The following is a 57,671-nucleotide window of genomic DNA, read 5'->3' on the forward strand; positions in this document are numbered from 1 at the left end:
AGCCAATCCGCAGGAGGTGGAAATAATGATCTATAATTTGGAACGAACGCTGGATGAGATAGAGCAGCAAGCTGAATTTCGAGGCATGCTTAAAGGCCGGGAAGAAGGCCGGGAAGAAGGCAGGGAAGAAGGCCGGGAAGAAGAGAAAGTGCTGACAGCCAAGGCGGCTCTGGCGAAAGGGTTAACGCTCGAACTCATCGCGGAAATCACCGGACTTCCTCTGGAAAAGCTCCTGGAGCTGCAAAATGAGATTAGGCACAAAACCTGAGCCAGTGGGTACCAAAATGGTACCCTTTGCTCGCCTGAATTGAGACCACGAGAGTGGTCGTTTTTATTTTGCGCTCGTAAGATCGTATGACCATAAGGAGTTGTATCAGCTAATAAGAAGTCGTATAATTGACACAGAACATATGTTCTGTTGCATAAAAGGATTGAGCGGCTTATTCAGACTGACGTCAGAAAGGGGAGAAAGTATGTCAGCACAAGGGTGGGGAAAAAACCTTCATAAATGGCGGCTGCAGAGAGGATACACTCTTGTACAACTCGCAGCAAAAAGCGGTTTGAGTGCCCAGTTGCTTTGGCAATTGGAAAACGGAATACGAAAAGGAACGCCGAATCAGTGGCTTAAACTGGCTCGAACCCTCGATGTTGAGGTGCGTGAACTTATGAGCGAGTCTAAGATTATGCCTGATGATTCAGGACGAATCGAAGAAACAGTTTCTCTATACCAAATACTGATGGGATCTTAAGTGAGTTTCCTTTAAACTATACGGAATATTCTACAACGAGTTCGGGAACAAAATGTCCGTGTCCTAGGAAAAAACTTGCAGGAAAAGCCAAGATATTAGAGAATTAAAGAGTCAAGAAAGCGATAAGGAGTCGAAAAGATGCGGTTCAGGCTCAAACGGGCAACTTCTGGCAAACCGCGGCACAGTTTGTACGAGGAATTAAAGCTTTGCCGTTGGCAAATTGACGCCTTGGTCGGCGTGGATATCGATGCTCGCCTGGTTGTGGATGCGGGGGGCCGAATACTCTATGCCAATAAGTCGGGGCGGCAGTTTTTGAATCGGGTGCTCTGCGCTTGGAATGACACTGTTTTTCCCTATCCCTTGGAGGACGGAGAAATTGCGTATTTGGGGGTCGGGGGGGAAGAACGGGTGGCGGAAATGCGGGTGGTTCCTGCTCACTGGGAGGACTCCCCGGCTACGGTTGTGGTCTTGCATGACATTACGGCCCGCAAAGAGCGGGAAACGATGTTGCGCCTTTACAACCGAGTCTTTGAACAGGCCCAGGAAGGTATGGTGCTTACAGATGCCGAGGCCAGGATTATTTCTGTCAATCATGCTTTTACCGTGACGACGGGGTACACTTACGCCGAGGTGTATGGACGGAATCCGAGCCTTTTACAGTCCGGCCGCCATTCAAGAGATTTTTATGCGGACATGTGGGACGACCTGCTGCGGCACGGACATTGGGCGGGAGAGATCTGGAACAAACGCCGGTCCGGTGAAATCTACCCAGAATGGCTGGATATCGGCGTGATTCGGGATGAGAGTGGGAACACATCGCATTATGTGGCGGTTTTCCGCGATATCACCCAGGATATCCAGATGCGTGAAGAAATACATCTGGCCAGTCGGCTTCAGCAAGATATGCTGCGTCCGGACTTCAGACACGACCTGTTTTATACCCAAGGGCTTTTTTATCCCAAGGAATTTATCAGCGGGGATTATTACGATTATCGTTGGTTTGAAGAAGAGAAAAAACTGAGCGGCTGCCTGATCGATGTGATGGGACACGGGATTAGCGCCGGGTTGATGGTTTCAGCCCTGCGCGTACTTTTCCGGCAGGTTGCCGATAAGCCTTGGCTTTTACAGGAAAAAATAAATTGGTTAAATCGTGAGACCGTAAGGATTTTGCCGCGGGATATGTTTGCCGCCGTACTCTTGTTTGAATATGATGCGGATCAGGGCTTGCTCCGGTATGCATCAGCGGGTATTTCCAGTTTTTTGCTTTTGAAGGAATCCTTTTATGAAAAATGCAGTATAGCCGGTCTTTTTCTTGGGATCATGGCGGCGGAGCAGTATGAAGTGCACGAAATCAAGCTCAATTCCGGTGAGGGTGTTCTGTTTTGGACAGACGGATTTGCGGAGCGTATGGCCGATCTGACGGGAGTCTGCTCAGAACCGGAGGGAATTCTTGAGCAGTTAAGAAGTATGGCGGCACAAGGGAAGCTGGAAGATGACGCCACTGTTTTTCTGTTAAGACGGAGTTAAGGAGAGGAGGGAGTGTATGCGCGAGAAACGGTTGGAATTTAAGTTTTATGATTTCGACGGTTTTCGACAGGTGCGCTGTTGCCTATCCGCATATTTAGAGGAAGTGTTGGCCGGTCATCCTTCCAGGAGAATCATCCTGACGGAAATCGCTTTGAACGAAGCGGTTGCCAATGCTTTGAAAGCTTGTCAAGAGCAAGCAGGCGACCGGATGAGCAATGGGGTCAAGGTGGCAGTTTATGTGCGCAACAGGGAAGAACTCGTGCTGCGAATCCAGGACACCGGGTGTGGCTTTCCGGCGGCGGAGAAGCTTAAACAAATCGAGCATAAAATGTGTGATCCCGCCCTGATCGAGGATGACGCCTGGGTGGAATCAGGCCGTGGTCTTTTGATTATGCGGGCTGTGGCGGATCGGCTGGAGTTTAGCCGCTTGGGCAATCAGGTGTCCCTATATATAAGCCTGACACACAAATCCGATCTGGAGGCAAGACCGGGATGATTATAATATTTCAAGGCCGGATAGCCCTAGGGTGCCAACGGAGAGATAAGAAAGGGTTGAGATGATGAGACTGTCGGTCAGAATGAAGCTGTATGCGGGTTATCTTTTGGTTATCCTGATCTTTTTATTCGCATTGCTGGCGGATTTTGAAACGGTGACTTCGGCTGGCGCTCAAGGCCACGGGGGACAGTACATTGTCTGGCTGGGTGCCGCAACGGCTGTGGTGCTGGCCTTAGGGATTGGTTGGCGGCAGGCGCGTTGGCTCACCCGAAAGTTGGCTAGGCTCCAGGAGAGCATGGCCAGAGTCGGCATGGGAGATTTAACGGTGATGGCTCCGGTGGATTCAGGCGATGAATTTGGGGATCTGAATGCCGCATTTAATGTGATGGTGGCCCGCCAGGCAGAGATGACCGCCCAGAATAATCGGATGGCGGTGGAACTGACCGCTTCGGCCGAGGAACTGGCAGCTTCGGGTGAACAGGTTACCGTATCGATCGGGGAAATGAGCACCAGCATGCAAAAGGTGGCGCAAGAGGCTGACGAAGGAACCAAGGCGATAACCCAGGCATCCCAGGTCTTGCTGGAACTCTCTTCTTTGATCCAGATTGCCAAGAGCAAAGGAGAATCGGCCGCCCACAACTCCCAGAACACCCTGCAGGCGGCACAGAAGGGCCGGCAGACGGTGAGCGCGTTGGTGGAGCGGATGGACAATATCCGGCAGCAAACGCTGGAGACCGAACGGTTGATGGAGAATCTCGACCATTATTCTCAACAAATTGGCACGATCACAGAAACAATCACCGCCCTGGCGGCCCAAACCAATTTGTTGGCGCTGAATGCGGCCATAGAGGCGGCTCGGGCTGGCGAGGCGGGTCGCGGCTTTGCGGTGGTTGCGGAAGAGGTGCGCAAGCTGGCGGAGCAATCCAATCAAGGCGCGGCCGAAGTGGCTGTCCTGGTGCAGAAAACACTGGCGGCGGTGGCGGATGCGGTGGGCGCGATCAGACAGAGCCGGGCAGATGTTGACGCCGGGGCGAGTGCGGCCCAGGAAGCCGGCGGAGCTTTACAAGAAACCGTGGCGGCGGTGCAGGGTACCGTGCATGATGTGGACCAAGTTGTTTCGGTGACCGATTCCGAAGTGGCCAGTTCGGAGCAGATTGTGAGGCTGATTCATTCGGTGGCTTCGGTCGTTGAAAATACGGCAACCGAGACCCACGGGATGGCGGCAGTAACCGAGGAGATCAATGCGGCCATGCAGACGGTGGCGGCCAGCACGGGGCAGACCAGCAATTTAGCGGTTGAACTGAAAGCGGACATGGCTAAATATAAAGTTGTTGCTGGACAATTGAGCATGCAGGACATTCTGGAGAAAGCCAAGACCGATCATCTCTTATGGAAATCGAGGATCACCAATATGCTGAAAGGGCTGGAAACGGTCACTCCGGAAGAGGTGACCTCGCATGAGCATTGCCGGTTGGGTAAATGGTATTATGCCAAGGATAATCCGGTGCAGGGCATGCCGGAATACACAGCTTTGGCCGAACCGCACCGCTTGGTGCACGAATGCGCTTTGCTGGCGGCAGGGGCTTATGCCCAGGGGGATAAAGAAAATGCGGCCAAGTCTCTCCGGCGGCTGGAAAGGCACTCCCATCGAGTGATTAAGCTGTTAAACCGGCTGATGAAAAAGGTTCCGGGATAAGAACTCCGGAGAAAGGGGGATAACTAGAGATGGAGAAGGAAATCCGAGTGGAGCACGGAGAAGTCGTGGTTGAACTGAAGGGCAAGATTTATGTCGATGATGCGGCGGATCTCAGGGAGCGGCTGCTCCAGATTCTGTCCGAAGGCAAGAATAGATTTTTAATCAAGATGAGTGAGGTTCATTACATTGACAGTTCCGGGTTGGGGGTTTTGGTGGCCATTCAGAAAAGAGCTTTGGAGCACGGCGGGCAGGTTCGCTTGCAAGGGTTGAGCGGAGCGGTAAAAGAGATTTTTGAACTGACGCGCCTGACCAAGGTGTTTGAGATTATATGACCAAAAGAGTTCTTTTTTCTTAGCTATCCTGCGTAGCCGCCCAGCCCATCATGAGCAAGCGCAAAGGGAATCGCGACCGGAAAATGAAGCGGCGGGAGCGGAAAGCGGCCCGGCAGGATACTGTGGAGCTTACAGGATACTGAGGAGACGAACAAAATGTTAGACATAAGCCAACGGCATGAGGAATGCCACATGAAAGAACAATGTCTAAGGTATGAGATATGTCCTATGGTGTTAGTACAAAATATAGTTTCCGGTAAGTGGAAAATACTGATTCTATGGTATTTGAGTTATAATACGTTAAGATTTCGTGATATAAAAAAGCATTTGCCCGATATTACTCAAAAAATGCTTACACAACAATTAAGAAAATTAGAAGAAGACAAACTTATTTACAGGAAAGTTTATCCCGTTGTACCACCCAAGGTGGAATACGGTTTAACGGATATCGGCAAAAGGATTATTCCAATCCTGGAAATGATGCATGGGTTTGGAACCGAATATTTAAAGGGAGTTCTGGATAAGAAGGGAATATAATGCCGAGTCAATGGTTACCAATTATCAAAGAAAAAAGAAAGGAGTCCTCCGCGGAAGGGATTAGGCTCCTTTGTGTTGCTTACAGCGAAATATTTAGTTTGCTCCTTACGAATTCTCAATGCGCAACCAGACTTAACCGATTTTCTTACCCGCCATTGGCCCTGGTTTAAGGCTGTGAATTTCTTCAATATGCACCAACACTACTGCCTTTGGCCTGGGTAAACCATTTTGTTCAGATAAAGCCGCTGCTTGCTCATAAAGTTCCCCGCTGCTTTGAATCTCAGCTCGGCCCCAAAAACGATAACCGTCGGGAATTTCCCTATTGACTACTGCTATGACAACTCTGGAACCGTCTAAGATGTTTCTGTAAGTAGTTCCCCCGGTACCTTCAGTAAAAATCAAGGTATCATCATTTAGAACCCGCGTTGAACGTTTTGGGCCAATGTTTTGAATACCATCTTTACTCACTGTACCGATGAAACATTGAAAATTATTCACCATATCCTTCATTTCCTGGCTAAGAACAGCCATTTTCGCACCCCTTTTCTTCCTAAATAATTAAATTGACGATTAATAAAAGAATACAATACGGAAACTGATTTGAGTAGTACGCACATTATAGTAACATAGTACCTAAAACAATACCAGGTTATTGCCGGAAAGGTATCATTTCAGGTACTATGGCACATTAAGGTGCCTACTAGTCAAAATGGTTCTCGCATTTTATAATTTTATCAACACCAGAGCGCACGGCATAAGAGATAAAAAGAGGAGGGGCCACATTGAAAAAAGTTGCTGCGGTTTTTCGTTATGTATTCGCTATTTTCTACGTTTTTTCCGCATTAGGGTATTTCTTCGGTTTTATGCCTTTGCCTAAGATGGATGGAATGGCACAACAACTAATGGACGCCATGGTTAGTTCCGGATACCTGATGATCTTTGTTAAACTTACTGAGTTAGTCGGCGGTATATTGTTATTGTTCAATCTTTCAGGACCGTTGGCTCTGGCCGTACTAGCCCCAATCACGTTAAACATTTTCCTTTTTAATTTGATCTTAAATCCATCGCTAACATTTTTAGGTTTAATAATGCTTCTGATTCACCTGGGTTTGGTATGGAACTATCGGGAAAGGTTTATGTTGGTTTTGCGAAAAGAACCTGATCCTTTTATCAGCGCTCGAAAGTTTTCCGCTTGAACAGCTCATTCGAGTTAAAGACGTTTAAGCTTTTTTAACTTAATCTGAAGTTTAGTTGAATTTATCCGATGGCTGACTGCCATCGGATAAATTCATTGTAAGGGGATGTAAAAAATTATTGACGAAGTTTTACCCAATCTGTACCGGATTGAAATTCCCTTGCCCGAAAATCCATTGAAATCTCTCAATTGATACCTTAAACTATGGTGACTACCTATTCCGTTGTGTCGAAACTCCTGGTCATACAAAAGGTCATATGTGCCTTTATGAGGCCGAGAAAAATATATTGGTCTCAGGAGACCATATTTTAGGTGAGATAACACCCAATATTTCAGCCTGGTCCTATGAGGAAGATCCCTTGGCAGAATACTTCAATAGTTTGGATAAGGTTTATGGACTAGAGATTAAGCTTGTCTTGCCTGGACATAGGGCAGTAATTACCGATTGTAAAAAAAGAATTCAGCAGCTGAGACTTCACCATCAGACAAGGTTGGAAGAAACTGTATCTATCTTGGAAAAAGGCAGTAAAAACGCTTTTGAGGTAGCGGCACAGATGACCTGGGAGATGAGTTATAAATCTTGGGATTTGTTTCCTGTAGCGCAAAAGTTGTTCACCTTTGGTGAGGCATTAGCCCACTTGCTCTATCTTGAAGGAAAAGGGAAAATACGTAAGGATCTCATCGACCAAAAGATGGTCTTTACTCTGAAACAAACCGGTTAGCCCCAAAAGGGCGAAGCACATATTCACAGCATGTTGTACACGGCTGTTATTCGCATTATAGTATTACTAGGAGAAAAAGAGGTGAACACATAGGTAGCGGCCAGAGCACGTTACCTTGCCGCAATTGAGGCTTCTTTTCCGGCCCGGCCGTACCGTATATTGGATCTATGGACTAGGAGGTGTTTCCCGTGCCAAAAGTGTTCCGCAATCTCTGCCCGCGCAATTGTTTTAGTACCTGTAGTATCTTAAGTTACGTGGAAAACGGAAAACTGGTGCGGGTCAGTGGCGACCCCGCCCATGGATTCACGCGGGGAAATCTCTGTGCCAAGGGTTATGCTTACGTGGAAAGGGTTTACAGTCCAGAGCGGATTCTTCATCCCTTACGCCAGTTTCCCAGAGGTTCGGGGAACTGGTGCCCGATCACCTGGGAGGAGGCTCTGGAGACCATTGCCCGTAAAATCCTGGAATTAAAGGGACGTTACCATAGTTTTAGGCCGGTTGGTTTCTGTAAACAGTATGGAAACATGGGACTGTTGCATTATGCCGCCAATGCTCTGTTTGATGGGCTCGGTTCGGTAACGGTGACTGAGGGCAATTCCTGCTGGTCTGCCGGGTTGGATGCTTATCTCTACAGTATGGGGTCAATGGAAAAGCCCGATCCCGAGGACATGGTCAACAGCAAGGTGATTGTTCTGTGGGGTGTCAATCCGGCTTGGACCGCAGTGCACCAGATGCATTTCATCGACAGAGCCAGAACGCGGGGAGCTCAGGTGGTGGTCATCGATCCTGTTTTTACAGCCACCGCGGCGCAAGCTGATCTTTATCTCCGGCCCAAGGCGGGAAGTGATGGTGCCCTGGCTTTGGGAATGGCCAAATATATTGTAGAGAATGCTTGGCACGATCACGAATTTTTGGCGCACCATGTTGAGGGCTATGAAGCATTTTTTGCTTATTTGACCAGTATCAGTTATGATTGGGTTGAGCAAGAGACCGCTTTGCCCGTAGAGGCTATTAAAGAAGTGACCGAGTTGTACGCGCTGAACTCCCCGGCCGCCATCTGGACCGGCTTAGGATTGCAACGTCACACGAACGGCGGGCAAAACGTCAGGACCATCCTTACCCTGGCGGCACTCACCGGTAATTTGGGTAGACCCGGTGCGGGTTTGTATAATCCTTCCATGACGCCCTGGGAACTGTTTTCTTTTTACACCAGAGACCATGTGATTTCCAGACATCCCGTTGAGCATAGAAGAATTAATATCAACCTTTTGGGTGCCGAGTTGAAAAAAACAACGGATCCGCCGGTAAAGATGCTCTGGTTAGCGCAAAGAGACCTATTTCAAGACGCTCACACCGGAAGTCTTAGAGGTGCGTTGGAAGATCTGGAATTAATCGTGCAAGTGGATCAATTTTTAAATCGGAGTTCCCGCTATGCCGATATTTTTTTGCCGACGACTACCCAGTTCGAAGAATGGGATGTGCTGCCAAGCTATTGGCATCATTGGATCGGGATTAATGAACCGGCCATCTCGCCTTTGGGCGAGAGCAAATCGGACCTGCAGATCGCTTGGGACTTGTCCCGCAAACTTAATGAATTGTCACCCGGGATATGTAGTTTTCCCACGGCCGGCAAGGAAGAGGAGTGGGTGGCCGGGGAGTTCAACCAGGAGGTATACTCCCGCTTGGAGATTGAGGATTACAGAGAATTATTGCAAGGCCCCCGCAAACTGAAATGGCCCCAGGTGGCTTGGGAGGAGATGAAGTTCAAAACCCCCTCGGAGAAATTTGAAATTTCTTCTCTGACAGCTGCTAGCGAAGGGTTGCCGTTATTGCCGGTTTATTCTGAACCGGCTTCTGCTCCGGCGGCCTATCCCTTCCGGCTGATGACACCTCACAGTCAGTCAGGCAACAACTCGCAGTTTTTGAATTTGCCCTGGCTTACTTGGGGAACGGGGGAGCCCTGTCTCCGGATTAATCCGCTTACGGCGAAAAGGTTGGGCTTAAGCAATGGCGCCCGAGTCAGGGTTTATAACCAGCAGGGCGAAATTGTGTTCCCGGTGAAGCTTAGCGCAACGATTCGTGAAGATACGCTGGTATGTTTCCAAGGTTGGCCAGGCAGCGCGGAGCATGAGTTGAACGATTTGCTCAACGGCAGCCCCACGGATATGGGAAGCAAAGGGAGCGGACGCCCGTCAATCGCCATTCATGATACTTTTGTCAACCTGTGTCCTGCTTAAAGGAGGCCTGAGATGCGACAAGTTGGGTTTCTGGTAGATGTGAGCCGATGCTTGGGCTGCCGGGCGTGCGAAGTGGCCTGCAAGAATTACTTTGGGCTGGGGGAAACTCAGCGTTATCGCCGGGTCTCAGAAGTGGAATGGCAGACTGAAGATGGAATCGGTTTATTTTATCTTTCCTTGGCTTGCAACCACTGCGAAAACCCCGAGTGTTTTCGGGTTTGCCCAAACCGCACCTACAGGAAGCGGCGGGACGGAATCGTGGTTCACGATGCCGGACTCTGCGATGGCTGTTGTACCTGCGTGAAGGCTTGCCCTTACGGCGCTCCGCAATATGATGCGGACACGGGCAAGGTGGATAAGTGTGATCTGTGCGTGAGCCGCCTCGACGCAGGACTGAGACCGGCCTGTGAAGAAGCCTGCACCAACGATGCCCTCAAAGTGATTTTTTTGGACCGGATTGATGAGACCGGACTGCTGAAGTCTGTCCCCACTTTGCCGGATATTAGAATAACGCGCCCGTCGATTCGGTTTAACCCCCCGGTAGTCCGTAAGCAATGGTTGAGCAAAAAATAATTGTAGTATCCTACAATTCAAGATGCTGCTGTTTATTGACATATACAAAGTTGAGGTGTGAAACATGGCCGAATATACGCTCCAGACCCAGCTGTTGGAGGCCATAGCCTGTGGAAGGGGTATGCCTTCTTTGGCGAAAATCATGGTAGATTTCCTGGGCAATCCAGTGATTATTACGGATCAATTTTTTAGGATCGTCGTTTATCAGACCAAACGAGGGGAAAATATTCACTGGGACGACTTTTTACCCCTATCCGTCACGCAGCGCGAATCAAAGCGCTGGGAGTCCAAAACGGAACGGGGAATGCTGGTAACACCGGACGGAAAAACAGTTCCCTACGCTTCGTTTCCTCTGGTGCGTTCAGAGTTGGAGGGGTTTATTGTTCTTCTCCTCACGGAGAACGCTTGGTCACCGGCCATGGCCTTGATGCTGGAACAAGGCGCCCTGGCAGTCTTGGTGGCCCTGAAGCAGGAAAGAGAAATCCAACGCATTCACTTAAAATATAAAGATGAATTTATCCACGATTTATTATATAACAATTTTGAAAACAGGGAAGTTTTGATCCAGCGGGGTAAAACTTTGGGCCTGGACTTCTCTCATCCCCATGCTCTGGCCGTGGTCGGGATTGATGACGAGGAATCCCCGGAAGCGGAAAAAAACCTAGAGCAGCTGAAATCCTTGTTACACTCCTCATTAAGAATGCACGGCGACAACCCTGTGGTTACCAGACGCGGAATCTATCTGATCGTTTTGCTGCCTATGGCAAGACAACTGACTTTTCCAGAGCTGAAACGAGAGCTTAATTCCCTTTTCCGCCTTGCTAAGCAGAATGTCTATAACAGACTGAAAACTTCTTTTTCCGTCGGTGTTGGCCACCTGTATCCTGCAGCCGACGAACTGTTCCGCAGCTACCAGGAGGCTAAGACGGCCCTGGAACTGGGGAGATTCTTTAACAAGTCCGATGAGATGACTTATTTTGATGAATTAGGGGTTCTTAGTTTAATCTATAAAATGGGAGAATTAGAGCTGAAAGCTTTCTGTTACAGTCTGCTGGATCCGATTTTGGATTATGACCGGAAGAATGCCGGTCAACTGCTGGAAACCTTAAAAATTTATTTTCAGTGCAATGCCGATCTCAATACGACTGCGGAAAAGCTTTACGTCCATGTTAATACCCTGCGCTACCGATTAAAAAAAGTAGAGGAACTTTTGGGCATCGATTTAAATAATTTGGATGGTCAGCTCAACTTATTCACAGCGTTGCGGATTTTTAGCCAAAAAGGTTGGAACTAATACATAAATTGGTATTTATAACCGGTACTTATTGTCATAACCGACAAAGTACCGGGTTTTTATTTTAGACGGTTCTATAAAGGCCAAATCTTGATGGCGGCGAATTAATCAACAAGATCATTAACCCAGAGAAATCAGTGCTGCGCCAGGAGGTGAAAATACTCACAAGAAGCTGCTTATTTACAGGGTTTGTGATTTGAAGTGAGGGAGGTCAGACGATGCAATCGGAAAAGGAAAGCAAAGGTTTCAGCATTTCGCGCCGCAATTTTCTGAAAGGGACAGCGGCGGTAGGAACAACGGTCGGTCTGTTAGGAGTTTCGACCTATGGCCTGAAATGGCTGCAACCTGCCCAGGCCCAAACGGAGGCCAAAGAAGAGCCCATCAGAAGCGTGTGCTCGCCAAATTGCTGGCAGACCTGCAACCATCTGGTTACGGTTCGTGATGGTAAGGTGGTGAAATCAGCCCCGGCCCCGATGCCGGAGCGAACCTATGACCGCATTTGCCTGCGGGGGCTGACTCATCTCCAGCGCGTCCATCATCCGGAAAGAATTAAATATCCCATGAAAAGAGCGGGTGAACGGGGCGAAGGCAAGTGGGAGAAGATCAGTTGGGAAGAAGCCTTCAACACAATAGCTGAGAAATTCTCGCAGCTGCGGAAACAATACGGCAAGCAATCGATTGCCATTGTGGGGCAATCCGGAAACTACGGCGTGTTAAACGGCGGCTACGCGGGGCAGTATCGTTTCTCCGGCGTCTTAGAGGCGGTTCATGCGACAGGGAGTGTCGACACCTCTTTAAGTACCGGATTTGCTGCCCCTATGGGGACGGGAATCTTTGACGCTTATTCCAATGAGCCTTTAGACTGGGTCAACGCCAGGACCATTATTTTATGGGGGAGTGCCTGCGCCGAAACCCAAATCAACGAGTGGCACTTTATCCAAGAAGCCAAAGAAAAGGGAGCGCGCTTGGTCGTGATCGATCCCATTTATACGGCCACTGCCCAGAAGGCGGATATCTGGGTTAACCTGCGTCCCGCCAGTGACACCGCTTTGGCCTTGGGCCTGATGCGGGAGATCATGGCGCAAGGGATGGTGGACAAGGATTTTTTATTACATCATACGTGTGCACCCTTTCTGGTCCGGAGCGATGACAAACAGTTTGCCAGGGCGGAGAAAAAACCTCTGGTTTGGGATACGAATTCGCAAAGTGCAAAACCTCATGATTCTTCAGGCATTGTCCCCGAGCTGGAAGGAACACACCCAATCAACGGGGTGGCCTGTACAACCGCCTACTCTCTGTTGTGGGACAAGGTTAAAGATTATACCCCGCAGAAAGTGGCTGAATTAACTGAAGTTCCGGCCAGCATGGTTGTGGAAGTTGCGCATCTGCTGGCCGCCAACAAACCGGGCGGGATCAAGTTCGGTTTTGGGGCAGACCGCTACCACCATGCCAACTTATTGGGGCAGGCTATGATTACGTTACTGGGCTTGACCGGGAATATGGGCAAATCAGGGAACATCCTGGGGATGGCTTTTTACGGCTTTGATCCTATGATCTATAACGCGGGCTGGTTGTTCCCGGCGGGAACGTTTCCGGCCGTTCTGCCGTTGATGCGACTGCAGGATACGGTTATCAAACAGGATCCCCACCCTGTTAAAGCCCTTTACATCATGTGTTCAAATCTCCTGGTGCAGACCGCGGACCGCAACAAGTGGTTAAAAGAAGTGTGGCCCAAGCTGGAATTCGTGGTGGCCGTCGATCAGTTCCTGAATAATACGATGGACTATGCTGATATCATTCTGCCGGCCGCCCATTATTACGAAACTGAAGAACCTGTGCTCGCCGGAGATGTGCCTTACGTCCTCTACCGGCGCCAGGCGTTGGAGCCTTTGTTGGAGGCCAAGCCGGACTGGGAAATCTATCAGGGTATAACCACGAAAATGGGATTGGGCCAGTATTTTCCGGAAAAGCTGCAGGCGAGCAAAGAATGGTTTGACATGCCTATTCTGAAGCAGCAAGGGATTACTTTTGATAAAATCCGCCAGGAACAAGCGGTGCGTTTTCTGCCGAATCCCTATATACCCTGGAAAGACGGCAAATTCAAAACGGAGAGCGGCAAACTTGAATTTTATCTGGAGAAAATGGCCGCGACCGCAGAAGAACTCCCCGTGTTTAAGTGGCCGCTCGAGGCCGGACCGGATAGCAAGCTGGCCGGGAAATATCCCTTTGTCCTCTTGACCAGACATGAGAAATTCCGGATCCACTCGCAATACGAAAATCAACCCTGGTTGAGAGAACTAAATCCAGAGCCTGTTGCCGACCTCAATCCCAAAGATGCCCGAGCCAAGGGGATTGCGGACGGGGAGATGGTGGAGGTATACAATGACAGGGGCCATGTCGTCTTAAAATGTCGCTATAACGAATCGATTCGTCCGGGAGTGGTCCACATCCAGCAGGGCTGGTGGCGCTACGTGGCCGGACATCATCAGGAGTTGACGCATGCCCAGTTCAAAGAAGGTATTTTTAATTATTCGTTCTTTGATGTACGAGTCGATTTTCGGAAATATGCGGGAGGTGAATTGCATTGACCAAGAAGTATGGGATGGTCATCGATTTAAAACGATGTATCGGTTGCCACACCTGTGAAATTGCTTGCAAACTGGAAAATGATGTGCCGATGGGCATGTATTGGAACCGGATTCTTACCGAAGGCGGAAAATACATGGATGCTCCCAAAGGGGAATATCCTAATGTCCAAAGGGGATACCTTCCTCTGGCCTGCCAGCACTGTGAGAATGCGCCCTGCGTCAAAGTGTGCCCGGTGGCCGCGACCTATAAGTCTGAAGACGGCAGGGTGTTGATTAACTACGAACGCTGTATCGGGTGCCGTTACTGTATGGCGGCTTGCCCTTACAATGTCCGGGTCTTTAACTGGCAAGAACCCGTACGCATCCCTGATTTTGACTATGGGTCAGCGGATACTCCGAAACGCAAACGTGGGATTGTGGAAAAGTGTTCCTTCTGCGAACAACGGGTGAATAAAGGCATGCAGCCCTTTTGCGTGGAGGTTTGTCCGGCGCGCGCCAGACATTTCGGCGATCTGAACGATCCGAGCAGCGAGGTTGCGCAGCTCGTTCGCACTAGAAAAGGCGAGCAGTTGTTGGAAGATAGAGGAACTAAGCCACAGGTTTATTACGTGCGCTAGAAAGGAGGCAGATTTGCCGTGTTTAACAAAAGATATGTCAATCCCTGGACGGTAATCCTGGCGATACTGTCCCTGGTTGGTCTTGGGGCGTGGGTTTATCAGCTTGCCAACGGGTTGATTGCCACCGGGATGCGCAATGTTGTTTCCTGGGGTCTTTATATCACGCTGTTTATGTTTTTTGTGGGACTTTCGGCCGGGGGATTGATTGTTTCTTCTTCGGCGACAGTATTTAACATCAAACAATTCAAACCGGTGGCCAAACCCGCGGTGTTGCTTTCCAGCACCTGTATTATTGTGGCGACCCTGTTGATCTTTGTGGACCTCGGGCGTCCCGATCGTTTCTTGAACCTGGTTTTCCATCCCCAATTCAATTCGCCGCTCATTTGGGACGTGATCGTAATTGGCATTTATTTAGTAACTTCCCTGGTTTATCTTTATAGCATGACAAGAGAAGAGCCCAACCTAAAAAACATCAAGGTGTTATCTGCTATCGCTTTGCCTGTCGCCATTTTGGTCCACTCGGTTACCGCCTGGATCTTTGGATTGCAGATCGCGAGACCGACTTGGCACAGTGCCTTGATGGCTCCTCTCTTTGTCGCTTCAGCCCTGGATTCCGGATTGGCTCTCCTGCTGCTTGTCCTGATCGGACTGAATCAGTTCACCTCCTTTAAGGTGGACAAAAAACTGATCTCCACCCTGGGCGGGTTGTTGGCGGTATTCATTGCGGTGGACGTTTACTTTGTGTTCTCGGAGATATTGACGGCGCTATATCCTGGTGAGGAACAGTTAATGGGGTATTTGACGTTGATGCTCTCCGGCAGCCTGGCACCCTTCTTCTGGGGTGAAATCATCCTGGGGGCAGTTGTTCCCTTCTTGATCCTGGTTGTGCCCAAGAACAGGTTGAAGAGCAGCCTGATGCTACTGGCTTCAGGTCTCGTGGTGGTAGGCGTTTTGTTTAAACGCATTTGGCTGCTGTTTTCCTCTTTGCTATTGCCCTTGATCGGATTGGCTCCTGGGGTAACGCTGGGAGCCTATCAAATGCCGGAGACATTTGGCCAAGCGGCGACGCCTGGCATCTGGGCCACCGTAGGAAGCTATGCGCCGACCTGGGTGGAATTAGCCATTGTGGTGGGTGTTTGTGCTTTCGGCGCGCTCATCTTTACTGTGGGGACCTATTTTTTCTTGACGCCGGTGCAGACTGCAGAAGCTTTGCCCAAGCAGGGAGGTGCGGTCAGTGCAACCTAAACTGACGGATACGGTCTTGGCCGGTTTAAAAGAAATGGCTCTTAACCGGAGGGCTACGTATTCTGCCTTATCCAGAATGTGGGATGAACCGGGCCGGGAGCTGCTGGCTGATTTCTTCGGTGAGGGAGGTGCCTGGACACAATTACAGTGTAGCCTGGACAAGATGAATCCGCGTTTAACCGAATTCCAAGAAGGATTACGGCTTATGTCCGGTTTTCTCAACCGAGAGTTAAATGTGTCAAATGAACGCCCATTTGTAGAAGTGGGCGTCCCGGACGTGGATGAAAAGCGGGAGCAGGGCTTGACGGATTGGCGGGTGGAATATGCCCGGTTATTCATCGGGCCTGGTGCGTTCCCTTGTCCTCCCTATGAGTCAGCTTATCGGGAACGACGGGAAGACGGAAGTTTCGGCAATTTGATGGGGGAAACCACGCTGCAGGTGCGGGAAATTTACCGGCAGGCAGGATTAGACCTTGGCACCAAGCAGTTGCCGGACTATCATTGCACGGAGTTAGAGTTCATGGGTTATCTCATCGGTCAGGAGGCGGAACTATACCTCGCCCAGGACGTAGGCAGAGCAGCGGGTTGGCAGGATATCCAGGAGTCATTCCTACAAGATCATATGGCGCAATGGTTGCCTGAATTTTGTCAAGATGTACAGCGGGAGACAAACTTGAGTTACTATCAAGGATTAGCTCAAATAACGGCTGCCTATATTAAGATTGAGGCTGAACGCATCAACCAATTAAAAAAAACAGCCGGTTCTTTGGCCGTTTGAACGGTTAGACCAAAATGCAAGCCCTCTCTAAAGTAAATTGAAGCAGGGCACATACTAGGCTGCAGGCGGGGCGGTCGTCCTCTTACTGGGGTTGAAGTCCGATGGTGTGTTGGACCGCCTCCATGCCGGCCCAGTCAGTTCAGTTTCCCAGTATCCCCCGGAATTGGATGAAGCGATTACTCCGTTAAGGGGAAACTTGGTCAGCATTATATAGCGTTGGGCGCAAACACCATTCCCAATTACCGTTCGTGTTCTGCAATTATTTTAACAAAATCGTCCGTACATTTACGCAGATGACTCTCGACCAGCATTCTAGCCTTATTGGCCTCTCGGTTTTTCATCATTTTAACAATTTCTCCATGTTCTTGAACAGAAATATCACATCTTGAGAAAACAAAATCGCCGCTTATAGAAAGATAAATCGTATTCTCATAAAAATTATTAGCAAGTTCTATTAGACGGGGCATCTTACTTAATTCAATAATTTTCATATGAAATCTTTTATTAGCTTCAGCATATTTTTCAGGCAGGCAAAGTTTCGAATCATTAATACCTGCTTCATAAATTTCTTCAATTTCGTCGATTTCGCTCTTGCTGGCATTCATCGTGGCCATTTCTGCTGCAAACCCTTCCAATACAGCCCGCAGTAAAAAGTTTTCTCTTGCTTCATCCCGATTGGGGTATTTAAAAATACTCCCCACCTGAGGGATAATATCAACGATCCCTTCCTGCTCCAACTTTTTTAAAGCGGCTGTGACAGGTGTACGGCTGATACCCAGTTTCTCAGAAAGTTGATAGGCAGAAAATTTATCCCCAGGTTTGATTTGCCCGCTCTGAAGCAAACCTTTTATTTTGTTATAGGCAAACTCATCTCGTCTAATAGTCATAAGGTGTTAAATCCTCCATGGCAAACATATGATAAAACCGTGTGCATTTTATTCACCTGGCTCTATATTGACATACACTGATGCAAGTTGGCAAGATTTCTAGGTGGATTTGTTTTCCGTTAAGGTTAGAAAGACATAGAAAGCGCAAAAAGGCCTGTCCCTCGGAATCATTCCAACAAGAATATTTCGAGGGCTAGGCCTTTTTATATCACATAATGGCTGTCTTTACCTGCTGATTTCACGATTTGTTTTTAAAGCAGCCACCATATTGCGGTAATCCGAGTTTTCCATCAGGAGGGAAATTACAGTTCCTCCGATAATGGCCCAAAATGGTGCTCCGATGTTCCATACAGTGATTTTGCTCATGCTAATCAGGAGGGCGAATAAAGCTCCTAGCCGAAAGTTCGCTCCAAATGCCTGAGCAAAGGTATTGACTAATACCGAAAACATGGCCACCCCGGCGAGAACATCAATGAAGGGGCCGGGCACTGCCTTAGTAAAAGTGATAGCGATCGGAGCAATTAATCCCATAACAAGCGACAGAATTCCCGCTATAAATGTTGCTGCATACCGGCCTTCTTTCGGCCCGACTTCCGCTCCCGCACAGATTGCTATACTCGGTCCGGCAATGACCGCGGTATGTCCCCCAAAAAAGGAGTTGAAAATTGTGCCCAACCCGCTGATGGCTACAAAAGCATTTGTGGGTGGAGTGTAACCCTGGGATGACAGTATTCCCAAGGCTTGGACATTACCGAAGCCTATTGACAAGATGGCTAACGGTATGGCTAATTCCATGATGGTTCGCAGATTAAAAGTCGGTGCTACAAATGTCAGGGACGAAAGCCGAAACGATATATCTCCGACATTAACATTTTTCGTCATAACGGCAATGATAAAGCCGATAACTAAAGCGCCAAGAACAGGCGGAAATTTTTTGGCCAAAGCAGGATAAATACTTAAGAGCAAAAAAGCAATTAATGTTGAACCGGCAACGACCGGTGCTTTAGGGAGAGCGGTAATGGTGGCTATGCCATAACTCACCAAAGTCCCTGCGATCATGCCCTGAATAATCGGCATGGGCACGTATCTTATGGCTATTTTAAACAATCCGGAAATCCCGATGAGCAAAACAATAATTCCGGCTAGTAAAACTGCGCCGATAACATCACTAAAAGGATAACGCGTAAGGGCACTTCCGATTAGAACAACAGCAGGAATGGAAAAAGCAACGTAAATCGGTTGACGATAATAAAGCGACATTAAAAGGGTAAGCAGCCCACCCATTAAAAACACGACAGCCAGCCACGATATCGCGATATTGTTAGGAAGTTTGGCCTCAGAAGCTGCTTTGAGTAAAATAAAAATGGGACCCTCGCCAAACAAAACAGCGGTTATCGCAACACCAATCGTGGATGTGGTAATAAACTTTGGCAATTGGCTAAATGAAGAACTGATCCCTTCACCTTTTTCCAGTTTCAACAATGGAATAATCCCCTTTCCGCATGCGCAAAATTGAATTGAATATTATTCTGGGGAAAGCGCAATAGGTTTTTCGATTCATATGGCGTCTCCTATTGCGCTTAATTTAACTGCAATTTAAGGTTTTTACGAATTCGATCCCTATTATGAATATTTCCTTTGAATTTCTGCCCATCTTCGCCCGGCTTCTTTTGCTCCGGTAAGGTATTCTTCAGGAATATGATGATAGGGTGGCCGTGCTGGACCGGCGTTAACAAGCCCTGCGGCACTCATTCTTGCTTTTTCTAAAGGAATATTATAAAGCGAGAAGATTTTAAAACTTCCTTGAGGGAAAAGGGTTTGATAGGTAAATCGAATGTCTTTGGTAATTTCTTGAGCAAAGGCATCGTCATTGCTTTCAATGGCCTTTTTCAAGGCGCTAAGCGGTGCCATTCCGCAATTGCCGCTTCCCGTCCAGCATGCCGGAGCTTTAGCCCCCGCCATTTTTTTTGCCTCATGCCAATCAGCATCCATTGGCAAGATCCGGATATTATCTCCGCACGCTTCAATGTCAGCAAGATATTGGGGACCAATGCCAATATACTTTGAAGCGATAATATTGGGAATTTGGGCCAGCTTGGCATAGACGGAGGTGGATAGTTTGCCTTTAAAAGCCTCAGGATTATCATAAACAATAATTGGAGCTTCAGGAATAGCCTCGGCTATATCCTGATAGTAACCGACAATCGTATCATCATCACATTCGCACCACATAGGTCTGCCTAGGAATAGCCCTGTAGCCTTCATGCTCATAAAGGCTTTAGCCCGCCGAATGGTGTCTCTCGTGTTTAATGTTGTAGCCCCAATGAAAACCGGAACCCTTCCCTTAACGGTCTCAATCACCTTCCTAGCAAAGTTAAAATGTTCTTCCTCCGTTAGCGTCGCTCCCTCACCAAAAGTTCCGTTGGTTAAAATTGCATCAACTCCGTTTTCAATGAGCATGTTTACCAGTTTTACGGTTTCCTCATAATTAATCGTGTCCATCGCGTCATGACTTGAGGCGTTTTGAGTAGCTGGCGTGGGAATGATGTTGTAGATACCTGAGACATCTTGAGCCGTGAATTTCAAGCTCATTTGAACCCCCCCCTTTTAACTTATTAGCATGCTAGCATGTGAGTAAAGTGTAAAGCTTTTTGGGCGATTTGTCAATAATGCAGTTTTTTACGATGAAGTGCCGGTTGAAGAGCTGGAAAATAGAGAACGGCCCGCAGCTCGGGCCGGAAAATCCCTGACACGGATGGTATGCCAATCGCGGAACAAGGGTCATATCTACTTCTAGCAACCAAATATTTATAAAAATATGCTGGCTTTATAAAAAATTGGTTATTTTTAATTCTGCCAGGGCTACAACTTAGCCCTGGCAGTTTTCATCCAGTAAGGTAAAACGCCCATCATTTTTTTCTTTTTTCCCTTATATTGATGTGGATATTATGCTCCTTGAGTTTTCTGCTTACAGTAGGGTGAGTCGTACCCAGTATCTCGGCCAGCTTGCGCAGGCTTTGTGTCTGACCCAGAGCCATATGCAAAAGTTGACGTTCTGCTTCTTTATACGCTTCGGGGAAAGGCATTAATTTATTGACATGGAGGGGATCAATGAAATGGGGTAATTTAATCCCGATGGCCATGTAAATATCTTTTTCAGTTATCTGGTCATTCTCTGCTAAGATAACAACCCTTTCTACTACATTTTCCAGTTCCCGTACATTTCCCGGCCAGTCATAGTTAATCAGGGCGGGCTGGGCCTGACTCGTAAGTTTCTTATTCGTTTTATATTTACTGTTGTATTTTTCCAAAAAAGAAAGTGTCAAAGGGACAATGTCATCGTATCTTTCACGGAGAGGCGGGATATAAATAGGGAGGACATTTAGTCTGTAAAAGAGGTCTTTCCGGAAAGATTTGTCCATAATTTTTTGGCTGAGGTCAGCATTGGTGGCTGCAATAATTCTTACATCGATTGTGCTCTCCTTGGTGCCGCCTACTCTAAAAAAATAGCCCTCCTGGAGAAACTGGAGGAGTTTCGCCTGGATATTCCATGGGATTTCCCCCACCTCATCGAGTAATAATGTTCCTCCATTGGCCACCTCAATCAGTCCCGGTTTTCCCTTCCGTTTGGCTCCTGTAAAAGCTCCTTCCTCATACCCGAAAAGCTCACTTTCAAAGAGACTTTCAGGGATAGCGGAACAGTTAACCTGAATAAAGGGACTTCCCTTCCGTGAACTCGCTGTATGGATATAGTTGGCAATAACGTTTTTACCTGTACCGCTTTCCCCGGTAAGAAGAACATTGGCATTTACCGAGGCCGCCCTAATGGCTCTTTCTAACACTTCACTCATAGCTTGGCTTTTGGCTATTAGGGAATCTAAAAAGCTGGTACGTGCCCTTAATTCCTGTACTTCAACTTCATATTGGGTAGACATTCGCTTGTAATTCAAGCTTTCTTCTTTTAAACGGTTAATATCGGTTACATCTCTTATATTGTCGATAATCATTAATATCTCGCCATTTTCGTCCAAGAGAGGGCTGGCAGTGATTAAGACGCTTTTGCCATGCTTAGTATTTTCCAGCGACGAAGCATGTTTTTTAGTTTTAAGAACTTCTATGGAAGGAGCACCATTCCTGATAATTCCTGCATCCATTAATTCCCGAAGGTCTTTACCAATTATTTCTTCTTTTTTTAAACCCAAAATGTTTTCATAATTCTTATTTATATAGATAATCCGGGGCTTATTGTCAAGAAGGGCGATAGCATCGTATTGAGTATCTAATAAGGCAGCAAAAAAAGCGGCCCCTTCAGGGCTTACTTTTCCGGATAGACCTACATCTTTCAAAGCCCACATCAATTCCCCGGCACGGTATTGCATAGTTTCACGTCCTTTTCTATTTTTAAGATATATCCCGGTAAATATTTTACCAGGGATATATCATACTTGGTTTATTGATAACCAGTGCGGAATTACCTTGAATAATAGCTGTTCCCCATAATGATAAGTATAAATCATAAAAATCTATTGGTAAATAATATTCCATTAGAAGCTGCGGGATTTAAGAAATACCTCCATCAAGCTGCGTTAAGATTTTTGGCGCTTTGGCACAATTCTTGCACTATTTTGATATGGCCGGCGAGTTTAACTTACGAAAGGGTGAAATGAGAAAAAGGCAATAATCCCTATATTCATTAAACTCATGAAAGGAGCTATAACAATGTTCAAGAACACAAATATGGACAGACTTTATGTAGCCTTAGTTACCCCTTATAAAGACGGGAGTTATGAGATTGATGAACAAGCTTTGCGCAACCTACTCCGTTACTTCATGCAAGATAAGTTTGTAGAGGCTGGGGGCGGCATGATCATAAACCCGGAAGCGGGTGAATTATTTTATCTTACCCGTGAAGAAAAACTTAGAAATGTCCAGATCGCCGTAGAAGAATGTAAGGGGAAGGTACCCATTTTTGCCGGTGCACTGGCTTTAACTACCGAAGAGACGGTTCAGGTGGCAGTTGATGCAAAGAATGCAGGAGTGGATGGGATCTTTGTAATCCCTCCCATGGGTTCAATGGATATCACAACTTCTTGGAATTCAGATAAATATCCTGAAGTATGGATTGATTTGGTAAAAGCTATTGCGGCAGAAGTCAATCTACCGATGATTACCCATCCAGTTGGTGCTCCTTCTGCTGCATATGGGATCGGGATAAGCCGGGATGTTACCTTACAAATGATTGCCGAGATTCCCAATATTGTCGGATGGAAAATGACCTATAGTTACGAAGGCTTCAAAACCATCGCTAAGACCCTACGTAACCTGGAACAGGAGTCCAGTCGGCATGTTGGAATCTTGGGTGCAACGGCGAATCTGTTTCACGAAGTGCTGCTGAATGAAAAATTTGATGGTACGGTCACTGGATCGTTCAACTATGCCATGGAACCGATGATTGATCATATTGCAGCCTGGAAAAGAGGCGATCTGGCTCTGGCAAAAAAAATCTGGAATTTGGGCCTCTCCGATTTGCATGCATATATCTATTCAGAATGGTCCCGACTTCATGTACGGTATAAGATTGCTACCTGGCTAAGAGGTTTGGTTCCCCATCCTTTTATGCGTCCGCCCATGCCCAAACCGAAGAAAGAAGAAATCCTCGCCATCAAGGATCTTCTTCGTGTCACGGGTGTAAGCATAATTACCGAACAACAGGTGGAAAAAGTATTAAGTGAATTATAAATCTTAAGTCGACTCTTGGCAGAAAGCAGCACGGTCTATACCCGTACTGCTTTCAGGAGTCGCTTCGGACAACCTACTAATAAGATTATTATTTGTTAGGAGGATAGCAAGATGTCAATTGAGATTAATACCTCCCGTCAACAAAACATCATTGCACGACTGGAACGACTCCCCTATTCTTTTTGGCACGTGAAAATGCGACTAATTGTAGGTATAGCCACTTTCTTTGATGCCTTCGATGCTGTTTCAATAGCATATATTCTGCCAGTAATAGCACCCCTTTGGAATATATCGCCAACACAAACCGGTTTATTAATCTCTATCAGTTATGTTGGTCAGCTACTAGGCGCTGTTTTCTTTGGCTGGTACGCAGAAAGGTCCGGCCGAACGAGGGCACTATTCTGGTCTATTGCCATCATGGGCGGTATGTCGTTCTTATGTGCCACAGCCTGGAGCTTAAACTCCTTACTCCTTTTCCGTTTCATTCAAGGATTTGGCTTAGGTGGGGAAGTGCCCATTGCAGCCGCCTATATTAATGAAGTTGCCAAGGCCCATGGGCGTGGCAAGTTTATCTTACTATATGAATTGGTTTTTGTAGTGGGTCTTGTTTTGGCAGCACTGCTCGGTTATTGGGTTGTACCTCATTTGGGCTGGCACTATATGTTCCTGATTGGCGGAATCCCCGCAATTATCATCCCTTTGTTTATCAAAAATCTTCCCGAATCCCCGCGCTGGCTGGCCTCTAAGATGCGTTTGGATGAAGCAGAAAAAGCTGTGGAAAAGATCGAATCCAATGTCAGTAATAACGGCCAAATCGCCCTGCCCCCACTGGAGAATTCAGGTATCAAGGTTGCCGAAAAAAGTACCAATTGGCGGGAACTTTTCCAGGGGATCTATCTTCGGCGCACCCTTACCGTGTGGGTAATCTGGTTCAGCGCTTATTTTATCACCTATGGCTTGACTACGTGGCTTCCGAGTTTATATTCACGAGTTTATAAGTTGCCTTTGGAGCAATCCTTGCTATTCAGCCTTATCACAAACATCGCCGGCCTAGCCGGAGCATTTGGTTGTGCGATGCTAGTAGACATAGTGGGAAGGAAAGCCTGGTTCACCGGGGCATTTCTAGGAGGCTCCTTATTCATGTTTCTTTTGTGGAATAGTGGAGCAGGCACTCCTTATCTCGTTTTAATTTATGCTTCACTCAGTTATACTTTTATCGCTTCTATCTCTTTAGCGCTGTATTTGTATAGCCCCGAAATATATCCCACCAGGATGAGGGCTCTCGGCAGCAGTATTGGTAGCGCCTGGCTCCGGGTCGCCTCGGCATTGGGACCATATATAACGGGAATGGTGGTGGCCGGATACTCTATCTCTCTCGTCTTTATTATATTTGCAGTCGTTGCACTAATCGGTGCCATAATCACCGGTATCTTTGCCATTGAAACCAAGGGCAAAATTTTGGAGGAAATTTCCCCTTGAGTTACAAAGGCAAAATGCTGTCTTCTTCACATTATAATAATTTATGATTCCCATGTACCCCCACTTTGTAGAATTAGAGATTAGTAAAGCAGGCTGAAGCAGTACTACTTTTTTCATCAGGTAAGAACCACTATGCATATGCATAGAAGAGAAGCTAGCTAGTTCTTCAGTATTGACTTTAGCCTGTTTCCACTGAAAAAGTATACTCAATAAGATAGATTCTCTGGGATGGTATGCACTTTAGCATGAAAGTGAATGCTTTTCTAATTAAATCTCACGAGGAGGAAGTAATATATGGACAAGTATAAGCTTTTGGAGTTAATGATTAATACTGCAAATAGCAGTGATGTTACAAAACTAAGGCTAAGAGATTGGAACAAAATTATTAGATGGGAGATTGAAGGGGAATCGTTCTATTGGAGTACATCAAAGGAAAAGTTTAATTTCACCGAAGCAACGGAAGCAGATTTTATTATTAGTTGCACTGAAGATACCCTCGACAAAATTGCACATAAGCAACTCCCTTTTTTTATGGCTATATGGGGTACTGGAGATATTGTATTTAAGGGTTCTTTTGGTGATGCTATTCGATTAGGATATATATTCCTAAATGATAAACGCAAGCGAAAAGTAATATTTATAAGTCATTGCTGGTTGAATATAAATACACGTTTTCCTGGAGGTGCTGCGTTTCCCGGTGCTGACACAATGATTATTAGGACTCTGTTAGATAGTGATGTAGGTATAATTCAAATGCCATGTCCCGAGTACAATTGCCTTGGTTTGGAAAAATATGATTATGGCAAAATAGATGGTGAACAACTAAGGAATTGTTATAGAAGGACCGCAAACGATGTAGCTGATCAAATCAAAGAATATAAGAAGTTAGGGTACGACATAGTTGGGATTCTTGGTATGAATCCAAGTCCATCATGTGGGGTGGAAATAACGAAGGGTAAAGGAACAATGCTTGGAACGAGTACTGATACGTCTGAGGATTCAAATTCAGGTGTGTTTATTGATGAGTTAAAATTATTATTAAAAGAAAACAAAATTTATAATGTTAGGATATTTGGTGTGCGTCGTCATTTAACTGGTGAAAACGGAAATGAAGCAAGAATAGAAAAATTAAAAAATTACCTTGGTAAGTAATATCCCTAGGGTCTTTCAAATGTTGTACGAATCTGTATATAATTTTGCGTTTTAGCTTTCACTGCCCAACCCACCGTAGAGGGGATTTGACATTATCCAGGAAGAAGATGGATAATCGAAGCAGAATCTGGCCCCAATGCTGGATTCGGCCGGTTCATTTCCGCAGTAACATCCTATAATGCTCCTATATAGTGGGATACGCGCCTCTAAACGGCCTGAAGAGAACCTAGAAACCGCGTGGTTGCGCGGTTTTTGGTCGTCTAATGCCGGTTTTTTCTTCAAAAATGTAGGTAAACTAATTTTGGATAATATATAATGTTGAGTCATACCGGGACGGAAAATCCTAATATATGGTAAAATTTATACAATGCCTTTTAATCTTAAAGCGTCATGCAATAATGAATTTCCATCACACTGATAGCAGTGGTTTTCTATACCCGAAGGAACTTTATTATCATATACAATTTCCGCAGCCTCTGAAATCACATCAAAATACCACTCTGCAGATGGTGCTCTGTGACCCTCCAATTTTGAACCGGGATTAGGCGACCATACAAAGGGGACAATATTGGCACCCATGGCAGATAAAGTCTGAATTCCTTGCAAAAAGGTTTCTTTTGGTTCCAAACCCATTACCAGAGCAACAAATACATTTCCTTCCCCAAAAATTTTAACTGCTGTTTGGATGGATTTAACAAATTCTGCATGCGAGGTGCTTTCTGATTTTCCTGGACATATTGCTTTATACAACTTTTCGTCCCATATCTCCATACTATATCCAATGGCATTGATCCCAGTTTCGAAATAACGTTCAATATCATCCCCTTTGGCAGGAGAGGGAAGTATTACTCCGGGAACTCTTTCAAATCCTGTATGTTTTTTTATAGATTCTAATATTTCAGAAACCAAAGCAACTTCCTGTTCGTGACTAAAACATCCCCCAGTAAGCAATATGTGATTAACATTTCCCTCTGACCAGGCCGCTTTAGCTACTTCACCAATATCAGTCATATCCTTTTTCTTAATTACAGAGTCGTATACTTTTGATGTTGTAACAAGATTGCAAAACGAACATTGCTTGTTGCTGCTAAAATGGGAGCAGTAATTTTGATAACAGAAAAACAAGCAGTCCCTTCCACCAATCTGGCCAATTTTAACCATATCATTATTTTGAGTTGTTTTCTTGTTATAAAAATCAGGCCGTTCTATCCATTTGATCTCACAAATTTCATGCTCGTTAAGATATAGTTTTAATTTATCATCATGCGTTTTTACATAATATTGTGATTTTGAATTTAAACGAAATTGTACAACTGTTCCATCCGGAAGACAGAAATCATCAGGGAGTTTGAGGTCAACATGATTTTCAAAATCCCAACCAAACAACCCATGATTCTGCTCTTTATAGTTTATGCCTACCGCTGTCAAACTTTCGATGTCAGAACGGATTCCTTCCGTAAGCAGAGCTGCTTTTAACAAAATATAATTTTCCATCTCTAAATCCTCCTGGCTGATAAATTTTATACCTGGTCAATAGGTAAACGGAAGCTTTGCTTATCAGTACCCAAAACGATGTTTGTATCGATCTTGTTTACTCCAGGAAATTGCAAGAGCGAATCCATAACAAAATTACGATAAGAAGCAATATCATGGGATACTATCTTTAATAAATAATCCCAGCTGCCTGTAATGTTATAACACTCTAGAATTTCAGGCGTTTCCTTAACTTTTAATAGAAAGGCGTTTGCCGTATTTCTATTATGTGGAGATAAATTGACAAAAGTAAACGTAACGATTTCCAACCCAACTTTTTTTTCATCGATGATAGTAGCAAATTGTTTTATTACACCCAGTTCTTTAAGACGCTTTGTCCGACTGAGGCAAGCAGAGGGCGACAATCCGATCTTCTTTGATAATTCTATATTGGATATTGATGAATCACTTTGAAGAATATCGATTATTTCTTTATCACAACTATCAAAGGCCAAAGACATAATGATAGACTCCTTTATGACAATGAAAATTTTGGAACATTCCGCGCACCTATACTTTTGGCGGCTGTGGAACTAAACCAGGTTAATGAAAATATTATTTTGGTATATGGCGATTATACGAAATAATATGCTTGATTGTCAACTTAATTGCGAATAAAAATCGATAAAACTAATTTGCCACTTCCAATCCCTCGGCCAGTTCCCCTGCCCCTTCAATCACAATTCGGTCACCTGCTTGTAATCCCTGCAGCACCAGCGTGAATTCTTTATTTTTAAGGCCGGGGCGTACAGCTGTTTTGACCGCCTTTCCTTCTCTCACAACCATGATATAATCTTTGCCATCCCACCGAAAAAGCGCTGAATGTGGAATAACCAAGGCCGACGGGCTTTGCACAATAGAGCAAAAAGGCCAAAAAACAGAGCGCAAATAAGGTGGAATTCGTTTTCTTATTTCAGTTAGGGCCGCTTACGGGCCAGCAGATCGCTTAACTTCATCCGGAACTCGTGCATAGTAACCGTTTTGTCAGCCAATGTGACCAACCAAGCCTCCCGGCTGCCGGGCCAGCGGTGAGTTAACGGCCACATGTGGCTTAAGATAATGTTCTGTTCTTTCTCATTAAGAGCAAAGCAGCGTTTGGCATTCCGACAGGCTATTGCCGGATGCCGGAAACCGTGCCACCGTGTGCCGTCCGGCCTCGGCACATGCCAGTCATACAGGTAAAAATCGTGAAGCAAGGCTGCCCGAGTGGCCGAACGAACGTCGATGTGAAGAGTACGCTTCAGGCGTGTGGACCAGCGGAAGGTTAGGTATGCCACATGGATGGAATGATCCAGGATGCTAAAGGGACGGTGGTGAGGGAAGTTGTCCAGTTGTCTAAACTCCGGATGGTCCAAGATATCCTTAACAAGGCCGGAAAATTTCATTTGTTTTCACCTTCATGCTGCTCATGGTTTGCTCCCGGGGCTGTTGGCTCCTGGTCGGTGCGCAACCGGTGGTAAAGCCTTTGACGCTGCCTGCTTAGTAAAAGAGCGACGTATTCCTGCTTGAGCCGGATCTGAGCCATGGCTTCACTGAGGGTATGGTGCATCTTCGGATAAGTGGCCAATAGGCGGCGAAACGGACGCAGGGCAGCCAAGAGATCGCTTTTATTGAGCTCTTTCTCTCTATATTCTTGGAGAAAACGTTCCAGCCGGAGCAATAAGAGACTCGATTTTGAGATGTCCCCAAAAAAGTAAATTAAAAAAAGAAGAGTGCATAATATCCTTGGCGTAGGAGGTATTCCAGCAATCAAAGTTTCAAAGTATGGATGGATGTAGTGGAGAAAGAAGAGCCCAAGCATCCCCCATAAGAGGGCAAAGGGAAGGGCGATACGCCCTTTGTAGTTCAGGGGCGTATGCCGGTAACTCCAAAGCTGCAAGTGGAAAACAGATTCTAGGAGATAACCGGCACCGTACTCAATACCTGTGCTGAGTAAGGTGAGGATTAGAAATTGCCAGACGAGCGGAAGCTCGGCTAGAATGGAACGACAGAGAAGGACCAACAAGGCAAATGTGCCGTAAATCGGTAAGAAAGGGCCGCTCAGAAATCCCGGATTGACCAATTTTTTTTGAGTCAGGGAGCGATAAATGAATTCCAATACCCAGCCCAGAAAAGAATAGAGCGCGAAAAAGAGAATTATAGTAGACAAATACGGGAGAGTTTTGACGTTCATGCTTCATCTTACCCCTTCGTTTCCCCAAAAGACCAAAAAATAAAACAGGCCTTATCCTGGAATATATGTGCCCTGCCTTTGCTCATGGGTTCCTTGCACTGGGGTGAAAAATAAACTAAAATGATCCCAAAAGACCAAAGAATAAGTTCGTAATAATGATAACACATCTCATAAGTCTGTCAATGAGAACCCAGGGCAAATTGGGCGATTGCTATATCTTGGTTAAGGAGAAAAAATTCTTTATGAAATTAACGGAACGCCGCAAAGAATTTTTAAGCCAAATTATTGCGCTTTATAAAAAAACCGGACTGCCCGTGCATTACGTTACCTTAGCCGAAATTATTGGGGTAAGCAAATGGACAGCTTATGATATGTTCAAGGAGCTTGAGAAAAATGGTCTTCTTAAGCGAGGTTATGAAGTGAATTCGAAAGAACCGGGACGTTCGGTTATTGTTTTCACTCCTACGAGGAGAGCTCAAGAATTATTCGCCCAAACAAGGAAGCGGATTAATAATCAGGACGAACTCCGTGTGCTCAAAGAGAAAGTAGCTCAGTTTGTTTATGGGCTGAGGCCAGCGGATCTGAAGGATACAGTGGGAAGAATCATCCAGATTCTGTCCCGTGTTGAGACGCGGGTCGAGTTTTGCCTGTATATTCTGGCTCTCTTTCTCGTGTACCTCGATTCTATCGGTCAGGCACGAAAAGAGATGATCAGACATCTATTGAAAGTTTCGATTCGACCGGAAATTGAGTTAACGATGTTTGTCGGTACGGTCATTGGAATTGTCATTCATACGGTGGGAGATGAGATGGGGCCTCAAATGACTGAATTGGTCGGGTTATTTGTCCAATACCTTGAAGAACTGAGTTTTGATGAGCTCCAGATGCTCACAGCTTTTTTGACGGAAAGACTGGGGTAAATCTTATTAGGCGGTGGATCTTAATGAAGGCTGAAGGCCTTTTGCCAAAACCTAACAGCGAATACTTTTCTTTTATTAAGACAGAGGGTAAGGGGAATAATTGAATTGTCCGACCGTTACCCTCCTGCCACCCAGGGGAAGACTTTTACGGTATCGTTTTCCTGCAGCAGGTAGTTTATGTTTGTTTTGACCCCGTTGACAACCATGAAGGCAATAGCAGAAGAGGGGATATTAAGAAATTCGATTAAACCATTAAGAGAGAGGTTTGGGGAAATATTTAGTTCGTGCAGGTCTGCCTGCTGGCCGTATTTAGCCAGCGGACCGTATAAACGAATTACAATACGCATCGTTGCTCACCATCCTACTATGACTATACAGAATATTGCATATCGAATCCAGGGTGTCAATACATGAATTAAGCCTTAAACGGGAATTTTAGGGGAAGGTTGAAGAAAACCGTTAAATTTCCGTTGGAGGTGTAAATGATGCCAACCATTCATTTTGACGGGCCGGTGTTGTCAGTTGACCAGAAGCGCAGTTTAGTGCACGGGATGACACAGGCGGCTTCCCAGGCTCTGGGGATTCCGATGGCTGCTTTCAATGTTGTGCTGGATGAGCATGAGTACAGCAATATGGGAGTAGGCGGGGAACTTTTGACTGAAAGTCCTTATTGGCAGCAATATAAGGAAAGCTGAGCCCGGTGTATTCTAATATTTTGCTAGCAGGGGGCTGTGTCAATTCATCAATTCATCTGACACGGCCTCCAGGCATTACAAACGATTACAACGGCGAATCCTTGCTTGAAAAATGAAAAAGGGATAAGCTTAGAGACAGGGGGAGTTGGCTGGATGAAGAAAGTACGCCATGGAGACTTTCCTGCAGAGGAGGTTTATTATTGGACAGAACGGATGCCGATTGGGCGCGATGCTTATGACATCACGGCTGCGCTCACTTCACGGGGTCTATGCTGGCTGAGCCTTGGTCAAGAGGAACAGGAGGAGCGGGCTTTTAAGTGGTGGGCCAAACGCTGGTTGCCTGGTTCAACCCTGACACGCAAACGCGAGCCGATTGCCGAGATTTTGCGGCAAATGCAGGACTACTTAGAGGGGAAAAGACGCGAGTTTAGCGTGCCTTTGCATCAAGAGGGCACTCCTTTTCAATTAAAAGTGTGGCAGGAACTGCTCAAGATTCCTTATGGAGAGACATTAAGCTATGCAGAAGTCGCAGAGCGCGTGGGAACTCCCCGCGGCCAGAGGGCGGTTGGTATGGCTAACCACCAAAATCCGATCGCGGTGATTGTGCCCTGCCACCGGGTGATAGGAAAAAACGGGAGTTTGACCGGGTATGGGGGAGGTTTGGACTTAAAGGAAGAATTGCTTAGAATTGAGAAAGGGGGGTTAGTTTGGACACACCGCGGATTGTGATTGAGGAGCAGCGGCTTGATGCGAACATTGAGGCGATGGCGGCCATGGCCAGGAAAGCTGGGGTAGCGCTTCGGCCGCACATAAAGTCTCATAAACTGCCACAGATTGCGCACAAGCAGCTGGCTGCCGGAGCGTGCGGGATCACGGTGGCGAAGCTTGGGGAAGCGGAAGTCATGGCAGAGCATGGGATTAAGGACATATTTATTGCCAATGAAATGATGGGGCCGGAGAAGTTTGCACGGCTTCATGCATTGGCGCGCACGGTTAAGCTAGCGGTCGGAGTGGACAGTCTTGAGGGTGCAAAGGCTCTGGCTGAGAGCATCCGTGCGCAGGGCAGCCGTATGCAGAGAATCCTTGATGTCCTCATTGAAGTGGATTCCGGGCTTCGGCGCTGCGGGGTGGAGCCGGGTAAAGAAGTTGTGCGTTTGGCCAAAGACATCAGCAAGCTTCAAAATTTACGTCTGCGCGGAATTTTTACGCATGCCGGGCACTCTTATGGGGCGGCGGACAGGACTGAGCTGGAGAAAATCGCCCGTGCCGAAGGAAAAGTTATGGTTGAGAGCGCCTACGACCTGCGCCGGGAGGGGATAGAGGTTGAGGTTGTAAGCGTGGGGGCCACTCCGACGGTTGCGATTTCGGCTTTCGTACCCGGGGTGACAGAGATCAGGCCGGGCAATTATGTGTTTTATGATGCGATGCAGCTCGCCCTGGGAGTTATTCCTTCCATTGAATATTGTTCGCTGAGGGTTCACAGCACGGTGATCAGTCATCCTGCTCCCAACCGCTGGGTCCTGGATGCGGGCAGCAAAGCTCTGTCACTGGATAAAGGGGCTCACGGGCATAGCGGGGTCGAGGGGCACGGGATCATTATCGGCCAGCCTCAGCTGCGGCTAGTGCGCTTGTCTGAAGAGCATGGAGTGGCTGAGGGGGAATCTTCCTTAAAAGTAGGGGATGTGGTCGAGATTGTGCCCAACCACGCCTGCACGGTGGTGAACCTTTTTGATGAGGTTGAGGTGTGGCATGGTGCTGAGCGTGAGGTTTGGGCGGTGGCGGCCAGGGGGAAAAATAGGTGACGGAGGGGGAAAGGAAAAAGAAGGTAAACTAGGGAGAGCAGCAGAAAGAGTAGAGAGTAGGGAGTGAAGGAAAATGGAAAAAGCGGAGAAGATGAAAAGCCTGTTTGTGGATGTGGATCACATCGGAATTAAAGCGTATGAGCTGGAACGCGCGGTTAAGTTTTATACGGATGTTCTAGGGTTTACACTCTTGCACCGGATGAAGCCGGGAGAGGCGGAGCTGGTTTTCTTGCAGCTCGGCTCAACCGTAGTGGAGTTGGTAGAAGTGGTGGACGGCAGCCGCTTTGAGGACGGGGTTGTCAATCATGTTGCGCTCAAAGTCTCTGATATTTTTACGGCAGTCGATTTGCTTAAAAAGCAGGGAGTAGAATTTATTACTCCGGAGCCGATGCCGATCGGGGAAAGAGGGTATAATTTCTTTTTCCGCGGGCCATCAGGAGAGAAACTCGAACTATTTCAGGGGTAGGCAGGGGGAAGGTTTAGTTGGATTTTAGCTTTATAAGCGAGGTGCCGAGGCCGCTCGGTCTTGAAGCCGAAACGGCCAGGGTTGCGAACGAGATCAGACAGAAATATCCGGACTTCTTTGCCTGGGTGCAGGCTGGGGAAAATCTTACAAGTTTGAACCCAACTGGAGAGTATTTGAGCGCAACTGGAGAGGACGGGCAAATACAGAAAGCGCAGGTACCGGCGGAGGCACAAGGAACGGTTGGGGAGCCTTGGCTCTTGGGCAAGGCGGACATCGAATATTTTTACCACTTGGCGCGCCCTGCCGATGTGGGCTGCGCCTGTCCGTATGGCTGGGTGGAAAAGGTTGAGCGCGTAGTTGATCAGCAGTACCCTCTGTTCGGGGTAGAGCGTTTTCCCGACCTCTGGGACAAAGCCGCCCACGTGCTGTGGCTGATCATTAAAAATGAGGTCTTTTCAGAGTACAACGCTGGGGTGGGCGTTTTGGCCGCGTTAGTGTTGCTGGAGCGAAACGGGATCGCGGTGCATACTCATGATGCCGGGCTGCGCGCTTTGGTCTTGAAAGCCCGTGCCCTAATTGCGCACAGCAAGGACGATTTAGAGTATGACGAAGATGATGCGGTGCGTTCCCTGGGCTCGCTCCTGCGGGCAGATTAAAATAGAAAGAATGTGAAAAAGACCTTCAGCGTGTGTGGAGCACGCAGGAGGTTTTTCTTATTCAGGTCAAAAATCCGCCAAATTAAACACGCTTGGCGTTCCTGCTTTACCGCGTGAAGGTGGTTGGCGTATCCCTGAAAGTGTAGTAAATCGTTTGCAGTTTACGCATACTAATATTGGTTATTCGGGGAGATATGTACAAAGCGGGGGGGGAACTTGTGGTGCCTAAAAAACGGATTCCGGAGATGAGCAAAGGACAGTCAGATCCGGAACATATCATTTCAGAGGTTGAAAGAGCCTTTGGCCAGAGTGCTGACTTGCAGGTGCACAGGTTTCAGGCAGGGGCAGGAGAACTAAGCTGTGTGCTGCTCTATCTGAAGTCTTTTATCGATGTCGAGCGACTAAGCCAGTCAGTTCTTGTCTCGCTGCTCTCTCTCCCAACCCCGCCTGTGAGTATGGCTAAGCTGGCTGAGGCTATACCCTGTGTGGGGACGAAGGAGTTAAGCTCGCTGCCGGAATTTTGCCAAGCGGTTGCCTGGGGAGAAGCTGTGCTGCTCGTCTCAGGATTCCAGTCCGGACTGAGCATCCCTCTCCAAAAGTATGAAAAGAGAGTGGTTACTGAATCGGAAAATGAGAAAATTATCCGGGGACCGAGGGACAGTTTTGTGGAATCGCTCTGGTCCAATATCGGACTCTTAAGGACTAGGCTCAAGAATCCGGATCTCAGGCTGGAAGTCCTAACCCTGGGTGCCAGGACATCTGCCGAGGCCGGTTTGGTATACCTTGAGAGCCTGGCTAATCCCTTGATTGTAGATGAAGTGAGGAGCAGGATACAAAGGGTTAATGTGGACCGGCTTTTGGCCACAGACAATCTCACTGAATTTATTACAGATGCCCCCTGGTCCCCCTTTCCTCTCGGTTTGAGGACGGAACGCCCGGACCGTTTGGCCTCGGCTCTTCTCGATGGACGGGTAGGCATTCTGCTGGACGGCAATCCGGTCGTCTTGGTTGTTCCGGTCGTGTTTTGGGATTTTTTCAAATCGCCGGACGACTATATTGAGAATCAATATGTGGCAACGAGCGTCCGCTTACTGCGTCTGGGTACCTTTTTCGTTACCCTGTTTCTCTCGGGGTTTTATGTGGCGACGACAACGATCCATCTTGAGATGATACCTCAGCCTTTGGCTTTAATTATCGCCGGTGCCCGCACCAGAACCCCGTTTCCTACGGCCTTGGAAATGATCGCCATGGAAATTGTGATCGAAATCCTGCGTGAAGGCGTTATCCGCATGCCGGGTGTTTTGGGGCAAACGATCAGTATCGTCGGGGCGCTGGTGATCGGGGAGTCAGCGGTTACCGCTGGTCTGATTGAACCGATAATTTTAGTGGTTGTTGCTTTTAATGCTTTAGCAGCTTTTGTTGCTCCAGTGTATCATGCGGCCGTTTCAGTCCGCATCCTGCGCTTTCCGATCATTCTTTTAAGTGCTTCTTTAGGATTTTTCGGCTTGATGTTGGGGGCGCTGTTTTACCTGATGCATCTGGTAAGTCTGCGTTCGATTGGAGTTCCTTACCTGGCACCAGTAGGACCACTCAGTGTCAAAGAAATGGGTGATCTGTTTATCCGGCTTCCTTTATGGCAGCAGAACAGCCGTCCGTCTTACCTGCGACCTCAGGATGCCACCACGCAGGCTCCGGGGCAAAAGCCCGCTCCGGATACGGAACGAGGGACACAGGCCGAGAAAGCACCCGCGCCGGATAAGGCCGTGGCAGAGAAGAATCATAGTCCAGCCCCAAACAAGGAGACCTGAGCATTTTGAATATAGAGCGAATCTCTTCACGACAGCTGACTTGGCTCATAATCAGTGTCAACCTTTCGGCTTCGATGATCCTTGGACCGAGTGTGATCATTTTCTATGCGAAGCAAAGCGCTTGGCTCTCTTCTCTCCTGGCTGCTTTGCTGGCGGCGGCGGGAGCTCTGTTGAATCTACATCTGATCCGGTGCTTTCCCGGGCAGACCGTGGCCCAATTCTCCCAAAAGTTGCTGGGGCCGTGGTTTGGCAAACCGATAGGCTTTTATTATTCCTTGGTTTCCTTTTACATGGTTGGTGTTTGCCTGAGAATGATTTCCCAGCTTGTGAAAATGACGCTCATGCCGGAGACGCCTTTGTGGCCTTTTATTCTGGGGCTTACCCTTCTGGTTGTGTACAGCGCCTGGCTGGGGCTGGAAGCCATTGCCCGGGCCAACGACCTGATTTTACCCGTTAGTCTCGTGGGCTTGGTTTTCATGCTCTTGTTAGCTGCGCCGGAGGGTCGGCCCTATTGGGGACTGCCCGTGTGGCAACTGAATTTGCCGGGAATCGTGATGGGAACCTTTACGCCCCTTGCTTGTTTTGGCGAAGTTTTTCTAATTCTTCTTATTGCTCCTGCTTTGAACAAGCCGACAGAACTGAGAACGGCTGCCGTCAAAGGAATCCTTACTGCGGGGCTGATTCTGGCCGCGATAACTCAGTTTGTGCTGTTCATGATGGGCAGCTTCCGGGCGTCGGCGTATTTTGTTCCCGTCATGAGAATCGCGGAAGAACTCAATATTCTGGATATTTTTGAAAGGTTCGAGCCTTTGGTGCTGGCTGGCTGGCTAACGATCAACAGTGTCAAAATGAGTTTGCTGACTTACGCCGGCGCGCGTTCCCTGACTGAGACGCTAAACCGCCAAAACTACAGGCCCGTCGCGTTGGCGGCCTTGCTTGTCCTGCCGCTGTTAGCGTTCCTCCCCCGGAATTTGGCCGAAAATTTGAGTATCTATGTGGAAACTGTTGCCTTTAAGATACTCATCCCGATAGCGTTTCTAATACTGCCAGGTATAATGTTGATTATAGCCAAGGTGAAAAAGCATGCATAAAAAAGTTTGGGTGTTCATGTTGCTTCTCGCCTGTTCGCTGCCACTCAGCGGTTGCTGGAACAGGATCGAACCGGAAGAATATGCGTGGATTACGTACGTGGGCTTGGACTTGGTCGATGGCGGACAGGTGAAAGTTGATGTCTGTGTGATGCCTCCGCTTAGCCCGGTTCCTACAGGGGTGGCCCCCCCGGAGAAATTGATGCATGTCTTTTCGGCGACTGGGGACACAGTATTTGAAGCGGTACGGAGAGTCAACGCTTATATGCCGAAGCGTCTTTTTTGGCCTTATTTGCAAGCTCTGGTTATCGGCGAGAAACTGGCCCGGCAGGGAGTGGAACAGCACCTGGATGCCCTTTTTCGCAATACTCGGGTGCGGAAAAACGCCTGGGTTTTTATCGCGCAGGGCTCCCCCGATATGGTCTTCGAGGTGAATCCGCAGATCGAAAAGAATCCGGCGACCTTGATTGATTTTCTCGTGAAGACAGAAAGCAGCTTTTTAGGCAAAAGCCGGGTGATAAGGCTTAAAGATTTCCAGCAGGAACTGGCAGACCCCGGCGTGGACCCGCTTGTTAGCGTTTTGGGAGTCTGGGACGCAGAGCAGCAGAAGTTGCTGCCGCCGGGGGCCGCGGTGCCGTCGAAAAGCGAATTTGCCCTCAACGGCAGTGCGGTTTTTCACGGGGATGAGTTGGTAGGTTGGTTGTCGCCGGATGAATCACAGTTCTTTTTGTTAGCGAAAGGGAAAATGAAAACCGGATTGATTGTGGTACCGCATCCGGATAATCCGGAGAACCTTGCCGGAATTGAGATCATCGGGAACAAGGCAGGGTTGGAAGCGAAAGTAGAGGGTGACCAAGTCAGAGCCGCAGTCAAGATTAAGATTACGGGCAACTTGGGTGACCAGTGGTTCAAGGTGTCTGGGGAGAAGGCGCAGGACCATTCCGAGGATCCGGAGTTTTATCGCCAACTGGGTGAACAATTAGAAAGAAAAGTCAAAGCGGGAGTGGAGAGCCTGCTGGCCAGATCCCAAACAGAGTTTCACTCCGATATCCTGGGCTTGGGTGATTATATCTGCAACCGCTACCCGAACGACTGGGAGCAAATCAAATCCGGGTGGGAAGAGTATTATGACAAGGCAGCGATAGAAGTGGAAGTTAAGGTTAATATTCTTGCTCCCAATGTATTAAGGTCACGCTTGCCCAAGCAGAGTGGGGGGGAAGAGGCAGGGACTTAGACACTAAATCCGAACTATTGCAGGCCTAAGCCCTTGCGTTTGCCGATAATATGTGCTTCGATCGCACTGGCCACTGCGACCGGATCATCCCCAAGGGCAATTTTGCCACCGGTCAGTCCTTCCACATCTTCAGTGAGCAATTTAAGCAGTTGAGGAGCCCCGGTGACAAAAGGAGTGGGGGATAAATGGGTGTACGCTCCGTAGGCTACAGCGAACACTCCGTCAATAGTGGCTTTTTGCTCCATCCATTCCGGGGCGGTGACCGCGATTGGCAATTGCGGCACATCCACGTCCAAATGGTCGGCCAAGGCCGTGACCAGCATGGAGATTCGGCCGGTATCGGTGCAGGTGCCGAAGCTTAAGACCGGCGGAATCCCTAACAGGTTGCAAACTACCTTTAACCCCTCTCCAGCCATGTTGACGGCGTCCAAGCTGCACAGCCCGGCGACCTCCAGCGCATGGTTGCCGCAGCCTCCGGCGACCACCAGGATATCCCGTTTGATCAGTTCTTTGGTTAGATTGACGGTGTTCCAGTCCTGGGGCCCGTTTCTTAAAGTGGAGCAGTTGGCCAAAGCTACGACGCCCTTGATTTTGCCGCCGCTGATCACGTCCACCAGGGGATCAAGTTTATTGCCCAGGGCTTGCAATACTGCTTCCGTAGAAAAGCCGGCGACTGCTTTTTGAATCCGTTTCGGTACCATAGGGGTAACTTTGCCATTGCGCTTCTTGAAGTTTTCAATGGCCAAATCAATGAGTTGATCCGCCATGGCCTCCACTTCAGCCGGGTGATACGGAATTTTATGCCGGAGGCCGGGAACGCCAATGATCGTACTGATGCTGACCAAGGTGGCCTGGTACTTTTCAGCGTAGATATCAATAGCCGGCGGGGAACAGTTTTCTTCCATGGCCAGGACATCCACCGTGCCGGTTGCCAGCAGGGGCTCAATCGCCAGCCAGTTGCCCATGAGTCCGACAAAGACGTCATCCACCGGAAACCTTTGCAAGAGCTCCTGTCCCGTTTCAATCGATCCCACCACCCGCAGCCCTTTGGCACCTGCGGCTTTGGCCCTGTCCTGCACGGCTGCTGTTTTCGCCTTATTGATGGTTGCCACGCCGGCCCATGGCTGGTGGCCGTTAAAAACGATATTGACGTAATCCGGGTCCATAATCCCCAGGTCGACGTTGACTTCGTGCGGGGTGGGGGTGCCAAACAAGATGTCCTGCACCATTTCGAGCCCAATCTGGGCATTGTAGATGGTCGCGAGGCCTAAGCGCAGGGCTTTGACAGCCAAGGACACATGGTCCCCGTCCACATTGGTCAAACAACTGGCCACAGAGTTCTGTTCTTCGTGCACGGTTCCGGCCGGGTAGAGATGAAGCTTGCGCCAGACGTCCTTCCTCTTTTTCGGAGCAAAGGCTTCCACCATGAGGTTGGGTTCATCTACCCCGATGTTCATTTGCTGATCCAGCAGGTCAGCCAGTTGAATCGCCATCTGGTTGGTATCTTGGTTGGTGTTGATCCCAAGTTTTTCGCACATCCATTTGAGTTTATTGACATCGGTAATTTGGAATGGGGTTTTTCCTTCCCCAGTGGCTTTGAGGGTGCGGAACGCTTCATAGGCATGATGGCTGTAGGTGCCTGCCCCCATGATATTGGTGAGGAGCAATTTGCGCATGGCCATGGCGTCCGGTCCGATGCCGCAGACCCCTCGGTCCTGTTCCCCTTTTTCATTGATGCGGCATGGTCCGTTGGAACATAATTGGCAGCTTAAGCCCTGCAGGCAGAATTTGCAGCGGATCTGCTCCTGTGCCTTATAGCGGTCGAAGACGTTGGACATCCCGTCTTCCCTGATGCGTGGGAGCATTTCTTCTACTGAATCATGGTAACTCACACGGCCCTCTGTTTTTTCCCAAATTGTTTCGCTCAATCCAAACTCACCCCTTTATTAAAGTCAAGCTAAGTTTTTGCATAAACTGTAAGAAGTATGTGTAAAGGAAGGTATTATCTTTGAAGGCGTTGTTTACACTAGAAATATTTGATATTCTAAAAATAAAATAAAGCGATAGACGGTATGAATGAGGGACAGGCAGTGGGAAAGAACCGGTGGGGAAATAAGCGCTATCATACGTTTAACGCCCATTTGCGGGAGACATTTGGGGAAAAGATTATCAAGGTATCTCTGGACGCCGGATTCACCTGCCCCAACCGGGACGGCACCCGGGGCTGGGGTGGGTGTGTTTATTGCAGCGAACGGGGCTCCGGGGATTTTGCCGGGGCGCAGACCTTGTCCATCCCAGAACAATTTGCCCAGGTTAAAGAACGAATGCACTTGAAATGGCCTAAGGCCAAGTATTTGGCCTATTTTCAAGCCTACAGCAATACCTACGCCCCGGTGGCACGGCTGCGGGAGGTCTATGAACAGGCCTTGGCGGAAAAGGATGTCATCGGGTTGGCTCTGGCCACCCGGCCGGATTGTCTCCCGCCGGAAGTGCTTTCTTATCTGGAGGAATTAAACCGGCGCACCTATCTTTGGGTTGAACTGGGGCTGCAAAGCATGCATGACCGCACCCTGGCCTGGATTCGGCGGGGCCATAACTACCGGGAATTCCTTGAAGGATATCATGAACTGAAAAAACGGGAAATCAGGGTTTGCGTCCATATCATTTTAGGCCTGCCTGGGGAAACCCGCGCTCAGATGTTAGAAACGGCCAAAGCCTTGGCCGGGCTTAAGGTGGAGGGAGTAAAAATTCATCTCCTTCATGTTTTGCGTGGGACTCCGTTGGCACTGATTTATGAAAAAGAGAAGTTTCCTCTCTTAACCAAGGAAGAATATGTGTCCTTGGTGGCCGATGTTTTGGAAATTCTGCCGCCGGATATGATCATCCACCGACTCACCGGGGATGGACCGCCGGAACAGCTGATTGCTCCCTTGTGGAGCCGGAAAAAATGGGAAGTGCTCAATGCGATTGATGCGGAGTTGGAGCGCAGGGACAGCTGGCAAGGCAAATATGCGAAACAAATAAAATAGGCCCAAAAAATGAAACCTGCCAAAAGATGAAAAGCTCTAAAAATGTTATAATTAAGCGTGTCCATTTAAGATTGCGTATGAATTTTATAGAAGTAAAGATAAACAGGGAGTTGACGACATGGACCAAGCACGCTATCAGGAAATTGCGGTCGATATTGCCCACTCGATTTTAATGGGGGAATATCACGAGGGGGAGAAAATTCACGGCCGCTCAACTTTGGCCGGGCGCTATAATGTCTCCCCGGAGACCATCCGCCGAGCCATTGCGATCTTGCAGAATTCCGGGATTGTCATGGTGAGCCAGGGGGTGGGAATTATCGTGACCTCTAAAGCACAGGCTGAGAAATTCCTGCGTTCCTTTGACCAAAAAGGGGAAATCCACGTTTTTCTCGAGGATATCTCCAAGCTGATGGAGCAGCGGCGGGAAGTGGATCAACAGATTGAAAACCATTTGAATAAAATTCTCGCCTATGCTGACCGTATGATGTCCCGCTGGCTCGACGTGGGGGAAATTGAGGTCGGCAAAGGCTCTTCCGCCATCGGTAAAACCTTGCGCGAATTGGAGATTCGGGAACGCACCGGAACCACGATTGTGGCGGTGGTGCGCAACGGGTTTGAACAGTTTTCGCCCGCAGCGGATTTTGTCCTCGAGGCCGGGGATGTCCTCTTGGCCGTGGGCAATAATGAAGGCCAGGAGAAGCTGCAAGACTTGATAAAATAAAGTAGATCAATTAAGTTCCAGTCTTTAAAAAGCATTTTTACATTGGGATAAAGGAAGTTAGCCTCCGAATGTCGAAATATTTATGCAAAAGATTTCGGTAAAGGATGGCACTTGATGAAGAGACAATATTTAATCGTGCTGGCCGGAGAGATGATCATTGGCGTTTGGCTGCAAAGGATAGAGATACTGCTTGCATTTTTGCTGGTCAATACGATTTTCCTGCTCTGGAAGCTTGAACAACAGCATAAGCTTTCCTATGAAGCGCATGACCAACGCAATGTGGAGCTTAGTGTAAAGATTGCCCATGAAACGTTGCCATATCTCAGACGCGGACTCAATGAGCATAATGCCGGGGATATCGCCAGCATTATTCAGGAAATGGGGCAGGTTCCGGCCGTGGCCATCACCGACCGGGAGCGGGTGCTGGCTTTCCTCGGTACGGGCTGTGACCAGCATCATCCCGGGGACCGCATTTTGACGGAAGCCACGCGCGAGGTCATCCGGACCGGACAGTATAAAGTGGTCAGAACCCAAAAACAGTTAAACTGTTCGCGCAAGGATATCTGCAACTGCCCGCTGGCAGCGGCCGTTATCGTGCCTTTGAAGGCTCATGGTGAGGTGGTGGGCTCAGTCAAGCTCTATGAAACCAAAGACGGGCAGCTTTCTCCGGATGTTATCCGCCTGGCTTTAGGGATGGCCCAACTGCTCGGGATTCAGATTGAACTGTCGGAGCTTGACCATCAGGCGAAACTGGTGGCGGAAGCTAAGCTGGACGCGCTTCAGGCCCAGATCAATCCGCACTTTTTCTTTAATGTCATTAATACCATTATTGCGACCAGCCGCTCCAACCCGAACCGGGCGCGCAGGCTCTTAATCCATTTAGCTGAGTTTTTCCGGCGGGCCCTCAAATCAAAAGGCACGGTGATCTCTTTGAGAGAAGAGATGGAATTCGTAAACACCTATTTGATTCTGGAAAAAGCCCGTTTCGGGCGTAAGCTGGCCGTGAAGGAGGAGATTTCTCCTGATCTGTGGGATGTGATGATTCCGCGATTAAGTATTCAGCCTCTGGTGGAAAATGCAGTCAAACACGGAATCACCCCTAAAATGGATAAAGGAACGGTATTAATCCGGGCGGAGGAGATTGACCGCGAGCTGCATATCAGTGTGAGGGATGACGGGGTCGGGATTCCACTTGACCGTTCGCGCGATGTACTCCGGCCGGGTGTGGGGTCGGGCAATGGCGTGGGTCTGGCCAATGTGCACGAGCGCCTGCGCGGGCTCTATGGAGAAGAGTATGGACTTAAAATCCAGAGTGAACCGGGAGCGGGGACCACGGTCTTAATGCGTATTCCTTTAAACAGCGTACGTGAGGAAGTGGCTGCGACCGGAGCTCCGGCGGGAGGATTTTTCTTTTCAGCTGCGGTGGGGGAAGCGCGTGAGGTGGAGGCAGAGTAGGAAGGTGGCTGCGGATGTTTCCGGGAGTGGATATTATTGAAATTGAGCGTTTCCGCCAGGCCTGCACGCGCAGGCCTCGTTTGTATGAGCGCCTGTTTACGGTACGGGAGCGGGAACAATTACAGTGCAAGGGAATGCAAAGCGGAGCTGCTCGCTTTGCCGGCAAGGAAGCCGTGTTAAAAGCCTTGGGGACGGGGATTGGCAAGCTGTCCTGGCACGATATCGAAATCATCAGCCAAGAAAGCGGGGAGCCGGTCGTCGTCTTAAGTGAGCAGGCGCAAAAGCTGGCTCGCAACCGCGGAGGCACGCAGGTGCGTTTGAGCCTGGCACACAATACGGGGCAGGCCTTGGCAATGGCTATCTTGGTTTAGGTGGTGATAGATGATGAGAGTTGTGACGGCGGAGCAGATGCGGAGACTGGAGCAGGAAGCGATGAATGATTACGGGATTCCGAGTATTATTCTGATGGAGAATGCTGCCTTGGCTGTGGTGCAGGAGATCAGGCAGCATTTTGAGCGTACAGGGAGACCGGAGCTAACGGGGCGTAAAGCGGTGGTGCTGGCCGGCAAGGGGAACAACGGCGGAGATGGGTTGGCTGTGGCCCGGCATTTAATGATTCTGGGGCTGGATGTCACAGTTATTTTATTTGCCAAGCCGCAGGAATTTAAAGGAGATGCAGCCCTTAATCTAAAGCTTTACTTCGGTGCGGAGGGCAAGTATTTTATCGTGGACGGGGATCAAAAAAAGCGGGTTGCCCGTTTTGCTTTAAGCCAAGCCGAGGTCGTGGTGGACGCCGTCTACGGAACCGGGTTCCGGGGAGCCTTGCCGAGCGTGGTGGAAGAGTATGTGGAAGAGGTTAATGCTTCCAAGGCCTGGATCGTCGCCGTTGATATTTCCAGCGGGGTGGAAGCGGATACAGGCAAGGTTTACCGCCTGGCGGTAAAGGCTCATACTACGGTCACCTTTGGCCTGCCCAAGCTGGGACATTTCTTGGGGAGAGGACCGGAGTTTGCGGGACGGGTGGTGGTTGACCCAATCTCCATTCCACCGCGCTTCCTGGAATCCGAAGGCATCGAACATTTTGTGCTCACTGAGGATTACATACGCAGCATTTTACCGCCGAGAACGTGGCAGGGACATAAAGGAACGCATGGGCGCGGGGTGTTGGTTGCCGGCTCCCGGGGAATGAGCGGAGCAGCGGTCTTGGCCGGAGAAGGAGCCTTGCGCAGCGGGATCGGGCTATTGCAAATGATCACTCCGAACGGCTTGGGAAACTTGTTGGACCAAGCACTCACAGAAGCGACGGTCTGGCCTGCACCGGGGGAAAACAGCCTGGGACAGGAAGCTTGGCCGGTGATTGCGGCCCGCTCTGAAGGGGCGCAGGCCTTGGCTGTGGGCCCGGGTCTAGGACAGAACCCTGAATTTGTGCCGGTCTTGGAAGAGATTCTGCGCACCTTGACCCTGCCGGTAGTGCTTGATGCCGATGCGCTGAATCTGGTTGCCTTGGACCCAGGGGTCCTGGGCCGGCGTCAGGGAAGAGGCTCCCTGATTCTTACTCCTCATCCGGGAGAAATGGCCCGCTTGTGCCGGTGCACCCCGGCAGAGGTTCAGGAAAACCGGCTGGAACTGGCTGTGAGCAAAGCAGTGGAATGGGAAGCGGTGGTTGTCCTAAAAGGAGCAGTCACGATTATCGCGGCACCCGACGGGAGGGCCTTTCTGAATCCGACAGGGAATCCCGGGTTAGGGACCGGGGGGACAGGAGACGTGCTTACCGGGAGCATCCTGGGCTTTTTAGCCCAGGGAGTGGAGCCGGTGGCTGCGGCCTGTCTGGGTGTGTACTTGCATGGTTTGGCTGCGGATGAGCTGGCCCGGGAATACGGCCAGGCCGGGTTCAAGGCATCCGAGGTGGCCGGGATGATTCCGCTGGTGCGGCACAAGCTGGAAAAACAGATTAGGAAAGAGGGCCGGTGACATGGAAAGATTGCGCCCGGTATGGGCAGAGGTTGACCTGGGAGCTTTGAAAAGAAACTATGCCCGCATTCAGTCTTATACCAAGGCCGAACTCATGCCGATTGTAAAGGCTGATGCTTATGGGCATGGAGCTATCCCGGTGGTACGCGCGCTGAAAGCATTGGGCGCCAAGCGCTTTGGAGTGGCACTCCTGGAGGAAGCCTTAGAGATTAAGCGGGAATTTCCCGAGCTGGAGCTGATGGTGATCGGGGCTTCTCCGGAAGAGCATTCCGACACGATCGTCCGGGAAAACATCATTCCGGGAATTTTCAGTTTCAGCCAGGCGCAGGCTTTAGCGAAATCCGCGGGCGAGCAGGGGAAGACAGCCCGGGTTCATGTCAAAATCGACACCGGCATGGGACGGATCGGGTACCGTCCGGAAGAATGGGAGCAAATCCTGGAGATTGCCAAGCTCCCGCATTTAATGGTAGAAGGAATCTATACCCACTTCGCCACAGCTGACCACGCAGATTTAACCTTTGCCCGCAAGCAGCTGGAGCGCTTTCAAGAAGTGATTCGCAAGTTGGAGCGGAGAGGCTTGAAAATTCCCTATAAACATGCAGCCAACAGTGCGGCGATTCTGCATTTTCCGGAGGCCCACTTTAATCTGGTACGCCCGGGAATCATTCTCTACGGACTCCCTCCCTCCAGACATGTCGGCCAAGATGCGGGTCTGGAGCCGGTGATGTCCTGGAAAGCGAAAGTCACGCATGTGAAGACGATCGGAGCCGGGGAAACGGTTAGTTATGGGCGCACCTTCCGGGCGGCTTATGAGACCAGGGTGGCCACGATTCCGGTGGGCTATGCCGATGGGCTGAGGCGGGCCCTGTCCAACTGCGGGGAAGTCTTGGTGCGCGGACAGCGTTCCACGATTATCGGCCGGGTGTGTATGGACCAGACTATGCTGGAGGTGACCAAAATCCCCGGGGTTCAAGTAGGAGATGTGGTCACTTTACTGGGGCAAGACGGTGAGGAGCGGATTGATCCCACGGAAATGGCGGACTGGCTCAGTACGATTAACTATGAAATCGTGTGCGACATCTCCAAGCGGGTGCCGCGGGAGTATGTGGAGTAGACCTGTCCTCCTAATCGAGTAGTAAATGGTTCAATTCTATAAACAAGTCCAAAGCCTCTGGATTCGCCAAGGCATCTTTGTTTAGGACCGGCTCTGAATGCCCGGCTTGACTCCGGCCTTTTTACATTGCCTGACGGTAGAGCTCAATGACCTCTTGTAAAGTCAATATTCTGGGGTTTGTAAAAGAAGTTGCATCTTTCATAGCATTCTGGGCCATGACTTCAAAGTCCTCTTCTTTAACACCCAGTTCTCGCAGCCCGGAAGGAATTCCGACATCCATTGCCAGGTTTTGAATCGCGTCGATCGCAACATCTGCCGCCTCCCGCACAGAAAGCCCTTGGAGATCTTCACCCATAACTCTAGCAATATCGGCAAAACGTTGGGGGTTTGAAATAATATTATAGCTCTCTACATGAGGAAGTAAAATTGCGTTGCAAACACCGTGCGGAAGGTCATAAAATCCTCCCAGTTGGTGGGCCATTGCATGTACATATCCCAAACTGGCATTGTTAAAAGCCATGCCGGCTAGAAATTCAGCGTAGGCCATATTGTTTCTGGCCTCCATGTTCTGGCCATTGGCGACGGCGTTTCTCAAGTTGTCAGATATAAGTTCAATTGCCATTAGGGCTGCAGAATCAGTAACCGGAGTCGCAATCGTAGAAACATATGCTTCAACAGCATGGGTAAGAGCATCCATCCCTGTGGCTGCAGTAAGGGCCGGAGGCATTCCTGCCATCAGTACCGGATCGTTAATCGCAACATTGGGAGTGACGCGCCAATCTACGATTGCCATCTTAACATGGCGGGCAGTATCCGTTATTATGCAGAAACGGGTCATTTCACTGGCAGTGCCTGCGGTGGTATTCACGGCAATAAATGGCGGCATTGGCTTGGTCGACTTATCGATCCCCTCATAGTCGCGGATATTTCCACCATTGGCAGCCACGATTCCTATCCCTTTACCGCAATCGTGCGAACTACCTCCCCCTAGGGAAATAATCATGTCGCAGGAATTTTCTTGGTAGGCTTTTAGCCCGTCCTCAACATTCTTATCAGTTGGGTTGGGCTGTACCTTATCGAAAAGGAAAACCTGTGCTCCTGCACCAGCTGCGAGCTTCGAGATCTGATCAGCGATTCCGGCTGAAACCAATCCTTTATCCGTAACGATTAGAACTTTGGTTCCTCCTAAGTTTTTTACTTGATTGGTAATCTCTTTGGATGCTCCTATTCCCATTAAATTTACTGTGGGCATGAAGTAACCGAAAACTTGTTCACCTAAAGCCATTTCCTTATCTCCTTTCGTTTCTTACTGAAAATAAGTTTTTACGCCTTTCAGTTTTTTTATCCAGGCTGATATCCTAAGATCTTTAGCAATGATAAATATTGAACTAGAAATTCAAAGCGGCCTGTACGCTTAGTTTACTCTAGGAAAGAATCTATTATCTTGTCGATTCTATCCTTACATAATGACAAAAAAATCTTATAATAGAGTTAACTTAAGAGATTCAATACTTTCGGTCTAAGCCAACTTAACCTTCCTGAATTAAATGGAATTTTGAGGTGAAACTTGTGAGCTACTCCCTCGATTTAGACGAATTTGATGAATTAAATGCAGTCATTGAATCTTCGTATGACGGAATAGTGATTGCCAGACGGGATGGGACTATTGAGAGGGTTAACGCATCCTATGAAAGGATTACTGGGATCAAAAAGCACGAGATTGTTGGTAGGAGAGGAAAAGATTTAGTAGCACAAGGAATACTGTCCGAGTACTTGACTGACCGTGTGATTGAAGCCAAAGGCCCTGTGGCAGTGGTTCAGCATTATAAAAATGGGCAAAAAGCCATTCTTATAGGAAGCCCCGTCTTTAATAAAATGGGCGAAATCGCTAAGGTGGTTTTTAATGTTAGAGATATCACACAGGTTGATTTCTTACGGGAGCAATTAAAAGAGAAGATTGCTCTTACTGAAAGATATCAGAGAGAGGTAGAACTTCTCCGAACGGAACATTCAGAACTTCCGGAAATTGTTGCGCAAAGCCCGAAAATGGTAGAATTGCTAGAGCTAGTTAAGGCAGTGGCGACTGTTGACGCTACAGTTCTTATGTTAGGGGAATCAGGAGTCGGTAAAGGGGAAATTGCCAAAACGATACACTATTTAAGTTTTAGGCATGATCAACCTTTTATAAAAGTTAATTGCGGTGCTATTCCTGAAGCTTTGTTGGAATCGGAATTGTTTGGCTATGAGGAAGGCGCATTTAGCGGCGCCAAAAAACAGGGTAAGCCAGGCATGTTTGAGTTAGCACATCGAGGTACAATATTCCTTGACGAAATCAGTGAACTGCCGTTAGCTTTGCAGGTAAAACTATTGCATGCACTACAGGAAAAGGAATTTATACGGGTCGGTGGGACAAAAACGATTAAAGTTGACGTGCGGATCATTTCGGCAACGAATAGGGATATGAAAAAGCTTGTTGCAGAAAGTAAGTTTAGAGAAGATTTGTACTACCGCTTAAATGTTGTTCCCATACTGATTCCGCCGCTAAGAGATAGAACAGAGGACATCATTCCGCTGCTGCAGCATTTTTTGAGTAAATTTGCAGATCGATATAGTGTAAAAAAAACTTTTACTCCAGAAGTTTTAGAAATATTAAAAAGGTACAATTGGCCTGGGAATGTTAGAGAATTGGAACACATCGTTGAAAGAATGTTAGTTACTCCTACCCAGAACGTAATTACAGAAGGCGATTTGCCTGATAATATTCGGAACTTTAATCCAGAACTTGCACAGATCATTATTCCGGATTTAATCCCGTTAAAGAATGCCTTAGAAGAAGTAGAAAAAAATTTAGTAACCTTGGCTTTTAAGAGATATGGCAATACGTATAAGGTTGCTGAGGTGCTCGGAATAAGTCAGCCTACGGCTTACAGGAAAATAAGACAGTATGTGACCGGGGAGAAAGAAATAGAATAATTCATCTGAGATAATATTAATTCATGAATGAATCAAACTTTTAGCATAAGCTTGGTCAATAAGATCAAGCTTATTTGTTTTCTGTGATTTATAAATGAATTAATGTTCCGAAAATTTTTATAACAAATTATGGGATTAAAATCTGAAAATTAGAGTAATAGCCGGCTTTAGAGATGCCGTTAGACTTGGAACGATTATTGCATAGTTCCGGTTCATGACTGCTACTAAGAATAACGTGGGTGGAGGTGCATGTATGGCCAAGTTGATACGGGTAAATATGAAAACGCAAGAAATAACAGAAAGACCTTTACCGGAGAGCTACATAGGGCTAGGTGGAAGGGGGCTTACTTCGAAAATTATCTTTGACGAGGTTTCTCCCGATTGTGATCCGCTCGGCCCGCTCAACAAATTGATCATGGCACCTGGAATACTGGGGGGGACAAGTCTTTCGAGTTCGGGAAGGCTTTCGGTCGGTGCGAAGAGCCCTTTAACGGGTGGGATAAAAGAGAGTAATGCAGGAGGTAATGCGGCTGCCAAGCTGGCTCGTTTAGATATAGCGGCTATTATTGTTGAGCAGAGCGCGGACAATGGGAATATTTTCGTCTTGGTTATTGCCAATGAAGAAATCAAGCTTGTTCAAGCTAATGACTTAAAAGGCCTTGGCAATTACGAACTGGTTAAAAAGCTTCGTGGTCAGTACGGCGATAAAACCGGGATCATTTCAATTGGGACGGCAGGCGAGCTGGGGCTTGCTGCTGCCGGTGTAGCAGTAACCGATATGGACGGGGAACCAAGTCGTTTTAGTGGACGTGGCGGATTAGGCGCTGTTATGGGGTCAAAAGGACTTAAAGCGGTAATTATCAATGATGAAGGCAGGAGTAAACTTCCGCTGGAAGATGAAGAGAAATTCACAAAGCTTGCCCGTGAAATTCACAATGAATTAAAAGAAAATGCAACAATTCAAGGCTACGGCAAATATGGTACGGCCGGACTTCTTGATCTGGTTAATGAATTGGGAGCTTTACCGACGAAAAACTTTAGTCAAGGACGTTTTGACGGTGCGGCGAAAATCAATGGCGAGGCCTTATACCAAACAATTACCCAAAGAGGTGGGAAGGGAAAACCTACCCATGCCTGCATGCCTGGATGTTTAATCAAATGTTCCAACGTATATCCGGATGAGAATGGAGAGGTAGTTGTAGCCCCTGTGGAATACGAGACGATCGGGCTCTTAGGTTCTAATTGTGAGATTGATGATCTCGATGCAATCGCTCGCCTTAACTATCTCTGCAACGATCAGGGAATCGATACGATTGAAATTGGAGCTGCACTGGGAGTAGCGATGGAGGCCGGTGTGATTCCTTTTGGAGATGCGGAAAAGGCTGAAAAGGCTGTTGCGGAAATTTCGCAGGGAACAGTGTTGGGACGTTTATTGGGGAATGGTGCAGTTTTAACCGGTCGTATTCTTGGTATCAGCAGAGTACCGGCAGTAAAGGGTCAGGCGATGCCTTCCTATGATCCACGCGGGGTAAAAGGCAATGGCGTAACTTATGCCACATCTCCAATGGGTGCAGATCATACTGCAGGGAATAATGTCCGAGGAAAAAATCAACATTTAGCGGAAGGTCAGATAGAGAATTCGTTTAATGCTCAGGTTTTAATGGCCGCGTATGACAGTCTCGGTTTGTGTATTTTCCTGGGAGCGGTTCTGAATCAGAAATTGGATTATGTCAGGCAGCTTGTGGCGGCTAAGATAGGCTCGGAATTGCCTGGTGATTATATGACCCGATTGGGAAAAAGTGTATTGCAAGTTGAATTGGGCTTTAATGCTAAAGCCGGATTCACTTCAGCTCAAGACAGATTGCCATCATATATGAGCAGTGAGCGGCTTTCGCCTAATAATCTGGTATTTGACGTACCGTATGAAGAAATTGATCTTAGGTTGGATAATCTTAGACGTGATTCTTAATGTCTGAGAAATTGGGGGGAAAAGGGTAGAACAATCATGTTAATTTTAATTAAGATGCATAATTCGGTTTCTTGGTACCATAATCCGAAGGACTTTTCCCTTGTGGTCAATGTTGGAAAGACTGTTTTTGAGATTATGGAATTAATTGGAGTCGAGGCAAATAGCAAAACTAAAGTCAAACTTAATGGCAATGTTGTAAGCTTAGGCAATTTAGTATCCGATGGAGATGAAATGGAGATATTCCTCGTTGACGAAACCCTTGTAGGAAGCGGGAGTGACTAAACTTCATGGCGACTATCCTAGTTGAAGTACAACTGTACGCAGAGCTGCGGAAAAAGCTTCCGGGCTGGAATAAAGTTGCACAAATCCCCTTAAAGGAAGGGACTACCGTCAGGGAATTCCTGGGGAGTATCGGAGTCCATAACCTCAACGAGTATATGTTTGTGCTTAATGGCAAAGGGGCTGACGCAGATACGTCCTTTCAGCATGGAGACCGGATCGCGGTCTTCCCGGCAATGGAGGGTGGTTAAATTAGAGAAATTTTCAAAATCTTATTTTTTGGGCGATTCTTTCAAAGATTAAATCAACATGCTAAGGAGGCCGGCCCATGTTAAAAGGCAACTCCAGTTAAACCAGCACAGCGGGAAAATTGTAAGTAAATGGAGGCGTGAATAGTGCATGTAGGCGATTTATTGGCAAATTTGCTGCAGCAAATGGGGGTAGACACAGTATTCGGGGTTCCGGGTGCCCAAACCCTTCCATTTTATGATGGCATAGATAACAGTCAAGGTAAAATCAAGCATATCACTTTGAGAGCAGAAAGAAGCGCAGCTTACGCTGCTGTTGCTTATGCAAGAGTAATGAACAAGGTCGGAGTTTGTGATGCAACGGTAGGGCCGGGAGCTGCCGAGTTTACATCCGGGTTAGGAGAAGCGTTTAACTCCTCTACTCCGATATTCGCGTTGTTCAGCGATTTGCCGCTTGGCTGGGAGCATTTAAGAGATCATGGAAATGCTTCACAAGGACTGTACCAACTTGATATGGTAAAGCCCTTTACCAAATGGACTGGTAGTGTCACCACTAAAAAAGCTTTGCCGGATATGATCAGAAACGCATTTGTCAAAGCGGTTTCGGGCAGGCCGGGGCCAACCGCCTTATCCATACCTGAAGACGTGTTTCTGGAAGAATGGGCGGGAGAAGTTCCGGAGATGCCTGTTGACCTTTCAAAATTCCCGCGTTACCGGACTGTCGCTTCCAGGGAACAAATTGAAAAGGCTGTCACCTTGTTAGCGGAGGCAAAACGGCCTGTTTTAGTGGTAGGCGGCGGAGCCATGCTGTCCCAGGCTGAAGCGGAAGTTACAGCCCTTGCGGAACACCTGACAATGCCTGTGCTGCAAACATTTACCGGCAGAGGGGTAATTCCGGATGAGCACCCTTTAGGCATTGGGATGATGGGCGGTCTTGGGACATTATCTGCGAAAAAGCTGGTAGAGGAAGCGGATGTTATCTTTTTCGCAGGCTTTAAATCCAGCCAAAATTCCACGTTCAACTGGAAACTGCCTTACGCAGGTCAACATGTCATTCATTTGGATATTGACGAGGCGGAGATCGGCCGAGCGTTTAATGCAGACGTAGGGCTCGTGGGGGATGTTAAGAGCACCCTGGCGGAGCTATTGAGGCTTGCCCGGGAAAAGTTTGAGCGTCCTAAGTCTCAGGAACGCGAGCACTGGATTCAAAACGCTAAACGGGAGTGGGTAAGTTTTATCCAAGCCGAGCTGGCTGAGAAGAAGGCAGAACTTAAACCCCAACAAGTTATTGAGGTGTTAAACCAGGCATCCAGTCAAGAAGATATTTTAGTGTGCGATGCGAGCTTTTCCAGCGGCTGGGGAGCAGTTTACTATAACCTGAAGTCATCCGGCAGGCGAATTCTCGCGCCCCGGGGCCTTGCCGGCCTAGGATTTGGTTTGCCGGCTGCCATTGGAGCCGCGGCTGCGGCCAAAAACGGACAAGTGTACTTGCTGGCGGGCGATGGCGGCTTCGGATACAGTCTGGGAGAACTCGCCACCTTAAAGCAATATGGATTGAAAGTGATTATGTTTGTTCTGGACAACAGAAGCTGGGGCTGGATTGAGTGGCTAAACAAATTGAATTATCAGAAAGAGTATTTTGGCCTTCCGGCAATCGAATTTGCCAAAATAGCGGAAGGATTTGGTTTGAAAGGATACCACGTGAGAAATAAAGCAGAACTTACGGACGCTTTGGCAAATGCCAACAAAGACGACGAGTCATCGATAATCCATGTTGATATTGCGCTCTGGGAGACGCCGGTACTAAGTTTCCGCGAGGCGGCAAATCCGGACCCAAGCCGTTCTTACAAATATCTGTAACTATACAAAGAAGGAGTGTTGGAAAAATGGCTTTCCCTTTCGCATCATTCAAAAACCCAACCGAGGTAATTTACGGGTTCAATGCGGTTGATCAATTAACTTCAATTATTACCCAACAGGGATTCCAACGGATCATGATCATAACGGATCCCGGGATACTAAAAGCAGGACTTTTGGAGGACGTAAAAAAACGGATACCGGAAGGCTTGGAGGTTGCTGTATATGATCAGGTTGAAGCTAATCCCTCAATCGGAACCTGCGAAAAGGCTTTATCAGTACTTACGGGAATCAAGGCTGAAGTCATCGTTGCTGTCGGCGGCGGGAGTGCAATTGATGTAGCAAAAGCAGTTGGAGTGTTGGCAACAAACGGCGGTAACATCGCGGAATATGAGGGGGCTGACAAGTTTGCCCAGCCGATACTTCCCTTGATTGCTATTCCTACGACTGCAGGTACGGCCAGTGAAGTGACTGTTTTCACCGTGATTACTGACACAGACAGAGAATATAAGCTTACGGTTGCAGGTTATAAGCTGGCACCTCGCTGGGCGTTGGTAGATCCGTTAATGACAACCACGATGCCGAAGCAGGTCACCGCATCAACCGGACTGGATGCTTTAGTTCATGCGATTGAATCCTACACCTCTCAAATGGCTTCTCCTCTTTCCAAAGCATTGGCCCGAGAGGCAATTCGCATGATTAGCGCCAATCTGCGCCAAGCCGTGTACAACGGGGAAAATTTAGTGGCACGGGACAACATGCTCATGGGAAGTCTTCTGGCAGGCTTGGCATTTAGCAATACAAGATTAGGGAATTGTCACGCGATGAGTCATCCGGTCAGCGCTATGTTCGGAGTGCCCCATGGAGTTGCGAATTCTATTTTAATGCCTCACATCATGGAATTTAATGCTTTGTCAGTTCCGGAATTATTTGCAGATATCGCCGCAGACATGGGGGAAGTCCTTGAGAATTTAACCCTGATTGAGAAGGCTTGGAAAGCCGTAGAATCTTTCAAAAAACTTTCGCTTGATGTCGGTATTCCGCAGCGCCTCTCAGATTTCAAGGTTGCGAGCAGCAGAATAGAAGAGATGGCGCGAGATGCGATGAAGAGCGGAAACATCGCCGTGAACCCGCGAAAAACCCAAATTGAAGACATCATTCAATTATATGAACGAGCTATGTAGGGGAGATAGAGTACATGAAATTGTTCGATTTAACAGGTAAGACAGCACTTGTTACCGGAGGTGGCCGGGGTTTGGGCCGCGGTGTCGCGCTGGCGCTTGCGGAAGCAGGTGCGGATGTGGCAGTAACCAGCCGCACCGCAGATGAACTTAAAACGGTTTGCCAAGAAATCGAAGGCTTCTCCAGAAAAAGTTTTTATCAAGACCTTGATGTTCGCGATGTTGATACCATGAAGATGTTTGTAGAAAGAATCGTAGAAGAACAGGGACACATTGATATTCTTGTGAATGCTGCAGGCGTAAATGTTCGCCGCCCGTTTCTGGAGATTAAAGCGGAAGACTGGGACTTCGTCATGGACATTAACTTAAGGAGTGTTCTCCTAACCAGTCAACTAGTGATTCCCCATATGGTTACAAACGGGAAAGGCAAAATCATCAACTTTGCTTCTCTGACAAGTGAAATAGGCTTGAAAGACATGGCTATTTATGGAGCAAGCAAAGGAGGGGTATCCCAAATTACGAAAGCGATGGCTGTTGAATTTGCAGAGGCCGGTATTCAAGTCAATGCAATCGGGCCCGGCTACTATAGCACAAAAATGACCAAGCCCGTATTTGAAGATGAAGCCAGAAGACAGTGGCTCATCTCAAGAATACCAATGCGCAGAACGGGTGAGGAAAGTGATTTGGCCGGGGTTTCAATTTTCTTAGCCTCAAGTGCTTCGGACTATATAACAGGTCAAACAATCTATGTCGATGGTGGTTGGCTGGCTTCCTAAGTCAGTTACCCATAAATTCAAGAGGAGGAATTTTAATGAGAAAAGTCAAAAGTGTGTTAGCCCTCGTCTTAGTCATCATGTTGGTATTTCTAAGCGGGTGTGGCAGCGGAGGATCCCAGTCGGCAAGCGGCGGATCTCAGTCGGCAAGCGGTGGTGGAGAAACGTTAAAGATCGGCGCAATCTATCCCTTTACCGGTGGGGCAGCTCTTTTGGGGGATGAAAGCTTCCGCGGTGCTGAGCTAGCGGTGAAATTACGCAATCAAAAAGGCGGGGTAGCCGGCGGTAAAAAGATTGAATTGAGCAAAGCCGATTCACCTGATGCCAATGCCGCTCAATCCCAGGCCAATCGTTTGATTTCACAGGAAAATATCCAATTAATTATTGGCTCTTATTCGAGTGCTCTTTCGATGGCTGCAAGTGAAGTGGCTGAAAGAAACGGAGTTGTGTACTGGGAACTCGGGGCTATATCTGATCCTATCACCGACCGGGGATACAAGTATGTATTCAGAACGAATCCAACCTCTTCACAATTTGCCCAATCTGAAATCGGTTTTATTAAAGAAGTAGTACCGGCGAAGTTAGGCAAGAATCTTACTGATTTAAAAATCGCGCTGGTTCATGAAGATTCTCTCTATGGCACGACAGTCGCCGGATTTATTGAAAAATATGCGAAAGAAGAAAAGTTGAATGTGGTCACGAATCAGGCTTATAACATGAATTCAGTTGACCTCTCTTCAGTCATTTTGAATTTGAAGAAAGCTCAGCCGGATGTCGTAATTGCGGTTTCCTATCTTAATGATGCAATTCTCTTGACCCGGCAGTCCAAGGAGTTAGGTTTTGATGTTCCGGTATTTATCGGATCCGGTGGAGGCCACACGATGACAGACTTCCAGAAGGCCCTGGGCGCGGACGCAAATGGCATACTTAACGCTGACTTCCCCCAATATGAAATTAATAAATCTTTTACCCCCGGGCTGGACGAGTTTGTCAAGCTATATCAGGATACGTATGGAACGGCACCCCGTTCGGGCCACTCAGTGACTAACTTTATGGGCATGAATGTCCTGTTAAATATCATTGATCAGGTTGGAAGCTTAGATCCGGACAAAATTCAGGCGGCAGCCAGGAGTTATAAATTAGAACCCGGAAAATCTGAAACCGGGTGGGGCGTGGAATTTAACGACAAAGGACAGAACAAATTAGGTAAGGCCTATGTCACGCAATGGACCGACGGGAAATTAGTCACAGTATGGCCGAAAGAAGCGGCAGTGCAAGAGCCCAAACTTCCGTTGCTAAAATGGAGCGAAAGAAAATAGTGTCTTCAATTAGGACAGGGGAGTATATCTCTCCCCTGTCTCTAACAAATATCTAGGCAGAGGGAAATTTATTATAAGCTGTTAGTTTTGCATTAAGATTCAAAGTCTCCATCACAACAAGTAAATCATAAAGGGAGGTATACGATGGGCGAGATTATCCAGGTCTTAATTTCCGGCATTCTAGTCGGAGGCATTTATGCCCTAATCAGCATGGGACTGAATCTAATTTTAGGAGTAGTCAGAATTATTAACTTTGCCCATGGGGAGTTTTTGATGCTGGCTATGTATCTTAGTTTTTTCTTATATAGTGTTTGGGGTCTTGACCCTTATGTCTCCGCCCTCCTTGTCGTGCTGATTTTATTCGTTTTCGGATTGTTTATCCAAAGAATTATTATCCAACCTATTTTAAATACTTCAGCAACGGTGAAGATTTTTGTTACGCTGGGACTGTCCATTGCTTTGCAAAACTTTGCGCTAATGCTTTGGCGCGCAGATTTTCGCAGTGTGCATACAGCATATCAGACCGCTGTGATTAATGTGGGAACAGTGGCAGTTAGCATACCT

The 57,671-nt window shown here is 47.9% G+C and carries 55 protein-coding genes and 1 pseudogene (1 of these 56 running past the window's edge); 43 read left to right on the forward strand and 13 right to left on the reverse strand.

The features are described from left to right. From J0X21_RS00120 to J0X21_RS00150, 7 genes and pseudogenes are all read left to right on the forward strand, one after another. Positions 1-268 (forward strand): annotated as a pseudogene (locus J0X21_RS00120) (hypothetical protein); the annotation flags it as partial. 205 nt (positions 269-473) lie between these two features. Beyond that, positions 474-749 carry a helix-turn-helix domain-containing protein gene (locus J0X21_RS00125; RefSeq protein WP_206808421.1) on the forward strand — a complete coding sequence of 92 codons (276 nt, stop codon included), beginning with the start codon at positions 474-476 and terminating at the stop codon, positions 747-749. A 138-nt stretch (positions 750-887) separates the two neighbouring features. Continuing rightward, complete coding sequence (locus J0X21_RS00130; protein ID WP_206808422.1) at positions 888-2,276, forward strand: PP2C family protein-serine/threonine phosphatase; 1,389 nt, start codon at positions 888-890, stop codon at positions 2,274-2,276. 16 nt (positions 2,277-2,292) lie between these two features. Next, positions 2,293-2,772: an ATP-binding protein gene (locus J0X21_RS00135; protein ID WP_206808424.1), complete on the forward strand. Its 480-nt coding sequence runs from the start codon at positions 2,293-2,295 to the stop codon at positions 2,770-2,772. 64 nt (positions 2,773-2,836) lie between these two features. After that, complete coding sequence (locus tag J0X21_RS00140) at positions 2,837-4,468, forward strand: methyl-accepting chemotaxis protein (protein ID WP_206808426.1); 1,632 nt, start codon at positions 2,837-2,839, stop codon at positions 4,466-4,468. Positions 4,469-4,497: 29 nt separating this feature from the next. Beyond that, positions 4,498-4,800, forward strand: coding sequence for an STAS domain-containing protein (locus J0X21_RS00145; protein WP_206808431.1), 303 nt, complete (start codon positions 4,498-4,500; stop codon positions 4,798-4,800). 156 nt (positions 4,801-4,956) lie between these two features. Then, complete coding sequence (locus tag J0X21_RS00150; RefSeq protein WP_206808433.1) at positions 4,957-5,337, forward strand: winged helix-turn-helix transcriptional regulator; 381 nt, start codon at positions 4,957-4,959, stop codon at positions 5,335-5,337. 132 nt (positions 5,338-5,469) lie between these two features. Here the strand turns inward: J0X21_RS00150 and J0X21_RS00155 are convergent, their stop codons facing one another. Beyond that, a complete protein-coding gene (locus J0X21_RS00155) occupies positions 5,470-5,868 on the reverse strand; it encodes a pyridoxamine 5'-phosphate oxidase family protein (protein WP_206808441.1) in 399 nt (132 codons plus the stop codon). A 251-nt stretch (positions 5,869-6,119) separates the two neighbouring features. On the opposite strand from J0X21_RS00155, the gene J0X21_RS00160 reads away from it, so the two are divergent. The 9 genes from J0X21_RS00160 to J0X21_RS00200 all read left to right on the forward strand — a co-directional run bounded on the left by J0X21_RS00160 (position 6,120) and on the right by J0X21_RS00200 (position 16,586). After that, the gene (locus J0X21_RS00160) at positions 6,120-6,533 is read left to right on the forward strand and encodes a DoxX family membrane protein (protein ID WP_206808445.1); all 414 of its coding nucleotides are present in this window, start codon (positions 6,120-6,122) and stop codon (positions 6,531-6,533) included. Between the two features lie 187 nt (positions 6,534-6,720). Then, positions 6,721-7,254 (forward strand): MBL fold metallo-hydrolase, encoded by a 534-nt coding sequence (locus tag J0X21_RS00165; RefSeq protein WP_328812018.1) that lies wholly within the window; start codon positions 6,721-6,723, stop codon positions 7,252-7,254. 188 nt (positions 7,255-7,442) lie between these two features. Beyond that, positions 7,443-9,491 carry a molybdopterin-dependent oxidoreductase gene (locus tag J0X21_RS15535; RefSeq protein WP_206808448.1) on the forward strand — a complete coding sequence of 683 codons (2,049 nt, stop codon included), beginning with the start codon at positions 7,443-7,445 and terminating at the stop codon, positions 9,489-9,491. A gap of 12 nt (positions 9,492-9,503) precedes the next feature. Beyond that, on the forward strand, positions 9,504-10,064 hold the full coding sequence (locus tag J0X21_RS00175) for a 4Fe-4S dicluster domain-containing protein (protein ID WP_206808449.1): 561 nt from the start codon (positions 9,504-9,506) through the stop codon (positions 10,062-10,064). Between the two features lie 64 nt (positions 10,065-10,128). Then, positions 10,129-11,358: a PucR family transcriptional regulator gene (locus J0X21_RS00180; RefSeq protein ID WP_206808450.1), complete on the forward strand. Its 1,230-nt coding sequence runs from the start codon at positions 10,129-10,131 to the stop codon at positions 11,356-11,358. A 218-nt stretch (positions 11,359-11,576) separates the two neighbouring features. After that, positions 11,577-13,946 carry a molybdopterin-dependent oxidoreductase gene (locus J0X21_RS00185; RefSeq protein ID WP_206808453.1) on the forward strand — a complete coding sequence of 790 codons (2,370 nt, stop codon included), beginning with the start codon at positions 11,577-11,579 and terminating at the stop codon, positions 13,944-13,946. Next, positions 13,943-14,563 carry a sulfate reduction electron transfer complex DsrMKJOP subunit DsrO gene (dsrO, locus tag J0X21_RS00190; RefSeq protein ID WP_236005987.1) on the forward strand — a complete coding sequence of 207 codons (621 nt, stop codon included), beginning with the start codon at positions 13,943-13,945 and terminating at the stop codon, positions 14,561-14,563. Before J0X21_RS00185 ends, dsrO begins: the two co-directional genes overlap by 4 nt. Before the next feature lie 18 nt (positions 14,564-14,581). Beyond that, positions 14,582-15,808, forward strand: a complete 1,227-nt coding sequence (nrfD, locus tag J0X21_RS00195; RefSeq protein ID WP_328811899.1) for an NrfD/PsrC family molybdoenzyme membrane anchor subunit — start codon at positions 14,582-14,584, stop codon at positions 15,806-15,808. Then, positions 15,798-16,586, forward strand: coding sequence for a TorD/DmsD family molecular chaperone (locus J0X21_RS00200; RefSeq protein ID WP_206808455.1), 789 nt, complete (start codon positions 15,798-15,800; stop codon positions 16,584-16,586). Before nrfD ends, J0X21_RS00200 begins: the two co-directional genes overlap by 11 nt. A gap of 239 nt (positions 16,587-16,825) precedes the next feature. On the opposite strand, the gene J0X21_RS00205 is transcribed toward J0X21_RS00200, so the two are convergent. The 4 genes from J0X21_RS00205 to J0X21_RS00220 form a co-directional block, all read right to left on the reverse strand. Continuing rightward, complete coding sequence (locus J0X21_RS00205; protein ID WP_206808456.1) at positions 16,826-17,473, reverse strand: GntR family transcriptional regulator; 648 nt, start codon at positions 17,471-17,473, stop codon at positions 16,826-16,828. A 225-nt stretch (positions 17,474-17,698) separates the two neighbouring features. Further along, positions 17,699-18,955 carry a benzoate/H(+) symporter BenE family transporter gene (locus J0X21_RS00210; RefSeq protein WP_206808457.1) on the reverse strand — a complete coding sequence of 419 codons (1,257 nt, stop codon included), beginning with the start codon at positions 18,953-18,955 and terminating at the stop codon, positions 17,699-17,701. A 141-nt stretch (positions 18,956-19,096) separates the two neighbouring features. Continuing rightward, a complete protein-coding gene (locus J0X21_RS00215) occupies positions 19,097-20,065 on the reverse strand; it encodes a dihydrodipicolinate synthase family protein (RefSeq protein WP_206808459.1) in 969 nt (322 codons plus the stop codon). A 317-nt stretch (positions 20,066-20,382) separates the two neighbouring features. Then, positions 20,383-21,852 carry a sigma-54 interaction domain-containing protein gene (locus tag J0X21_RS00220; protein ID WP_206808464.1) on the reverse strand — a complete coding sequence of 490 codons (1,470 nt, stop codon included), beginning with the start codon at positions 21,850-21,852 and terminating at the stop codon, positions 20,383-20,385. 340 nt (positions 21,853-22,192) lie between these two features. On the opposite strand from J0X21_RS00220, the gene J0X21_RS00225 reads away from it, so the two are divergent. The 3 genes from J0X21_RS00225 to J0X21_RS00235 all read left to right on the forward strand — a co-directional run bounded on the left by J0X21_RS00225 (position 22,193) and on the right by J0X21_RS00235 (position 25,843). Beyond that, positions 22,193-23,212: a dihydrodipicolinate synthase family protein gene (locus tag J0X21_RS00225; protein ID WP_206808465.1), complete on the forward strand. Its 1,020-nt coding sequence runs from the start codon at positions 22,193-22,195 to the stop codon at positions 23,210-23,212. Between the two features lie 111 nt (positions 23,213-23,323). Next, a complete protein-coding gene (locus J0X21_RS00230; protein ID WP_206808466.1) occupies positions 23,324-24,691 on the forward strand; it encodes an MFS transporter in 1,368 nt (455 codons plus the stop codon). Positions 24,692-24,985: 294 nt separating this feature from the next. Next, positions 24,986-25,843, forward strand: coding sequence for a hypothetical protein (locus J0X21_RS00235; RefSeq protein ID WP_206808467.1), 858 nt, complete (start codon positions 24,986-24,988; stop codon positions 25,841-25,843). A gap of 360 nt (positions 25,844-26,203) precedes the next feature. Here the strand turns inward: J0X21_RS00235 and J0X21_RS00240 are convergent, their stop codons facing one another. From J0X21_RS00240 to J0X21_RS00260, 5 genes are all read right to left on the reverse strand, one after another. Then, complete coding sequence (locus J0X21_RS00240; RefSeq protein WP_206808471.1) at positions 26,204-27,337, reverse strand: radical SAM protein; 1,134 nt, start codon at positions 27,335-27,337, stop codon at positions 26,204-26,206. A gap of 26 nt (positions 27,338-27,363) precedes the next feature. Further along, complete coding sequence (locus J0X21_RS00245) at positions 27,364-27,837, reverse strand: Lrp/AsnC family transcriptional regulator (protein ID WP_206808472.1); 474 nt, start codon at positions 27,835-27,837, stop codon at positions 27,364-27,366. 169 nt (positions 27,838-28,006) lie between these two features. Continuing rightward, complete coding sequence (locus J0X21_RS00250; RefSeq protein ID WP_206808473.1) at positions 28,007-28,162, reverse strand: hypothetical protein; 156 nt, start codon at positions 28,160-28,162, stop codon at positions 28,007-28,009. Positions 28,163-28,293: 131 nt separating this feature from the next. Further along, positions 28,294-28,761: an HD domain-containing protein gene (locus tag J0X21_RS00255; RefSeq protein ID WP_206808475.1), complete on the reverse strand. Its 468-nt coding sequence runs from the start codon at positions 28,759-28,761 to the stop codon at positions 28,294-28,296. Beyond that, positions 28,758-29,549 (reverse strand): putative ABC transporter permease, encoded by a 792-nt coding sequence (locus tag J0X21_RS00260; RefSeq protein WP_206808477.1) that lies wholly within the window; start codon positions 29,547-29,549, stop codon positions 28,758-28,760. The genes J0X21_RS00255 and J0X21_RS00260 overlap by 4 nt, the downstream gene beginning before the upstream one ends. A gap of 242 nt (positions 29,550-29,791) precedes the next feature. On the opposite strand from J0X21_RS00260, the gene J0X21_RS00265 reads away from it, so the two are divergent. After that, entirely contained in the window at positions 29,792-30,469 is a 678-nt protein-coding gene (locus tag J0X21_RS00265; RefSeq protein WP_206808479.1) for a LexA family transcriptional regulator, read from the forward strand. Between the two features lie 116 nt (positions 30,470-30,585). On the opposite strand, the gene J0X21_RS00270 is transcribed toward J0X21_RS00265, so the two are convergent. Next, on the reverse strand, positions 30,586-30,816 hold the full coding sequence (locus J0X21_RS00270) for a MoaD/ThiS family protein (protein WP_206808480.1): 231 nt from the start codon (positions 30,814-30,816) through the stop codon (positions 30,586-30,588). Positions 30,817-30,954: 138 nt separating this feature from the next. On the opposite strand from J0X21_RS00270, the gene dmpI reads away from it, so the two are divergent. From dmpI to J0X21_RS00310, 8 genes are all read left to right on the forward strand, one after another. Then, positions 30,955-31,164, forward strand: coding sequence for a 4-oxalocrotonate tautomerase DmpI (gene dmpI, locus J0X21_RS00275; RefSeq protein WP_206808482.1), 210 nt, complete (start codon positions 30,955-30,957; stop codon positions 31,162-31,164). 153 nt (positions 31,165-31,317) lie between these two features. Next, positions 31,318-31,893 (forward strand): methylated-DNA--[protein]-cysteine S-methyltransferase, encoded by a 576-nt coding sequence (locus J0X21_RS16015; RefSeq protein WP_328811910.1) that lies wholly within the window; start codon positions 31,318-31,320, stop codon positions 31,891-31,893. After that, positions 31,872-32,966, forward strand: coding sequence for an alanine racemase (locus tag J0X21_RS00285; protein WP_206808483.1), 1,095 nt, complete (start codon positions 31,872-31,874; stop codon positions 32,964-32,966). Before J0X21_RS16015 ends, J0X21_RS00285 begins: the two co-directional genes overlap by 22 nt. 73 nt (positions 32,967-33,039) lie before the next feature. Then, positions 33,040-33,432, forward strand: coding sequence for a VOC family protein (locus tag J0X21_RS00290; RefSeq protein WP_206808484.1), 393 nt, complete (start codon positions 33,040-33,042; stop codon positions 33,430-33,432). A gap of 17 nt (positions 33,433-33,449) precedes the next feature. Then, positions 33,450-34,088 (forward strand): hypothetical protein, encoded by a 639-nt coding sequence (locus J0X21_RS00295; RefSeq protein ID WP_206808485.1) that lies wholly within the window; start codon positions 33,450-33,452, stop codon positions 34,086-34,088. Between the two features lie 221 nt (positions 34,089-34,309). After that, positions 34,310-35,896, forward strand: a complete 1,587-nt coding sequence (locus J0X21_RS00300; RefSeq protein ID WP_206808486.1) for a spore germination protein — start codon at positions 34,310-34,312, stop codon at positions 35,894-35,896. 5 nt (positions 35,897-35,901) lie between these two features. Further along, positions 35,902-36,987, forward strand: a complete 1,086-nt coding sequence (locus tag J0X21_RS00305) for a GerAB/ArcD/ProY family transporter (protein WP_206808490.1) — start codon at positions 35,902-35,904, stop codon at positions 36,985-36,987. Further along, on the forward strand, positions 36,980-38,218 hold the full coding sequence (locus J0X21_RS00310; RefSeq protein WP_206808492.1) for a Ger(x)C family spore germination protein: 1,239 nt from the start codon (positions 36,980-36,982) through the stop codon (positions 38,216-38,218). The genes J0X21_RS00305 and J0X21_RS00310 overlap by 8 nt, the downstream gene beginning before the upstream one ends. 14 nt (positions 38,219-38,232) lie before the next feature. Here J0X21_RS00310 and cooS read toward each other — a convergent pair whose 3' ends face one another. Further along, positions 38,233-40,146 carry an anaerobic carbon-monoxide dehydrogenase catalytic subunit gene (gene cooS, locus J0X21_RS00315; RefSeq protein WP_206808494.1) on the reverse strand — a complete coding sequence of 638 codons (1,914 nt, stop codon included), beginning with the start codon at positions 40,144-40,146 and terminating at the stop codon, positions 38,233-38,235. Positions 40,147-40,290: 144 nt separating this feature from the next. Here cooS and J0X21_RS00320 point away from each other — a divergent pair, with 144 nt between their 5' ends. The 6 genes from J0X21_RS00320 to alr all read left to right on the forward strand — a co-directional run bounded on the left by J0X21_RS00320 (position 40,291) and on the right by alr (position 46,508). Continuing rightward, positions 40,291-41,247: a TIGR01212 family radical SAM protein gene (locus J0X21_RS00320; RefSeq protein ID WP_206808496.1), complete on the forward strand. Its 957-nt coding sequence runs from the start codon at positions 40,291-40,293 to the stop codon at positions 41,245-41,247. A gap of 118 nt (positions 41,248-41,365) precedes the next feature. Continuing rightward, positions 41,366-41,968 carry a TrkA C-terminal domain-containing protein gene (locus J0X21_RS00325; RefSeq protein WP_206808498.1) on the forward strand — a complete coding sequence of 201 codons (603 nt, stop codon included), beginning with the start codon at positions 41,366-41,368 and terminating at the stop codon, positions 41,966-41,968. A gap of 114 nt (positions 41,969-42,082) precedes the next feature. Continuing rightward, positions 42,083-43,423, forward strand: coding sequence for a histidine kinase (locus J0X21_RS00330; RefSeq protein ID WP_206808500.1), 1,341 nt, complete (start codon positions 42,083-42,085; stop codon positions 43,421-43,423). Between the two features lie 14 nt (positions 43,424-43,437). Further along, on the forward strand, positions 43,438-43,794 hold the full coding sequence (locus tag J0X21_RS00335) for a holo-ACP synthase (protein ID WP_206808502.1): 357 nt from the start codon (positions 43,438-43,440) through the stop codon (positions 43,792-43,794). Between the two features lie 13 nt (positions 43,795-43,807). Next, positions 43,808-45,394, forward strand: coding sequence for an NAD(P)H-hydrate dehydratase (locus tag J0X21_RS00340; RefSeq protein ID WP_206809363.1), 1,587 nt, complete (start codon positions 43,808-43,810; stop codon positions 45,392-45,394). A 1-nt stretch (position 45,395) separates the two neighbouring features. Then, the gene (gene alr, locus J0X21_RS00345; protein WP_206808504.1) at positions 45,396-46,508 is read left to right on the forward strand and encodes an alanine racemase; all 1,113 of its coding nucleotides are present in this window, start codon (positions 45,396-45,398) and stop codon (positions 46,506-46,508) included. A gap of 121 nt (positions 46,509-46,629) precedes the next feature. Here alr and J0X21_RS00350 read toward each other — a convergent pair whose 3' ends face one another. Further along, on the reverse strand, positions 46,630-47,793 hold the full coding sequence (locus J0X21_RS00350; protein WP_206808506.1) for an iron-containing alcohol dehydrogenase: 1,164 nt from the start codon (positions 47,791-47,793) through the stop codon (positions 46,630-46,632). 284 nt (positions 47,794-48,077) lie between these two features. Here J0X21_RS00350 and J0X21_RS15550 point away from each other — a divergent pair, with 284 nt between their 5' ends. The 9 genes from J0X21_RS15550 to J0X21_RS00395 form a co-directional block, all read left to right on the forward strand. Next, entirely contained in the window at positions 48,078-49,481 is a 1,404-nt protein-coding gene (locus J0X21_RS15550) for a sigma-54 interaction domain-containing protein (RefSeq protein WP_206808513.1), read from the forward strand. Between the two features lie 253 nt (positions 49,482-49,734). Beyond that, on the forward strand, positions 49,735-51,450 hold the full coding sequence (locus tag J0X21_RS00360) for an aldehyde ferredoxin oxidoreductase C-terminal domain-containing protein (RefSeq protein WP_206808514.1): 1,716 nt from the start codon (positions 49,735-49,737) through the stop codon (positions 51,448-51,450). A 36-nt stretch (positions 51,451-51,486) separates the two neighbouring features. Next, a complete protein-coding gene (locus J0X21_RS00365) occupies positions 51,487-51,732 on the forward strand; it encodes a hypothetical protein (RefSeq protein WP_206808515.1) in 246 nt (81 codons plus the stop codon). 5 nt (positions 51,733-51,737) lie between these two features. Further along, positions 51,738-51,980 carry a MoaD/ThiS family protein gene (locus J0X21_RS00370; RefSeq protein ID WP_206808516.1) on the forward strand — a complete coding sequence of 81 codons (243 nt, stop codon included), beginning with the start codon at positions 51,738-51,740 and terminating at the stop codon, positions 51,978-51,980. A 144-nt stretch (positions 51,981-52,124) separates the two neighbouring features. Next, positions 52,125-53,837 carry a thiamine pyrophosphate-binding protein gene (locus J0X21_RS00375; RefSeq protein WP_206808517.1) on the forward strand — a complete coding sequence of 571 codons (1,713 nt, stop codon included), beginning with the start codon at positions 52,125-52,127 and terminating at the stop codon, positions 53,835-53,837. 26 nt (positions 53,838-53,863) lie between these two features. Further along, the gene (locus tag J0X21_RS00380; RefSeq protein ID WP_206808518.1) at positions 53,864-55,018 is read left to right on the forward strand and encodes an iron-containing alcohol dehydrogenase; all 1,155 of its coding nucleotides are present in this window, start codon (positions 53,864-53,866) and stop codon (positions 55,016-55,018) included. A gap of 14 nt (positions 55,019-55,032) precedes the next feature. After that, the gene (locus J0X21_RS00385) at positions 55,033-55,791 is read left to right on the forward strand and encodes a glucose 1-dehydrogenase (protein WP_206808519.1); all 759 of its coding nucleotides are present in this window, start codon (positions 55,033-55,035) and stop codon (positions 55,789-55,791) included. 35 nt (positions 55,792-55,826) lie between these two features. Continuing rightward, positions 55,827-57,107: an ABC transporter substrate-binding protein gene (locus J0X21_RS00390; protein ID WP_206808521.1), complete on the forward strand. Its 1,281-nt coding sequence runs from the start codon at positions 55,827-55,829 to the stop codon at positions 57,105-57,107. Between the two features lie 144 nt (positions 57,108-57,251). Continuing rightward, positions 57,252-57,671: the start of a branched-chain amino acid ABC transporter permease gene (locus tag J0X21_RS00395; RefSeq protein ID WP_206808523.1), read on the forward strand. The gene runs 468 nt beyond the window's last position; the window shows 420 of its 888 coding nt (coding positions 1-420); the start codon lies at positions 57,252-57,254; the stop codon falls past the right edge of the window.

Source organism: Paradesulfitobacterium ferrireducens, assembly GCF_017310645.1.
Lineage (GTDB): Bacteria > Bacillota > Desulfitobacteriia > Desulfitobacteriales > Desulfitobacteriaceae > Paradesulfitobacterium > Paradesulfitobacterium ferrireducens.

Coding starts and splice junctions, on each gene's coding strand:
- J0X21_RS00125 (WP_206808421.1), top strand. CDS start 474: ATGTCAGCACAAGGGTGGGGAAAAAACCTTCATAAATGGCGGCTGCAG.
- J0X21_RS00130 (WP_206808422.1), top strand. CDS start 888: ATGCGGTTCAGGCTCAAACGGGCAACTTCTGGCAAACCGCGGCACAGT.
- J0X21_RS00135 (WP_206808424.1), top strand. CDS start 2,293: ATGCGCGAGAAACGGTTGGAATTTAAGTTTTATGATTTCGACGGTTTT.
- J0X21_RS00140 (WP_206808426.1), top strand. CDS start 2,837: ATGAGACTGTCGGTCAGAATGAAGCTGTATGCGGGTTATCTTTTGGTT.
- J0X21_RS00145 (WP_206808431.1), top strand. CDS start 4,498: ATGGAGAAGGAAATCCGAGTGGAGCACGGAGAAGTCGTGGTTGAACTG.
- J0X21_RS00150 (WP_206808433.1), top strand. CDS start 4,957: ATGTTAGACATAAGCCAACGGCATGAGGAATGCCACATGAAAGAACAA.
- J0X21_RS00155 (WP_206808441.1), bottom strand. CDS start 5,868: ATGGCTGTTCTTAGCCAGGAAATGAAGGATATGGTGAATAATTTTCAA.
- J0X21_RS00175 (WP_206808449.1), top strand. CDS start 9,504: ATGCGACAAGTTGGGTTTCTGGTAGATGTGAGCCGATGCTTGGGCTGC.
- J0X21_RS00180 (WP_206808450.1), top strand. CDS start 10,129: ATGGCCGAATATACGCTCCAGACCCAGCTGTTGGAGGCCATAGCCTGT.
- J0X21_RS00185 (WP_206808453.1), top strand. CDS start 11,577: ATGCAATCGGAAAAGGAAAGCAAAGGTTTCAGCATTTCGCGCCGCAAT.
- J0X21_RS00205 (WP_206808456.1), bottom strand. CDS start 17,473: ATGACTATTAGACGAGATGAGTTTGCCTATAACAAAATAAAAGGTTTG.
- J0X21_RS00215 (WP_206808459.1), bottom strand. CDS start 20,065: ATGAGCTTGAAATTCACGGCTCAAGATGTCTCAGGTATCTACAACATC.
- J0X21_RS00220 (WP_206808464.1), bottom strand. CDS start 21,852: ATGCAATACCGTGCCGGGGAATTGATGTGGGCTTTGAAAGATGTAGGT.
- J0X21_RS00225 (WP_206808465.1), top strand. CDS start 22,193: ATGTTCAAGAACACAAATATGGACAGACTTTATGTAGCCTTAGTTACC.
- J0X21_RS00230 (WP_206808466.1), top strand. CDS start 23,324: ATGTCAATTGAGATTAATACCTCCCGTCAACAAAACATCATTGCACGA.
- J0X21_RS00235 (WP_206808467.1), top strand. CDS start 24,986: ATGGACAAGTATAAGCTTTTGGAGTTAATGATTAATACTGCAAATAGC.
- J0X21_RS00240 (WP_206808471.1), bottom strand. CDS start 27,337: ATGGAAAATTATATTTTGTTAAAAGCAGCTCTGCTTACGGAAGGAATC.
- J0X21_RS00245 (WP_206808472.1), bottom strand. CDS start 27,837: ATGTCTTTGGCCTTTGATAGTTGTGATAAAGAAATAATCGATATTCTT.
- J0X21_RS00250 (WP_206808473.1), bottom strand. CDS start 28,162: ATGGTTGTGAGAGAAGGAAAGGCGGTCAAAACAGCTGTACGCCCCGGC.
- J0X21_RS00255 (WP_206808475.1), bottom strand. CDS start 28,761: ATGAAATTTTCCGGCCTTGTTAAGGATATCTTGGACCATCCGGAGTTT.
- J0X21_RS00260 (WP_206808477.1), bottom strand. CDS start 29,549: ATGAACGTCAAAACTCTCCCGTATTTGTCTACTATAATTCTCTTTTTC.
- J0X21_RS00265 (WP_206808479.1), top strand. CDS start 29,792: ATGAAATTAACGGAACGCCGCAAAGAATTTTTAAGCCAAATTATTGCG.
- J0X21_RS00270 (WP_206808480.1), bottom strand. CDS start 30,816: ATGCGTATTGTAATTCGTTTATACGGTCCGCTGGCTAAATACGGCCAG.
- dmpI (WP_206808482.1), top strand. CDS start 30,955: ATGCCAACCATTCATTTTGACGGGCCGGTGTTGTCAGTTGACCAGAAG.
- J0X21_RS16015 (WP_328811910.1), top strand. CDS start 31,318: ATGAAGAAAGTACGCCATGGAGACTTTCCTGCAGAGGAGGTTTATTAT.
- J0X21_RS00290 (WP_206808484.1), top strand. CDS start 33,040: ATGGAAAAAGCGGAGAAGATGAAAAGCCTGTTTGTGGATGTGGATCAC.
- J0X21_RS00310 (WP_206808492.1), top strand. CDS start 36,980: ATGCATAAAAAAGTTTGGGTGTTCATGTTGCTTCTCGCCTGTTCGCTG.
- J0X21_RS00320 (WP_206808496.1), top strand. CDS start 40,291: ATGAATGAGGGACAGGCAGTGGGAAAGAACCGGTGGGGAAATAAGCGC.
- J0X21_RS00325 (WP_206808498.1), top strand. CDS start 41,366: ATGGACCAAGCACGCTATCAGGAAATTGCGGTCGATATTGCCCACTCG.
- J0X21_RS00330 (WP_206808500.1), top strand. CDS start 42,083: ATGAAGAGACAATATTTAATCGTGCTGGCCGGAGAGATGATCATTGGC.
- J0X21_RS00335 (WP_206808502.1), top strand. CDS start 43,438: ATGTTTCCGGGAGTGGATATTATTGAAATTGAGCGTTTCCGCCAGGCC.
- J0X21_RS00340 (WP_206809363.1), top strand. CDS start 43,808: ATGAGAGTTGTGACGGCGGAGCAGATGCGGAGACTGGAGCAGGAAGCG.
- alr (WP_206808504.1), top strand. CDS start 45,396: ATGGAAAGATTGCGCCCGGTATGGGCAGAGGTTGACCTGGGAGCTTTG.
- J0X21_RS00350 (WP_206808506.1), bottom strand. CDS start 47,793: ATGGCTTTAGGTGAACAAGTTTTCGGTTACTTCATGCCCACAGTAAAT.
- J0X21_RS00360 (WP_206808514.1), top strand. CDS start 49,735: ATGGCCAAGTTGATACGGGTAAATATGAAAACGCAAGAAATAACAGAA.
- J0X21_RS00365 (WP_206808515.1), top strand. CDS start 51,487: ATGTTAATTTTAATTAAGATGCATAATTCGGTTTCTTGGTACCATAAT.
- J0X21_RS00370 (WP_206808516.1), top strand. CDS start 51,738: ATGGCGACTATCCTAGTTGAAGTACAACTGTACGCAGAGCTGCGGAAA.
- J0X21_RS00380 (WP_206808518.1), top strand. CDS start 53,864: ATGGCTTTCCCTTTCGCATCATTCAAAAACCCAACCGAGGTAATTTAC.
- J0X21_RS00385 (WP_206808519.1), top strand. CDS start 55,033: ATGAAATTGTTCGATTTAACAGGTAAGACAGCACTTGTTACCGGAGGT.
- J0X21_RS00390 (WP_206808521.1), top strand. CDS start 55,827: ATGAGAAAAGTCAAAAGTGTGTTAGCCCTCGTCTTAGTCATCATGTTG.